The 57,671-nt window shown below is 43.7% G+C and carries 57 protein-coding genes, 1 tRNA gene, 1 other RNA gene and 2 pseudogenes (2 of these 61 cut by a window edge); 32 read left to right on the top strand and 29 right to left on the bottom strand.

Translation table 11 applies throughout. The features are described from left to right. A protein-coding gene (locus H6G17_RS17070) for a class I SAM-dependent methyltransferase (protein WP_192159141.1) crosses the window boundary here: on the bottom strand, positions 1-797 show its 5' portion. It extends 385 nt beyond the left edge of the window; 797 of the gene's 1,182 nt are visible here — the first part of the coding sequence; the start codon lies at positions 795-797; its stop codon lies beyond the left edge, outside the window. 125 nt (positions 798-922) lie between these two features. Between H6G17_RS17070 and H6G17_RS17065 the strand changes: the two genes are divergently transcribed. From H6G17_RS17065 to H6G17_RS17015, 10 genes and pseudogenes are all read left to right on the top strand, one after another. Then, positions 923-1,159, top strand: coding sequence for a ribbon-helix-helix protein, CopG family (locus H6G17_RS17065; protein WP_192159139.1), 237 nt, complete (start codon positions 923-925; stop codon positions 1,157-1,159). Continuing rightward, complete coding sequence (locus H6G17_RS17060; RefSeq protein WP_347276438.1) at positions 1,159-1,497, top strand: type II toxin-antitoxin system PemK/MazF family toxin; 339 nt, start codon at positions 1,159-1,161, stop codon at positions 1,495-1,497. Before H6G17_RS17065 ends, H6G17_RS17060 begins: the two co-directional genes overlap by 1 nt. Positions 1,498-1,499: 2 nt before the next feature. Then, on the top strand, positions 1,500-1,688 hold the full coding sequence (locus H6G17_RS17055) for a type II toxin-antitoxin system HicB family antitoxin (protein WP_192159134.1): 189 nt from the start codon (positions 1,500-1,502) through the stop codon (positions 1,686-1,688). 227 nt (positions 1,689-1,915) lie between these two features. Then, on the top strand, positions 1,916-2,665 hold the full coding sequence (locus H6G17_RS17050; RefSeq protein WP_206757163.1) for a hypothetical protein: 750 nt from the start codon (positions 1,916-1,918) through the stop codon (positions 2,663-2,665). A gap of 508 nt (positions 2,666-3,173) precedes the next feature. Further along, positions 3,174-3,401 (top strand): annotated as a pseudogene (locus H6G17_RS32645) (hypothetical protein); the annotation flags it as partial. Between the two features lie 324 nt (positions 3,402-3,725). Next, entirely contained in the window at positions 3,726-7,133 is a 3,408-nt protein-coding gene (locus tag H6G17_RS17035) for a phycobilisome rod-core linker polypeptide (protein WP_192159130.1), read from the top strand. 409 nt (positions 7,134-7,542) lie between these two features. Further along, a complete protein-coding gene (gene apcA / locus H6G17_RS17030) occupies positions 7,543-8,028 on the top strand; it encodes an allophycocyanin subunit alpha (protein ID WP_015156256.1) in 486 nt (161 codons plus the stop codon). Between the two features lie 52 nt (positions 8,029-8,080). Beyond that, complete coding sequence (apcB, locus tag H6G17_RS17025; RefSeq protein WP_015156257.1) at positions 8,081-8,566, top strand: allophycocyanin subunit beta; 486 nt, start codon at positions 8,081-8,083, stop codon at positions 8,564-8,566. Positions 8,567-9,007: 441 nt separating this feature from the next. After that, complete coding sequence (locus tag H6G17_RS17020; RefSeq protein WP_015156258.1) at positions 9,008-9,211, top strand: phycobilisome linker polypeptide; 204 nt, start codon at positions 9,008-9,010, stop codon at positions 9,209-9,211. A 151-nt stretch (positions 9,212-9,362) separates the two neighbouring features. Continuing rightward, positions 9,363-10,535 (top strand): FtsW/RodA/SpoVE family cell cycle protein, encoded by a 1,173-nt coding sequence (locus H6G17_RS17015; RefSeq protein WP_192159128.1) that lies wholly within the window; start codon positions 9,363-9,365, stop codon positions 10,533-10,535. Positions 10,536-10,540: 5 nt separating this feature from the next. Here H6G17_RS17015 and H6G17_RS17010 read toward each other — a convergent pair whose 3' ends face one another. Beyond that, a complete protein-coding gene (locus tag H6G17_RS17010) occupies positions 10,541-10,855 on the bottom strand; it encodes an SMR family transporter (protein WP_192159126.1) in 315 nt (104 codons plus the stop codon). 471 nt (positions 10,856-11,326) lie between these two features. Between H6G17_RS17010 and H6G17_RS17005 the strand changes: the two genes are divergently transcribed. Together H6G17_RS17005 and H6G17_RS17000 are read left to right on the top strand one after the other, a co-directional pair. After that, positions 11,327-12,061 carry a cytochrome c biogenesis protein CcdA gene (locus H6G17_RS17005; RefSeq protein ID WP_192159124.1) on the top strand — a complete coding sequence of 245 codons (735 nt, stop codon included), beginning with the start codon at positions 11,327-11,329 and terminating at the stop codon, positions 12,059-12,061. Between the two features lie 65 nt (positions 12,062-12,126). Next, entirely contained in the window at positions 12,127-13,500 is a 1,374-nt protein-coding gene (locus H6G17_RS17000; protein ID WP_192159122.1) for a cytochrome c biogenesis protein, read from the top strand. A gap of 30 nt (positions 13,501-13,530) precedes the next feature. On the opposite strand, the gene H6G17_RS16995 is transcribed toward H6G17_RS17000, so the two are convergent. The 6 genes from H6G17_RS16995 to H6G17_RS16970 form a co-directional block, all read right to left on the bottom strand. After that, positions 13,531-14,028 carry a pentapeptide repeat-containing protein gene (locus tag H6G17_RS16995; protein ID WP_192159120.1) on the bottom strand — a complete coding sequence of 166 codons (498 nt, stop codon included), beginning with the start codon at positions 14,026-14,028 and terminating at the stop codon, positions 13,531-13,533. 156 nt (positions 14,029-14,184) lie between these two features. After that, on the bottom strand, positions 14,185-14,571 hold the full coding sequence (queF, locus tag H6G17_RS16990) for a preQ(1) synthase (protein WP_192159118.1): 387 nt from the start codon (positions 14,569-14,571) through the stop codon (positions 14,185-14,187). Between the two features lie 84 nt (positions 14,572-14,655). Continuing rightward, the gene (locus H6G17_RS16985; RefSeq protein WP_192159116.1) at positions 14,656-15,066 is read right to left on the bottom strand and encodes a hypothetical protein; all 411 of its coding nucleotides are present in this window, start codon (positions 15,064-15,066) and stop codon (positions 14,656-14,658) included. Positions 15,067-15,281: 215 nt separating this feature from the next. After that, positions 15,282-15,668, bottom strand: coding sequence for a phasin family protein (locus H6G17_RS16980; RefSeq protein WP_192159169.1), 387 nt, complete (start codon positions 15,666-15,668; stop codon positions 15,282-15,284). 24 nt (positions 15,669-15,692) lie between these two features. Further along, positions 15,693-15,789: signal recognition particle sRNA small type (gene ffs / locus H6G17_RS16975), an RNA gene on the bottom strand. Between the two features lie 147 nt (positions 15,790-15,936). Further along, positions 15,937-16,203: a YciI family protein gene (locus tag H6G17_RS16970; RefSeq protein WP_192159114.1), complete on the bottom strand. Its 267-nt coding sequence runs from the start codon at positions 16,201-16,203 to the stop codon at positions 15,937-15,939. A gap of 117 nt (positions 16,204-16,320) precedes the next feature. On the opposite strand from H6G17_RS16970, the gene H6G17_RS16965 reads away from it, so the two are divergent. The 3 genes from H6G17_RS16965 to H6G17_RS16955 all read left to right on the top strand — a co-directional run bounded on the left by H6G17_RS16965 (position 16,321) and on the right by H6G17_RS16955 (position 18,779). Beyond that, positions 16,321-16,875 (top strand): 2'-5' RNA ligase family protein, encoded by a 555-nt coding sequence (locus H6G17_RS16965; protein WP_192159112.1) that lies wholly within the window; start codon positions 16,321-16,323, stop codon positions 16,873-16,875. Positions 16,876-16,939: 64 nt separating this feature from the next. After that, a complete protein-coding gene (locus H6G17_RS16960) occupies positions 16,940-18,289 on the top strand; it encodes a four-carbon acid sugar kinase family protein (protein ID WP_192159168.1) in 1,350 nt (449 codons plus the stop codon). Positions 18,290-18,329: 40 nt separating this feature from the next. Further along, entirely contained in the window at positions 18,330-18,779 is a 450-nt protein-coding gene (locus H6G17_RS16955) for a hypothetical protein (protein WP_192159110.1), read from the top strand. Between the two features lie 125 nt (positions 18,780-18,904). Here H6G17_RS16955 and psbA read toward each other — a convergent pair whose 3' ends face one another. Then, complete coding sequence (gene psbA, locus H6G17_RS16950; protein ID WP_192159108.1) at positions 18,905-19,987, bottom strand: photosystem II q(b) protein; 1,083 nt, start codon at positions 19,985-19,987, stop codon at positions 18,905-18,907. A gap of 368 nt (positions 19,988-20,355) precedes the next feature. Here psbA and cofG point away from each other — a divergent pair, with 368 nt between their 5' ends. Next, entirely contained in the window at positions 20,356-21,324 is a 969-nt protein-coding gene (gene cofG / locus H6G17_RS16945; RefSeq protein ID WP_192159106.1) for a 7,8-didemethyl-8-hydroxy-5-deazariboflavin synthase subunit CofG, read from the top strand. A 30-nt stretch (positions 21,325-21,354) separates the two neighbouring features. Beyond that, positions 21,355-23,112 (top strand): GTPase HflX, encoded by a 1,758-nt coding sequence (gene hflX, locus H6G17_RS16940; protein WP_192159166.1) that lies wholly within the window; start codon positions 21,355-21,357, stop codon positions 23,110-23,112. 45 nt (positions 23,113-23,157) lie between these two features. Here the strand turns inward: hflX and H6G17_RS16935 are convergent, their stop codons facing one another. Both H6G17_RS16935 and H6G17_RS16930 read right to left on the bottom strand, forming a co-directional pair. Further along, entirely contained in the window at positions 23,158-23,874 is a 717-nt protein-coding gene (locus H6G17_RS16935; RefSeq protein WP_192159104.1) for a TIGR04283 family arsenosugar biosynthesis glycosyltransferase, read from the bottom strand. Continuing rightward, on the bottom strand, positions 23,871-24,500 hold the full coding sequence (locus H6G17_RS16930) for a TIGR04282 family arsenosugar biosynthesis glycosyltransferase (RefSeq protein ID WP_192159102.1): 630 nt from the start codon (positions 24,498-24,500) through the stop codon (positions 23,871-23,873). Before H6G17_RS16930 ends, H6G17_RS16935 begins: the two co-directional genes overlap by 4 nt. A 273-nt stretch (positions 24,501-24,773) precedes the next feature. On the opposite strand from H6G17_RS16930, the gene pgl reads away from it, so the two are divergent. From pgl to H6G17_RS16900, 6 genes are all read left to right on the top strand, one after another. Further along, positions 24,774-25,505, top strand: coding sequence for a 6-phosphogluconolactonase (pgl, locus tag H6G17_RS16925; RefSeq protein ID WP_192159099.1), 732 nt, complete (start codon positions 24,774-24,776; stop codon positions 25,503-25,505). Between the two features lie 37 nt (positions 25,506-25,542). Further along, positions 25,543-26,457 (top strand): FHA domain-containing protein, encoded by a 915-nt coding sequence (locus H6G17_RS16920; protein WP_192159097.1) that lies wholly within the window; start codon positions 25,543-25,545, stop codon positions 26,455-26,457. A 31-nt stretch (positions 26,458-26,488) separates the two neighbouring features. Then, positions 26,489-26,794, top strand: a complete 306-nt coding sequence (locus H6G17_RS16915; protein ID WP_192159095.1) for an FHA domain-containing protein — start codon at positions 26,489-26,491, stop codon at positions 26,792-26,794. Between the two features lie 121 nt (positions 26,795-26,915). Further along, the gene (locus H6G17_RS16910) at positions 26,916-27,149 is read left to right on the top strand and encodes a DNA-directed RNA polymerase subunit omega (protein ID WP_015156280.1); all 234 of its coding nucleotides are present in this window, start codon (positions 26,916-26,918) and stop codon (positions 27,147-27,149) included. Positions 27,150-27,588: 439 nt separating this feature from the next. After that, positions 27,589-28,464, top strand: coding sequence for an SDR family oxidoreductase (locus H6G17_RS16905; protein WP_192159093.1), 876 nt, complete (start codon positions 27,589-27,591; stop codon positions 28,462-28,464). 118 nt (positions 28,465-28,582) lie between these two features. Then, entirely contained in the window at positions 28,583-29,233 is a 651-nt protein-coding gene (locus tag H6G17_RS16900; protein WP_242038438.1) for an NTP transferase domain-containing protein, read from the top strand. Here the strand turns inward: H6G17_RS16900 and H6G17_RS16895 are convergent. From H6G17_RS16895 to H6G17_RS16875, 5 genes are all read right to left on the bottom strand, one after another. Then, positions 29,184-32,468: an EAL domain-containing protein gene (locus H6G17_RS16895; RefSeq protein ID WP_192159089.1), complete on the bottom strand. Its 3,285-nt coding sequence runs from the start codon at positions 32,466-32,468 to the stop codon at positions 29,184-29,186. The genes H6G17_RS16900 and H6G17_RS16895 overlap by 50 nt on opposite strands. After that, positions 32,455-32,643 (bottom strand): hypothetical protein, encoded by a 189-nt coding sequence (locus H6G17_RS16890; RefSeq protein WP_192159087.1) that lies wholly within the window; start codon positions 32,641-32,643, stop codon positions 32,455-32,457. The genes H6G17_RS16895 and H6G17_RS16890 overlap by 14 nt, the downstream gene beginning before the upstream one ends. A 620-nt stretch (positions 32,644-33,263) precedes the next feature. Continuing rightward, positions 33,264-34,187, bottom strand: coding sequence for a fused MFS/spermidine synthase (locus H6G17_RS16885; RefSeq protein ID WP_192159085.1), 924 nt, complete (start codon positions 34,185-34,187; stop codon positions 33,264-33,266). Between the two features lie 66 nt (positions 34,188-34,253). Then, entirely contained in the window at positions 34,254-34,649 is a 396-nt protein-coding gene (gene speD, locus H6G17_RS16880) for an adenosylmethionine decarboxylase (RefSeq protein WP_192159083.1), read from the bottom strand. 119 nt (positions 34,650-34,768) lie between these two features. After that, complete coding sequence (locus H6G17_RS16875; protein WP_192159081.1) at positions 34,769-36,415, bottom strand: NAD(P)/FAD-dependent oxidoreductase; 1,647 nt, start codon at positions 36,413-36,415, stop codon at positions 34,769-34,771. A gap of 21 nt (positions 36,416-36,436) precedes the next feature. Between H6G17_RS16875 and H6G17_RS16870 the strand changes: the two genes are divergently transcribed. Further along, on the top strand, positions 36,437-36,574 hold the full coding sequence (locus H6G17_RS16870) for a hypothetical protein (protein ID WP_192159080.1): 138 nt from the start codon (positions 36,437-36,439) through the stop codon (positions 36,572-36,574). Here the strand turns inward: H6G17_RS16870 and H6G17_RS16865 are convergent. Beyond that, complete coding sequence (locus tag H6G17_RS16865) at positions 36,571-36,888, bottom strand: SMR family transporter (protein WP_015156288.1); 318 nt, start codon at positions 36,886-36,888, stop codon at positions 36,571-36,573. The two genes, H6G17_RS16870 and H6G17_RS16865, sit on opposite strands and share 4 nt — an antisense overlap. A 992-nt stretch (positions 36,889-37,880) precedes the next feature. On the opposite strand from H6G17_RS16865, the gene H6G17_RS16860 reads away from it, so the two are divergent. After that, the gene (locus tag H6G17_RS16860; protein ID WP_015156289.1) at positions 37,881-38,072 is read left to right on the top strand and encodes a hypothetical protein; all 192 of its coding nucleotides are present in this window, start codon (positions 37,881-37,883) and stop codon (positions 38,070-38,072) included. Positions 38,073-38,276: 204 nt separating this feature from the next. On the opposite strand, the gene dusB is transcribed toward H6G17_RS16860, so the two are convergent. Then, positions 38,277-39,305, bottom strand: a complete 1,029-nt coding sequence (dusB, locus tag H6G17_RS16855; RefSeq protein WP_039713960.1) for a tRNA dihydrouridine synthase DusB — start codon at positions 39,303-39,305, stop codon at positions 38,277-38,279. A gap of 462 nt (positions 39,306-39,767) precedes the next feature. Between dusB and H6G17_RS16850 the strand changes: the two genes are divergently transcribed. Continuing rightward, positions 39,768-41,159 (top strand): chlorophyll a/b binding light-harvesting protein, encoded by a 1,392-nt coding sequence (locus tag H6G17_RS16850; RefSeq protein WP_192159078.1) that lies wholly within the window; start codon positions 39,768-39,770, stop codon positions 41,157-41,159. 221 nt (positions 41,160-41,380) lie between these two features. Here H6G17_RS16850 and H6G17_RS16845 read toward each other — a convergent pair whose 3' ends face one another. Further along, positions 41,381-41,869: an allophycocyanin subunit beta gene (locus tag H6G17_RS16845; RefSeq protein ID WP_192159076.1), complete on the bottom strand. Its 489-nt coding sequence runs from the start codon at positions 41,867-41,869 to the stop codon at positions 41,381-41,383. A gap of 116 nt (positions 41,870-41,985) precedes the next feature. Beyond that, positions 41,986-42,462 carry an allophycocyanin subunit alpha-B gene (gene apcD / locus H6G17_RS16840; protein WP_192159074.1) on the bottom strand — a complete coding sequence of 159 codons (477 nt, stop codon included), beginning with the start codon at positions 42,460-42,462 and terminating at the stop codon, positions 41,986-41,988. A gap of 593 nt (positions 42,463-43,055) precedes the next feature. Here apcD and H6G17_RS34685 point away from each other — a divergent pair. From H6G17_RS34685 to H6G17_RS16820, 4 genes and pseudogenes are all read left to right on the top strand, one after another. After that, positions 43,056-46,072, top strand: a pseudogene (locus tag H6G17_RS34685) (type ISP restriction/modification enzyme). A 281-nt stretch (positions 46,073-46,353) separates the two neighbouring features. Next, a tRNA-Asp gene (locus H6G17_RS16830) sits at positions 46,354-46,427 on the top strand. Between the two features lie 70 nt (positions 46,428-46,497). Continuing rightward, a complete protein-coding gene (gltX, locus tag H6G17_RS16825) occupies positions 46,498-47,937 on the top strand; it encodes a glutamate--tRNA ligase (RefSeq protein ID WP_192159073.1) in 1,440 nt (479 codons plus the stop codon). A 170-nt stretch (positions 47,938-48,107) separates the two neighbouring features. Continuing rightward, on the top strand, positions 48,108-49,082 hold the full coding sequence (locus tag H6G17_RS16820; RefSeq protein WP_192159070.1) for an aldo/keto reductase: 975 nt from the start codon (positions 48,108-48,110) through the stop codon (positions 49,080-49,082). A gap of 199 nt (positions 49,083-49,281) precedes the next feature. On the opposite strand, the gene H6G17_RS16815 is transcribed toward H6G17_RS16820, so the two are convergent. From H6G17_RS16815 to H6G17_RS32630, 3 genes are all read right to left on the bottom strand, one after another. Further along, positions 49,282-49,776 (bottom strand): hypothetical protein, encoded by a 495-nt coding sequence (locus tag H6G17_RS16815; protein WP_015156299.1) that lies wholly within the window; start codon positions 49,774-49,776, stop codon positions 49,282-49,284. A 107-nt stretch (positions 49,777-49,883) separates the two neighbouring features. Beyond that, entirely contained in the window at positions 49,884-51,188 is a 1,305-nt protein-coding gene (locus tag H6G17_RS16810; protein WP_192159164.1) for a 50S ribosome-binding GTPase, read from the bottom strand. Positions 51,189-51,978: 790 nt separating this feature from the next. After that, positions 51,979-52,644, bottom strand: a complete 666-nt coding sequence (locus H6G17_RS32630; protein ID WP_199316772.1) for a hypothetical protein — start codon at positions 52,642-52,644, stop codon at positions 51,979-51,981. 301 nt (positions 52,645-52,945) lie between these two features. Here H6G17_RS32630 and H6G17_RS34680 point away from each other — a divergent pair, with 301 nt between their 5' ends. Further along, on the top strand, positions 52,946-53,056 hold the full coding sequence (locus H6G17_RS34680) for a phage integrase N-terminal SAM-like domain-containing protein (protein WP_347276437.1): 111 nt from the start codon (positions 52,946-52,948) through the stop codon (positions 53,054-53,056). 111 nt (positions 53,057-53,167) lie between these two features. Here the strand turns inward: H6G17_RS34680 and H6G17_RS16795 are convergent, their stop codons facing one another. The 4 genes from H6G17_RS16795 to pheA form a co-directional block, all read right to left on the bottom strand. Beyond that, on the bottom strand, positions 53,168-53,491 hold the full coding sequence (locus H6G17_RS16795) for a DUF5615 family PIN-like protein (protein WP_192159159.1): 324 nt from the start codon (positions 53,489-53,491) through the stop codon (positions 53,168-53,170). Then, on the bottom strand, positions 53,475-53,699 hold the full coding sequence (locus H6G17_RS16790; protein ID WP_192159068.1) for a DUF433 domain-containing protein: 225 nt from the start codon (positions 53,697-53,699) through the stop codon (positions 53,475-53,477). The genes H6G17_RS16795 and H6G17_RS16790 overlap by 17 nt, the downstream gene beginning before the upstream one ends. Positions 53,700-53,856: 157 nt before the next feature. Continuing rightward, positions 53,857-54,825 carry a protochlorophyllide reductase gene (locus H6G17_RS16785; protein ID WP_192159066.1) on the bottom strand — a complete coding sequence of 323 codons (969 nt, stop codon included), beginning with the start codon at positions 54,823-54,825 and terminating at the stop codon, positions 53,857-53,859. 155 nt (positions 54,826-54,980) lie between these two features. Continuing rightward, positions 54,981-55,829: a prephenate dehydratase gene (pheA, locus tag H6G17_RS16780; protein ID WP_192159064.1), complete on the bottom strand. Its 849-nt coding sequence runs from the start codon at positions 55,827-55,829 to the stop codon at positions 54,981-54,983. Between the two features lie 263 nt (positions 55,830-56,092). On the opposite strand from pheA, the gene H6G17_RS16775 reads away from it, so the two are divergent. Further along, the gene (locus H6G17_RS16775; RefSeq protein WP_192159062.1) at positions 56,093-56,671 is read left to right on the top strand and encodes a DUF1997 domain-containing protein; all 579 of its coding nucleotides are present in this window, start codon (positions 56,093-56,095) and stop codon (positions 56,669-56,671) included. 36 nt (positions 56,672-56,707) lie between these two features. On the opposite strand, the gene H6G17_RS16770 is transcribed toward H6G17_RS16775, so the two are convergent. After that, entirely contained in the window at positions 56,708-57,439 is a 732-nt protein-coding gene (locus tag H6G17_RS16770) for a ribonuclease HII (RefSeq protein WP_192159060.1), read from the bottom strand. 95 nt (positions 57,440-57,534) lie between these two features. Continuing rightward, a protein-coding gene (locus tag H6G17_RS16765; protein WP_192159058.1) for an Rne/Rng family ribonuclease crosses the window boundary here: on the bottom strand, positions 57,535-57,671 show its final stretch. 1,963 nt of this gene lie beyond the right edge of the window; 137 of the gene's 2,100 nt are visible here — the last part of the coding sequence; its start codon lies off the right edge, out of view; its stop codon occupies positions 57,535-57,537.

Here is a 57,671-nt window from a genome sequence, read left to right as displayed (position 1 = left end):
AGCCGCTCTATTTGCCAAAAATTCGGGTTAGAAAAGCCTAAGAAAGTTAACCCAGAAGCATCAATTAAATCAAATAAAGTATCAATATTGTAGTCAATCTCTTGGGGATGAACGTACATGTCTGCAAAACATTCATCTCGATGATTTTCCATTGCCCAGCGTGATTTTTCGCGTTTGACAATCCGATTGTTTTCTGGTAAAGAAGCAAAGAGTTTTCTCCCAATTTGTACGCCATCGCGATAATCGCCCTGTTTGTCATTTTGCAGCAGTGCGATCGCCTGTTGCATTAATTTGATTTCCCAGCGCCCCAATTCTCCATACACGAAGATGTGCATAATTCCGCCTGGGGCTAGTTTAGATGCAATGGCTTGAATCCCGCGTATCGGGTCGGGTAAGTGGTGCAGTACGCCGACACAGTTAATTAAATCGAATTCTCCTGGTAACTGTTCCGCGTCGTACAAACTCAGGTGTTGAAATTCAACGCGATTTGCACCCGAACGCTGACAGCGTTCCCGCGCCACAGCCAAAGCACCCGCACTCAAATCGATTCCTACAACTTGGGCTTCAGGGTTGAGGTGAACCAAGTATTCAGTTCCTACCCCCGTACCGCAGCCAGCATCGAGAATGCGGATATTTTGTTTTTGCGGTTTTTGTCCGGTACAGAAGCTATAGGCGGCTAGCCAATTCCAGCGCCAGTTATAGCCAGGAGGCGGTTCGTCAAGTAGCGGATCGGGGGGAAAGGGGTACGTATCGTAGAGTTTAGCGACAGCAGCACTAATGCTTTGGGAGTCTGACATGGATGGGCTATGAGGGCAGCATCAATGTAGTGTAGCGGAAGACGGGTTACAGGTGCTATTGTCCTGCCAGTTCAGAGTATAAAACTGGTATAACTGAGATAAATCGACTACTTGAGGAGCTAGTTGTGAAAACCGCTATTTCTCTTCCAGATGAAATTTTTGAACAAGCTGAAGCACTGGCTCAACAATTAGGAATGTCTCGGAGCGAACTTTATATTGAAGCATTAAAAGCATATTTGCGACGACATAACCGAGAACAAACTTTGGCGAAACTGAACGAAGTTTATTCTCAAGAGTCTTCAGAGTTAGATCCAGTGATGGAAAAAATGCAATATATGTCTCTACCGCGTGAGGATTGGTAGTGTATCGTGGAGAGATTTGGTGGGCAGATTTACCGAACCCAGTTGGTTCGGAACCAGGCTATCGCAGACCTGTCCTAATTATTCAAGATGATACTTTTACGCAAAGTCTTATTAGGACAGTTATTGTTGTTATTATCACTTCCAATATTGAACTTGCAAATGCACCAGGTAATGTTTTATTACCGCGTGATGCCACTGGTTTATCGAGAGATTCAGTTGCTAACGTGTCTCACATTTTCACTGTAGATAAAGCCTTTTTAACTGAGCGTATTGGTTCGTTACCCGTGAGTTTACAAGAAGAAGTGGATGAAGGTTTAAGGACAGTTTTGTACCTCTAAAGATGAGAATTTATGAGTATCGCATTGTTATGCCTTGCACTCATGGTAAAACTCGCGAGGAAGTAATTTGTAATGGTGAGAAAGCAATTGAAATGTATTTGGAAGCTTGGCAAGCAGAAGGTGAATCGATTCCTGAACTCAACACGCTTCAAACTGCCATGATTCCTCTTGCAGCTTTCAGCACTACATAGTGTAGCGGATGTTAGAGGTTTTATTGGGCGATCGCTTAACAAAAATTGTTTAAAGCTTTGGTATCGGGCGATTGTACTATAGTAATAGTAAGTCGTTAATATTGTATGTGGTACTTGACTGTAACAACTATTCAATAACAAGTTTAATGGCAGAATCTACAAATAATTTGTATTCATTTGCCATCTAGAAAGTGTAGTTTTAGCGATAGCAAATAAGAATTATGTGTTTGTTTCAAAATCCTCGTATTTCACCACATAGGAAGACGTTCCAACTAATTCGTGAGTGTGTACATGAAACAAACTATTTAGGCAAAGAAAGATTCGCAAATACACTTAAACAGCAAGAGGGGAAAATACCAAAAATTAGACACTTCCTATTTCTTCATCCCACTAGTATTTTACTTATTGTTTTTCTTATAACTACTATAGTATTTTTAGGTAGTAGTCTAATTGTTCGGAATTTTGTAAATATTCTTTGGATTCGTTTACTCTTTATTTTATCATTTAGTTTTATTTATATAACAATACCAGTATTTGTTCAAATTATAACTCCTAAGTTTGATATGAAATGGGAAGAGAGATGGGGACAGGTTTTCAATAGTTACTTGCATAAAATCGAGCTGACTTCAGCACAAGCAGAGCTAAGTCTTTCAGAACAACAAAAGCTTCGTTTTAAAAAAGCAGAGCTTAGTCTTAAGAAAGCAATTTTGTATTATAGTCGCACAGGTAAACCCATTAGTCTTTTCATAAAACTTCTGTTTGGCGGTATTTTTATAGGTTGTCTTCCCGATCCGGAGTTTCAGAAAGCTCTTATAAGTATGTCGCTATCAGTAATATGGGATACGAATTTATTTGGAGCAATATCTATACTTATTTTGCCCTGTGTATACATACCATACTTTGCTATATATGACGTACCTATTACTTTGATGGAGCAGATAGTAACTCAAATTGAGCTTGTAGGAGTAGACTTCTAAATTAGTAAAATTGTTAACTTTTTTGTCGTATTTAATAAGACTTAAAGCATTTTTGAGTTCATTACTTTGATTATCAATTGCCATATAATGTATAAATGCAAAATTTTGTGCTTATACCATTTAGGTTAATTTCTAGAAATAGATTTAGCTTATGTAGTTCTGTAGGCTTTCACCTGATGGCTAGTTTCGCTATATGTCAAAAATGCGAAGCGCGAAGCGATCATCGTAGTTATTGCGCTCTCAGGCGTTCGGCTATTCTTAAAGTAGAAAGTAGTATAGTAACTGGGGGGATAGATCGTGTCTAGCGTTGAATTTCAAGCCAAAGTTGAAAATGGTAGTATTATCATTTCTGAAGAGTATCAGCAAGAATTATTAGAAGTTGATACTGTAAAGATTACGATATAAAATCAACTGCAAAGAAATACTGCTGAAGCTTGGAAAAAATGGTTTGAGTCCGTTGAGCGATTGGAAACAACCTCAAATGAACCAGCTAGGGAATATTAGCAACGCTGAGAAAACAGGATACAGACAAATTCTTACTATTGATTCTGATTTTCTCTTTTACCGCATTTGCGATCGCGATACCTTCGATCCTGACGAGCGATCGCTTTTAGTTTACCCGCTAGGACAGCAACCGCAATTATTGCAAGAACTAACTCAAGTGCTACCCGTTCCTGACCTAGTTGCTAATTTGCAACTCACACTAGACGAACTATTCGGATGGCTAAAACTGTAAGCTAAGGCGATCGCCTCTCACGTAAATTCAGTATTTGTTACAAAACTTATAATTTTTCTCAGTACTTATGTTGTAAGCAAGACTACATTCAACGGCATTGAGATTGAGAAAACTACACACTTCTTAATATAGCGGTGTAAAGAACCCAAAACGTTCTAATCTAAAAGCTGACCAGGTTGATTTCAGGCGATCGTCACCTCATATAAGTGAAGAAAAATTCCCTTTCTGGGGAGGGAAAAACCTAAAATAAACAAACGTGAATTCATTCACACCCTGGTCAGACTTAACACAGTAACGATTATTGATGGGAGCTTAAGAAATCTAATGAGTGTTAAGGCAAGTGGTGGAAGCTCAGTTGCACGTCCGCAACTATATCAAACGCTAGCAGTCGCAACCATTTCCCAAGCCGAACAGCAAGACCGCTTTTTAGGGCGGGGCGAACTGGACGAGTTAGCCAACTATTTCGCCTCTGGCAATAAGCGGCTAGAAATTGCTGAAACTTTAACAAAAAATTCTGAGATTATTGTATCCCGTGCCGCCAACCGCATCTTTGTTGGTGGTTCGCCAATGGCTTATCTGGAAAAACCCAGAGAAACAGAAATGGCGATGGCGGCTGCTGTGCCTGATGTCAAACAAGGGATGCAGTTAGGAACTATCACCTACGTTGAGAGTCGGGGCGGCGGTTTCTTAGAGGGATTGCGATCGCTTTTTAGTGCTAGTCCTGGTGGTGGTGGCGGTGGTCCTACACCTCCTGGTTTTCGCCCCATCAACGTCGCCCGCTACGGTCCTGGGAACATGCAAAAATCCCTGCGGGACTTGTCGTGGTTTTTACGTTATGCAACGTATGCGATCGTAGCTGGCGATCCAAATATTATCTCTGTTAACGTGCGGGGTCTGCGGGAGATCATTGAAAACGCCTGTTCTGGCGAAGCAACCATTGTCGCATTGCAGGAAATGCGGGCATCGGCGCTGTCTTATTTCCGCCAGAATCCTGAAGCAGCAAATATTGTTGCTCAGTACATGGACGTATTGATTACAGAATTTAAAGCCCCTACACCTTCTAATAAACTGCGTCAGCGTCCTTCGTCCGACCAGCAAGGGTTACAACTGCCACAAATCTACTTTAATGCGGCAGAAAGACGACCCAAGTATGCAATGAAGCCAGGGCTATCGGCGGCAGAAAAGAACGATATTGTCAAGGCGGCTTATCGTCAAGTCTTCGAGCGCGATATTACCCGCGCTTACAGCCAGTCGATTTCTTACTTGGAGTCTCAAGTTAAGAACGGCGATATCTCGATGAAAGAGTTTATCCGCCGCTTAGCAAAATCGCCCCTGTATCGCAAACAATTTTACGAGCCATTCATCAACAGCCGCGCCCTAGAATTAGCTTTTCGTCACATTTTGGGTCGGGGACCGAGTTCCCGCGAAGAAGTCCAGAAATACTTCTCGACTGTTTCTAACGGTGGCTTATCAGCACTGATAGACGCGCTGGTAGATTCCCAGGAATACTCCGACTACTTCGGGGAAGAAACCGTACCTTATATTCGCGGTCTGGGTCAAGAAGCGCAAGAGTGCCGTAACTGGGGTCCACAACAAGACCTGCTCAATTACAGCGCCCCCTTCCGCAAAATACCGCAATTCATTACGACATTTGCGGCGTACAATAGACCGCTACCCGACCAACATCCGTATGGTTCCGGTAACGATCCGCTGGAAATTCAATTTGGGGCAATCTTCCCGAAAGAAACTCGCAACCCTAGCAGCAGCCCTGCACCTTTTGGTAAGGATACTAAGCGGATCTTGATCCACCAAGGACCAGGTATCAATAACCAAAACAGCAATCCGAGAGCGCGGGGTGAATTCCCTGGCAGTTTGGGCGCGAAAGTTTTCCGATTGGATCAAATTCCAGCCACAGGAGGCAGAAAATCTCCTACAACTTCTAGCGTGAGATTCTCGGAAAGTTCGACTCAAGCCGTGATCCGCGCCGCTTACCTACAAGTATTCGGACGGGATGTCTATGAAGGACAGCGGCTGAAGGTAGCTGAAATTAAACTGGAAAACGGTGAAATTTCGCTACGGGAATTTATCCGTGCCTTAGCTAAATCGGATCTATTCCGCAAGCTGTATTGGACACCGTTCTATGTCTGTAAGGCGATCGAATACATTCACCGCCGCCTGTTGGGTCGTCCAACTTATGGCAGACAAGAAAACAATAAATACTTCGATATTTGTGCCAAGAAGGGCTTCTACGCTTTGGTAGACGCAATTCTTGACAGCCCGGAATACGGCGAAGCTTTTGGGGAAGATACCGTACCATACGAGCGCTATCTGACACCTCAAGGTCAAGCACTGCGATCGCTGCGTACTGGTAGCATTCGCGAAGATGTTGGCGCAAGAGTCGATAAAGAAGAAACTCCCCGCTTTGTCGAACTGGGTGCTGTTACCGAAATGCGGACGCAGCCAGACATTCAGACTCGCGTGGCTCAAGGTGTCAGCAAGCAGCGGGAGCAAACGAAGATCTTCAAGCTAGAAGAAAGCAGCGACAAAGTAGCCGTACAAACGATTATCCGTGCTGCTTACCGTCAAATCTTCGAGCGCGACATCGAACCCTACATCGCCCAAAACGAATTCACCGTCCTAGAAAGCAAACTAGGCAATGGTGAAATTACTGTTAAGGAATTTATCGAAGGGTTAGGAAACTCAAACTTATATCTCAAAGAGTTTTACGCTCCTTATCCCAACACCAAGGTGATCGAGCAGGGAACCAAGCATTTCTTGGGACGCGCCCCCATCGACCAAGCTGAAATCCGCAAGTACAACCAAATCCTCGCAACTCAAGGTTTACGTGCCTTTGTTGGAGCAATGGTTAATAGTGCGGAATACGCTCAGACCTTTGGCGAATACTACGTGCCTTACCGTCGCTTCCCCACCTTGCCAGCAGCTAACTTCCCGAATACCGAGAAGCTATACAACCAGCTGACGAAGCAGAACGATGATATCGTCGTTCCCAGCTTCGAGCCAGTACAACCGCGCATGGCAACGGAAAATATGCCATTAATGGCAAAAGCGATCGCGGATATAGCAGCCAAAGCACGGCAAGTCGATAAGAGCAAGCCGCTATTTATCGAACTCGGTCGCTCCTATAACGACGGACGCGGACAATCTGTAGAAGTTGGTGTGGGTACGACTCGCCGCAAACCAGCGCGGATCTACCGCATGACACAGGGAGCCAACCAAGGGGAAATCGCCCAAGTTATCAACGCGATTTACTGTCAAGTGATGGATGTATTTAGCGGTCAAGTACCCGTTTACTTCCGCCGTTCTGACTTGGAGAGCAAACTGCGTAACGGTGAAATCTCAGTGCGCGAATTTATCCGTACCTTGGCTAGCTCCGAAATTTACTGTCGTCGCTTCTACACCCCCTATCCCAACACAAAGGTAATTGAATTCCTGTTCAGACACCTGTTGGGACGCGCACCTGCAACTCAAGGCGAAATTAGACAGTACAACAAGTTATTGTCTGAGGGCGGCTTAAGAGCGGCTGTAGACGCGATGGTGGAGAGTCCAGAGTATGCCCAGTACTTCGGCGAAGACGTAGTGCCATACCGTCGCTATCCGTCTCTCCCTGCTGGTAACTATCTGGGTAGCGTTAAGGCTGCGGCTGACTTAGTGAAGCAGTCTTGGTCTGACCTATCTCCTTCGTTGTTAGGGCAGTCCTTCGGGCAGCGGTAATTGACACGGGAAAATCCCCCCTATCCCCCTTAACAAGGGGGAATAAAGATCCACAAGTCCCCCTTGTTAAGGGGGATTTAGGGGGATTTAATTTTGCTTGCGAAGAATTGCATAGTTTAATTGCAATTCCGACTCCCGACTCCCGACTCCCCAATTCTGAAAGAGAATGTTACAAACTGTTAAGAACTGAATCAGAAGATGAACGCAATGCCGCAAAATATTTGCGGTAGGTCACTGAGATTAACAACTTGTGTAGATGCGATCGCGCAAGTCTTCTGCGAAGCGAAATAACTCTGATAGCCTACAAGCTGTTGGGTTACGGTAAAATCCAGAAGTGGCACTCAGTCACCCCCACGATTACACCAGTTATATATAAACCTGGTTTCATTTTTTTGGAGGAATCAGTTAAATGAGTATCGTCACGAAGTCCATCGTGAATGCCGACGCAGAAGCTCGCTACCTCAGCCCTGGCGAACTCGATCGGATCAAGAGCTTTGTTACCAGCGGCGAACGCCGTCTGCGCATTGCTCAAGCATTGACCGACAATCGCGAGCGGATCGTGAAGCAAGCTGGCGACCAATTGTTCCAGAAGCGCCCTGACGTTGTTTCTCCTGGTGGAAATGCTTACGGTCAAGAAATGACCGCTACCTGCTTGCGCGACCTAGACTACTACCTCCGCCTGATCACCTACGGAGTTGTAGCTGGCGATGTTACCCCAATTGAAGAAATCGGGATTGTTGGCGTGCGCGAAATGTACAAGTCTCTCGGCACACCCATCGAAGCAGTAGCAGAAGGCGTTCGCGCTATGAAGAACGTAGCTACCTCGATGATGTCTGGTGAAGACGCTGGCGAAGCTGGTTCTTACTTCGATTACCTCGTCGGAGCTATGCAGTAGAGCATTTGTCTACTTGTCGATCTTTTTACGTGTGACATAAGGAAGCAAAGAAATGCAAGACGCAATTACCTCTGTAATCAACACTTCAGACGTTCAAGGTAAGTACTTGGACACTGCTGCTATGGAAAAGCTAAAAGGCTACTTCCAAAGTGGCGAACTGCGAGTTCGTGCTGCTACCACCATCGCTGCTAACGCTGCTGCGATCGTTAAGGAAGCTGTAGCTAAGTCCCTGCTGTATTCTGATATCACCCGCCCAGGTGGTAACATGTACACCACTCGCCGCTATGCTGCTTGCATTCGCGACCTCGACTACTACCTCCGCTATTCCACCTACGCAATGTTGGCTGGCGATCCTTCTATCCTCGACGAGCGCGTTCTCAACGGTTTGAAAGAAACCTACAACTCCCTCGGCGTACCCGTAGGCGCTACTGTACAAGCTATCCAAGCGATGAAAGAAGTCACCGCTAGCTTGACTGGTCCCGACGCTGGTAAGGAAATGGGCGTATACTTCGACTACATCTGCTCTGGCTTGAGCTAAGAGTTGGATCTTTAAAGTAGTAGCTGCGATCGCAGTCTACTAAGGCAATCGTCTAAATCAAGTCTGGGAGTCGGTCGTGAGTGCTAGAACGTTCTATCGCCTGTCTGACTCAGTGGTGAGAGTATAAGCGATCGCGCTTTAGTATTGACGATTTACTCCCAGCCTTCGATTAATTCAGTTAACAGTGTAGAGACGTTATATGTAACCTCTGTACAGAGTTGTCAGAAATTGCTGTTAACTGGGGAAAATTACACGTCTAGTCATTAATAAAGTTTTTGAGAAAATCTACCTGGCGCTCTCAAATAGCAGTGAAACTTATGGGAGAATTAAGGGTAGTAAATAAATAGAGTGCTAATTCGGTAAGAACGTTGCAGCACTGACAAGCACTCGAATAAGTTGACATCAAAAATTTTCTACATTCTTTACAGGAGATTTTGAACGATGCGGATGTTTAAGGTAACAGCTTGCGTCCCCAGCCAAACTCGGATTCGGACGCAGCGCGAACTACAAAATACCTATTTCACCAAACTGGTTCCTTACGACAACTGGTTTCGCGAGCAGCAACGGATCATGAAAATGGGTGGCAAAATTGTGAAGGTACAATTAGCTACTGGAAAGCCTGGAATGAACACTGGTTTGCTGTAATTGCAGCTTTCTTCATAGGTTTCAATTAGTAGGGGCGCACTGTTGTGCGCCCCTACTAGTTTTATACATATGTATCGGATCGAAAGCGCGATCGCCCCTTTTGCAAAAACATCCGCTATACTCCTACTGTCCTCACACAACTATAGCTGCCGTGAAGCTGCTACGCCGGATCGTCACTTTTTTCTTCCCTTCCGTCTCCCAATGGGCAATCCTGCCACGATTACTGCATTGGATGACCTTTCTCTGGTTATTCATCGGATTAGCGGTTCTCTTTTCTGCTTCCTATGTCGAAGGCGAAACTATGGGAGATGGTTTTTACTATGTCAAGCGTCAACTGGCATGGATATTTATTGGATTATTAGGATTTAACTACGTCATCCATTCCCCACTTAAAAGAATCTTAAATGTCTCCCATTGGTTCTTTCTGATTTTACTCGGATTACTATTTTTGATTTTTGTTCCTGGAATGGGGATAAAAGTGAATGGTGCTATGCGCTGGCTGAATCTGAGAATTATAGCAATTCAACCATCGGAATTGATCAAGCCATTTTTAGTCCTCCAAAGTGCGAAGATTTTTGGTAGATGGCATCAAATTAGCCCAGGAAATCGTATTCTCTGGGTATTAATTTTTATTTTGATGCTAGGGGGGATTTTACTACAGCCAAATCTGAGTATGACAGCTCTGTGTGGTATGAGTATATGGTTAGTAGCGCTAGCAGCAGCCGTACCCTATCTTTACTTAGTACCTGCGGCATTATTAGGAGTTGGCACTGCGGCGATGAGTGCAATGCTGCGACCATACCAAATGAAGCGATTGATGTTGTACCGTAATCCTTGGCAAGATGCATCAGGACATGGATATCAATTAGTACAAAGTTTAATTGCTATTGGTTCTGGTGGAATTTGGGGTAAGGGATTTGGCTTATCACAACAAAAGTTATTTTATTTGCCAATTCAATACACCGATTTCATTTTTGCTATTTTTGCTGAAGAGTTCGGCTTTGTTGGTTGCCTTTTACTATTATTAATGTTGATGGTTTATGCAACTCTAGCTTTACTTGTAGCGTTTAATGCCCGCAATCCAGTTTTTAGATTAGTTGCGATCGGGGCAATGATATTGATGGTAGGGCAATCTTTACTTAATATTGGTGTAGCGACAGGAGCGCTACCAACTACAGGTCTACCCTTTCCACTCATGAGTTATGGTGGAAATTCAATGATGACAAGTTTAGTTATTGCTGGATTGCTAATTCGTGTTGCTCGAGAAAGTAGCGAAGCAGAAATTGTACCTTTTCAAGAGCGAAAACAAGAGCGGTTTGTTTAAAATCTCTATTCTTTACCTTGTAAAAAACCCATGCCAGCAACAATAAAACTGACACCAATGACATTGATGTAAGACAAACTTTCTTGAAATAAAACAACACCAAATAAAACTGCTAGGATTGATTCTAATCCTAGTACGACAATATATGTTACTCCTAACGTAGCCTTACGCATGGCAACAGTCTGAATACTAGCTCCAGCGATAAAGAAGATGTATACCAATAAGGTAGGAATAGGCTGAGTTAACCCTTCAGATAGCTTCATGAATACACCGCCAATGGTGAAGAGAATTGCTGAAATCAGAACCATTAATAAATACATATCTAGCTCGTATTTGAAATTGTAATTGAGTTTTTATTGACTCATAACGTTGCTTGACTAAATTATTTTTAGTTGGTCAATATCAATTGTATTAAACAATCTAAAGTCATAATTCATAAATTTTTTATTAAGCAACTGTGTATCGTAAAGGCTAACCAATAGATTATTCCTCCGTACATCTGCTGGACATCCGCAACTTTACGGAATATTCACTAGGGAAGTATTTAGATTTAATTAAAATTTGTAAAATAAAATAAGTCAGACTCAATTATTCAGCAAAACAGCAAGAGATTCTGACTGTTGTAACTAGATACATCAAAACTGCAAAAACAATCTAACGTAATCTAAAATAATTGCAAAATTGTAGTATGATGGCGTTTTTTCCAGTCGGGCGATCGCCTCTAGCGCCAGGAAAACGCATGAATTAAGCTAAAATGCAAGCATAGTCAGCATTCCATCACGTAGCTGTCCATGCTGGAAACCATTCAAACTCAGCTCTACAAACTCGAACAATTTGCCGATCTCTTAGTTGCCGAGCAGTTATCTCATTTGGGCTGGGTCAGCATAGGTATTATCTTTACCGCAGGGTTACTGACTAGTCTCACACCCTGTATGCTTTCCATGCTGCCCATCACTATCGGTTACATTGGTGGTTATGAAACTAAAAGTCGCTGGCAAGCCGCAGCTCAATCAACATGGTTTGCGTTGGGATTAGCCACAACTTTAGCAGCCTTGGGAATAGTTGCGGCACTCGTAGGCAAAGTTTACGGTCAAGTTGGGATTGGTCTGCCAATTATTGTTAGCATCATCGCAATTTTGATGGGGCTGAATTTATTAGAAGCCTTACCCCTACAACTACCATCGTTTGGGGGAATGGATTGGATTTCTAAAGATTTTCCCCCAGCTGTACGCTCCTATTTCATCGGTCTGACCTTTGGTTTAGTCGCCTCTCCCTGTAGCACCCCAGTGCTAGCAACGCTCCTTGCCTGGGTCACAACTACACAAAATACCATTCTGGGAGGAGCGTTGTTACTGGCATACACCGCAGGCTACGTAACACCGCTGATCTTAGCTGGTACGTTCACCGCTAGCATTAAGAAGTTGTTAGAGTTGCGGCAGTGGTCGGGGTGGATTACCCCTGTGAGTGGGGCGTTACTGATAGGATTTGGAGTGTTTTCGCTCTTATCTCGAATTCCACTGAGTTAATAGTTGTTTGTTAATTGTGACAAATGACAAATGACAAATGACAAATCACAAATGACAAATCACAAATGACTTTAGATAATTCTGCGACTAATTCAACACCGCGATCGCATTTAGGTAAATTTCTGCGTGCAGAACTCTTACCCATCCTCACAGATTTACGGTTGGCGATCGTCTTATTATTAGCGATCGCCTTCTTTAGCGCTAGCGGTACGGTAATAGAACAAGGACAATCAATCGAGTTTTACAAAGCTAACTATCCTACCGACCCAGCTTTATTCGGTTTCCTGAGTTGGAAAGTCATCTTAACTATAGGCTTAGACCACGTATATCGTACGTGGTGGTTTTTATCGTTACTAATTCTATTTGCTACTAGTCTCACAGCCTGTAGCTTTACACGCCAGTTACCCGCTCTTAAAGCTGCTCGTAATTGGAAATTATACGACCAACCCCGCCAGTTTCAGAAATTGGCTTTGAGTGCAGAACTCGACAACGCTTCTCTTTCCTCTCTGACGCAACTGTTGCAACAAAAGCGCTACCGTGTCTTTCAGGGCGAACAAGATAACTTATATGCCCGTAAAGGTATTGCCGGACGAATCGGTCCAATTATCGTTCACATTGGTATTGTCATCATTTTAGCTGGGGCAATTTGGGGAGCCATGACGGGTTTTGTCGCTCAAGAAATGGTTCCTAGTGGTGAAAGCTTTCAAATACGTAACATCATTGATGCTGGTCCACTAGCAGCACCTCAAATTCCCAAAGATTTAGCTTTAAAAGTCAACCGCTTTTGGATCGATTACACCCCTACTGGTAGTATCAACCAATTTTATTCCGATATATCTGCACTCGATCGCCAGGGGCAAGAAGTCAAACGCAAGACTATATTTGTCAACCAACCTTTTCGCTACCGAGGCGTAACTTTTTATCAAACCGATTGGGGGATTGCGGCAATTCGGATTCGGTTTAATCATAGCCCAACCTTGCAGTTACCAATGGCAGCTTTAAATACCAATGGTAACGGTCGTTTGTGGGGAACATGGATTCCCACGAAAACAGATTTGAGTGAGGGCGTTTCTCTGCTAGCAAAAGATTTACAGGGAACGCTATTGATTTATGATGCCAAAGGTCAGTTAGTTAATACTCTGCGGGCGGGAATGGCTACCACTGTCAACGGTGTGACGCTGAGAATTGTCGAGGTGGTTGGCAGTACGGGCTTGCAAATTAAAGCTGACCCTGGAATCCCCATTGTCTATGCAGGTTTTGGCTTGCTGATGCTGGGAGTTGTGATGAGTTACGTTTCCCACTCGCAAATCTGGGCTTTAGAAAAAGACGGTCATTTTTACGTCGGTGGTAGAACCAATCGGGCGCAGGTGGCTTTTGAGCGAGAAATGCTAGAAATTCTAGACCAACTCCACACTCAAAAACAGGAAATTAAATTGTAGAGACGTTTCATGAACCGTCTCTACATCCTGTTACGAACATCCTAGAGATTCACGGGTATCAACTCCGGTGACGGGATTAACCCCACTAGCGGACTCGCACAACTGCACCACTTGTTCGCGATCTAGTACGGCTTCGCTGAAATCTGCACCATTCACTTTTGCTCCCTTAAAATTCGATCGCAACATCATGGCTGATGTCAAAATTGCATCGCTCAGGTCTGCTGCTGATAAATCGCTGAGATAGGCAATACCATAGCTGAAGTCAACGCCGTGCAAGTTAGCTTTGCGCAAAACCGCACTATTAAAAACCGCCCCTCGCAAATCAGCGCTACTAAAGTTAGCCTCTGCAAGCTTAGTATTATTAAACTCTGCTCTGACTAAATTTTGACCGGAATAATCTTTAGTCTGAACTTGCACGTCATCGTAGGCTCGGATGGCTGCGGAACTAGCAGCACGAGCAGGTAAAGGCAAGGTGACAAAGACAAGGAAGGCGATCGCTATTCCCAGAAGATACCGAAATCCACGCATGGCAAGCTAAATGAGTCAGTTACAGAACTGCATCAAAAGTAACATTATTTAACTTTATTTTCTCGATTCTGCGGAAAGATTTTTCTTGCAGGAGCCAGGAGTCAGGAGCCAGAAGTCAGAATGCGGATTAGATCTACTCCAGGCTCTATCTGGTAATTAAGCAGACTTTTGGTGGTGTACCTCAATAACTGTGTGTACGTTACCACGGGGAGCAAAATCACCTTTAATATGCGCTTCTAAAGGATCGCAAGCTGCCACAAAGTCATCGAGAATCTGATTGACGCTCTCTTCGTGAGAAATGTAGCGATCGCGATAGCTATTAATATAAAGTTTAATGGCTTTCAGCTCCACTACCCGTTCGTCAGGGACGTATGTAATGTTAATTGTGGCAAAATCAGGATAGCCAGAAAAAGGACACTTACAAGTAAATTCCGGCAGAGTAATGTGAATTTCGTATCGTCGTCCAATCCGGGGGTTGGGAAATGTAATTAGCTTTCCTTCGACAATCTGGCGTTCGCCGTACTTGATTTCCTCTACTGACATTTCTTCTGCTGAGTGTGATGTGAGATCGGGGGAAGGGTTCAAGATTGACTCAAATTTTGGGTTCTTTGTAATACAATATTATACTTAAAACTCAAACTCTTCTGCTTCCCAATCCGGGCAATTGCTATCGTCCCAACCGTAGGGATGCATGGCACAGACCATGAGATTGCCACCATAAACTTGTCCGTGGTAATGCTGGCAACCCATACAAGCAGGATGTTGTTGAGGAGTAGGTTCGACTGAATAAGGAAAAGAGATTTCCGAATCGTCCATCAAGTCATCCAGATGCCAATATGAATCGAGATCCACATCGTCATTTAAATCGGCTAGATATTGCTCGACCTCGGTAACGATCGTATTGTGTAGATGCTCGGAAAATTCTCCAGATAGCTCAAACAGATTTTCCACAGTTGTCGTCACTTCCAGAAACAACCGTTCTACTTCGTCTACTGCCGTTTCGATTAATTCCAAGAAATCTTTTTGCCACTTTTCCATAGTCTTATGGGGGCGATCCGCTCTAGTTGCAGTCTCAATCTTGATGTTTGAATAAAGTTGGATAGCACTTACTGTCCAATCTATTTCGCAATCTATTTACTTATAGATCTAAAAATTCTATTTTGAACGGTTATTCAAGGCGATCGCAGTCGAATCGAAACAAATATTAATCAATCAATGACTGACAAACTCACGGGTAATATATGCCAATTTGACTACTCCCGTTGCAGCCGCCTGAGTTCGTCTTGCAGTTTTTGTACTTGCTCCCGTAACTGGTCTACATTACCTTCGCTAGTAGTTTGAGTCGTTGAGGTTGTGGGTTTTTCTTCATCATCGGACAGGATTTCAATCCGACGCGGTTCGCTAGAAGCTTTACTACCATCTACTTCAGTTGGTGGCTGTTGAGCTTGCCTCATCAAGTCATCCACATACCGCTTTGCTTCATCAGCGGTCATCTCACCCTTCGCTACTAGCTCATCTGCCAGTTTTTGAGCTTGCGATCGCAGTTCTGCTAGCTTACCTGTCGCCCTCTCGCTGGCATAAGAAGCTAATCCAACGCCGAGATAAAACGCTTTTTGCACGATATCCCCTAAACCAGGCATGGCTGCAATTGCTCCCATAAACTAGGCGACTCGGAGACCACGCCTATCACAAGCATCCCGTATTGCTGCTACCTTCCGGTTCTGACAAGGTTTGGGCGTTGAGATCGCGTAGATCCGAGTCTTTTTCATCATAGCAGTTTTTAGTGCGTGGTGAGTGGTAAGTGGTGAAATGGGCGGGAGCGTCCGGTTCCTCCGCAATTAAGCCGCGTCGTGGTGCGTGAAAATACCTCTTGCCAATTACCCATTACCAACTACCAACTACCGAATATCATTCAACGACAATCCGCCATTCGTATAGTTCGTATTTGACGCAACTAGATTTTACGAGTGGGTCTTGTGCCACAATTGCTTCAGCCTCAGTCATGGACTTTGCCTGAAACAGCATCATTCCGCCACCCAAACACCCCCAATAACCAGTTTTGGCTTGGTGTCCTCGATCGATTAAATCGCGAACGTAAGCTTTATGGGCGGGTACGTGTTGGTCAAAAATAGTTTTGTCAACTATGCCTTTTTCAATCTTGACAAACCAAGGCATTCACGCTCATCCTCTAAACTTCTAGACTTAAATATGAATATGTAACATTTAGTATTTTCAACTGCGATCGCCAAAATTTTTTACTTTACATAACTTTAAAGTACATTTCAAACAACCTTGAATACCGAAACCAGTTTATTCTTTGTTGCTTTACTACCTCCACTAGATATTCAAGACTATGCCACCCAGATTAAACAATATTTTGCCACCCAGTATCACAGCCGCGCCGCGCTAAAATCTCCTCCCCACATAACTTTGCAACCTCCGTTTAGGTGGTTAAATGCCAATACAACCGCTTTAGAAGAGTGCTTGCAAGAGTTTGCTCGCGATCGCGCCTCAATTCCAATTACGCTCAATGGTTTTGCAGCGTTCCCTCCGCGCGTAATCTATATAGACGTGGTGCGATCGGCTGAATTACTGGCTTTACAAGCCGATTTGATGGCACAATTAGCAGCAAAATTAGGAATTGTCGATCGCGTATCCAAAGCTCGTCCCTTTGCACCCCACATGACGGTGGGGTTTAAAGACTTAACCAGACAAAACTTTCGCTTAGCATGGCAAGAATTTCAGCCGCGACAACTCTACTTTGAGTTTACGGCTAGCTATTTAACGCTACTGCGACACGACGGCAAAAAGTGGCAGATTCAAGCGGAATTCGGTTTTGGTGGTTGACGGATAACGGATAACTGATAACTGAAAAATGAGACAATAACAAGGACAGCGCTCAATGTCAAACATGGCAACCAAACCGAAAATTATTGTCCTTGATGACGATCCTACAGGCTCTCAAACCGTCCACAGTTGCTTGTTGCTAACGCGGTGGGATGTCGATACTTTGCGGCTGGGGTTGCAAGATGACGCACCAATTTTCTTCGTGCTGACAAATACGCGATCGCTACCTCCTGATAAAGCTGCAACTGTGACTAAGGAAGTCTGCCATAATTTAAAACTAGCTTTGGCAGCGGAGGAAATTGCAGATTTCCTCATCGTCAGTCGTTCTGATTCTACATTACGGGGACATTACCCGATTGAAACTGACGCGATCGCTGAAGAACTGGGACCTTTTGACGCGCATTTTCTAGTTCCAGCTTTTTTTGAAGGCGGACGAGTCACCCGCGATAGCGTGCATTACTTAATTGTGGATGGCGTTCCCACTCCAGTTCATGAAACCGAATTTGCTCGCGATTCTGTCTTTGGTTATACATACAGTTATTTACCCGACTATGTGGAAGAGAAAACCAAGGGACGCATTCCCGCACTTTCAGTAGAAAGGTTTTTACTCTCAGAGATTCGTAGTGGTACAGATATTACAAATAATTTCTCCACTTTAGAAAGGTTAATGCAGCTCCAGGGAAATCGATGCGTTGTCGTTGATGCAGAGACGCAAGACGATCTCAATCGCTTTGCTACCAACGTCCTCAACGCCGCTAACCAGGGAAAGCGCTTTTTGTTTCGCAGTGCAGCTAGCTTATTGACGGCTTTAGCAGCTCTACCAACTCAACCGGTTCCTGCTGAAGCGATGTCTCGATATGTACGGGGTGGAAAGCCAGGTGCAGTCATCGTTGGCTCTCATGTCAAGAAGACAACTCAACAGTTAGAAAGGTTGCTGCAAGAACCGGATATTGTCGGGATTGAAGTCGATGTAGCTCATTTGTTAGAAGATTCAACAACCCAAAAACACCAATTACGCGATCGCACTTTAGAAAAGATTAATTCTGTTCACAACTCTGGAAAAACTCCAGTTGTTTATACCAGCCGTCAAGAATTAGTCTTTCCAGACATGCAAACTCGCTTGCAATTTGGTGCAGATGTTTCAGCTCTGTTGATGGATATAGTCAAGGGTTTACCATCAGACATTGGGTTTTTAATTAGCAAGGGTGGAATCACTTCCAACGATGTTTTAAGTGACGGACTCGCCCTGACTTCTGCCCGATTATTGGGGCAAATTTTAGCTGGTTGCTCAATGGTACGCACACCAGTCGATCATCCACAATTTCCTAATCTACCTGTAGTTTTATTTCCTGGGAATGTTGGCAATACCGATGCGTTAGCCACAATTTATCGCCGGCTGGTAACGGTAACTTAAAAGAACGAGGCATTACATCTCAGCGCCAGATTTAGCGACAGTGAAGCGAATTATTCTTTCTCTAGCAGCATTAACTTTTATCGCAGCTGCAATAGCCCTATTGAACGGCTCGATTTTACCAAGAAAGCCTGACGAGGTATCGCGATGTCCGCGCGAAGCCTTGACGAGATCTGATACCAAGAGCGATCGCATACATCCCGAAAAAGTCGTCGTCAGACCCTGGAAAGGTCGGCATCAAGTCTATGCTATTTTTGTACTCCCTGATGACTATGAGATAGACAATGCTGTTGTCGTCAGCATTGAGGGAGAGATGACTTACTGTGCTAGTAAACCCGCCAGAGTTAAAGTAGATGAATTTCAAGGAGTCTATGCCAAACCTGGAGAAGATATATTTGTCGCACGCTTCAGAACTCGAACCGCTAGCTGGCTGATTGCCCAAGGTAAAGTAAAACCACTAAAACAACCGCATAACTGGAGTTTGAGGAAATAAAAATCGTCTGTTCCCTGCTCCCTACTCCCTGCTATACAAATAAAAAGCACCCCTCAACTCTGAAAGGCGCTCTTTACATTTATGGAGAGACACGAGCGATCGCATCTCGGCTATTAGCGATTGAATTAACCGTTGATAACAGGAGCGGTTAAAGCAACAGGAGTAGCTTCACCACTAGCCAAGTCGAGTGGGAAGTTGTGAGCGTTACGCTCGTGCATCACTTCCATACCCAGGTTAGCGCGGTTGAGTACGTCAGCCCAGGTGTTAACTACCCGACCTTGGGAATCAAGAACAGATTGGTTGAAGTTGAAGCCGTTGAGGTTAAATGCCATGGTGCTGATTCCTAATGCGGTGAACCAGATACCAACGACGGGCCAAGCACCCAAGAAGAAGTGCAAGGAACGGCTGTTATTGAAGGAAGCGTATTGGAAGATCAGACGACCGAAGTAGCCGTGAGCTGCAACGATGTTGTAGGTTTCTTCTTCTTGACCGAATTTGTAGCCGTAGTTCTGAGACTCGTTTTCGGTGGTTTCTCGTACCAAAGAGGAGGTCACGAGAGAACCGTGCATAGCAGAGAACAGAGAGCCGCCAAATACAGCCGCTACACCCAATTGATGGAAAGGATGCATCAGGATGTTATGTTCGGCTTGGAACACAAACATAAAGTTAAATGTTCCAGAGATACCCAGAGGCATACCATCAGAGAAGGAGCCTTGTCCAATTGGGTAAATCAAGAATACAGAAGTAGCAGCAGCCAAAGGAGCGCTGTAAGCTACGCAGATCCAAGGACGCATACCCAAGCGATAGGACAATTCCCACTGACGACCCATGTAGGCAAAAATGCCGATGAGGAAGTGGAAGACTACCAACTGGTAGGGACCGCCATTGTAGAGCCACTCATCTAAAGAAGCAGCTTCCCAGATCGGATAGAAGTGTAAACCGATCGCGTTGGAAGAAGGTACGACCGCACCAGAAATGATGTTGTTGCCGTAGATTAAGGAACCTGCGACGGGTTCGCGGATGCCATCGATGTCTACTGGAGGAGCAGCAACAAAGCCAATGATGAAACAGATGGTAGCGGATAGCAACGTAGGAATCATCAATACACCGAACCAACCGACATAAAGGCGGTTTTCAGTGCTAGTGACCCAGTTGCAGAACCGATCCCACAGGCTGGAGCCGCGCTCGCGCTGTAATGTGGTTGTCATAGTTCTATAATTGCTGGTTTGAACTGTTAATGAACTGAATAATTAAATTCTAGGCAGTATGTTTACCACCTGTATTGAAGATTAACGTTAGGAATTGATTTTTGTAAAGGGTTCTTTAGTTTAATTTTTGTTTTTCGCTAACAGCAAAGTGAAAACAGCAAATTACAGTAACAACTTCAATCTTTGTAAAGTTTTATTTACTCATTCGGAGAAATTAAAACTCTTCTTTACATCGCATCTTCCCGAACTAATTATATCTAAATGTAAAAATATATATAGATAATTTAATGAAGAAATATTGCTTGATAATTGGTAGTTAGTTGTTAGTTATTAGCTAACTGCTCCCTGCTCGTCCCTGCTCCCTAATTATGACTGATATTGTCACTTATAGCCCTGCTTATACCTTAGTTCCAACATACGAATGCTTTAATCGCTGTAGTTACTGCAACTTTCGTACCGCTCCCGGTCAAAGTCCTTGGATGACATTAGAAACAGCAGCAAAGATTCTGAGGGGACTGCAAAAGCAAGGCGTATGTGAGATCTTGATTTTAAGCGGTGAAGTACATCCGCGATCGCCCCGTCGAAATGCTTGGTTTGACAGGATTTATCAGTTGTGCCAACTTGCTTTAGAACTGGGTTTTTTACCACACACCAATGCTGGACCTCTCAGTTTTACGGAAATGAAACGCCTGAAAACAGTGAATGTTTCGATGGGGTTAATGTTGGAACAATTGACACCAGAATTATTAAAAACAGTACATCGCCATGCACCTAGTAAAATTCCTCAATTGAGAATGCAACAATTAGAATGGGCGGGAAAGTTACAGATCCCATTTACAACTGGGTTATTACTGGGAATTGGCGAAACCGAAACGGATTGGTGGGATACATTAGAGGCGATCGCATTATTACACCAACGCTGGGGACATATACAAGAAGTTATATTGCAACCTCATAGTCCTGGGAGTCAGCAAAGCTTCGACGCACCAGCTTTTAACCCGCATCAACTACCAGAAGTTATTACTCAAGCCAGAGAAATTTTACCCTCAGAGATTACAATTCAAATCCCACCTAATTTAGTGCTAGATCCACAATGGTTATTAGCTTGTATAGAAGCAGGAGCAAGAGATTTAGGCGGAATAAGCCCTAAAGATGAAGTCAACCCCGACTATCCTCATCTTTCTGCACCAAAATTAATCAAAATTCTAGAACCCGCAGGATGGCAGCTCGTGCCGCGACTACCTGTATATTCTCAATATGACAACTGGCTGACACCGCAGTTGCAAACATCTGTGAAACAATGGCGAACGACCTCACCACAGCTTTTTGTAGAATAGAGATGAAGCACTCAGAGGATAAAAAAGCCTATCGAGACTATCTACGGCAACTTACAGGGTCTAAAGTCTAGCCAGTTGAAACAACTCGCTAAACTGTACCATCAACGCTTACCAGGCGATCGCCTCACTACGCCTGAATTTGCCCAAAGGCTAGCGGCAATTAGTAGCGATATTAACCAGCCAGTCTGCGTTTATATTAACCGTCGCGGACAAGCGATCAGAGTCGGAGTAGGGACACCCAGACAAACTCAAATTCCGCCTTTAGAATTGCCCCGATATGGTGCAGAACGACTCAGTGGTATTCGCTGCATTGCTACACAACTTAAACTAGAGCCGCCAAATGAAGCTGCACTGACATCAATGGCGCTGCAAAGGCTAGATGCACTCGTAACGCTCAATATTACCAGTGCTGGTTTTGAAAAGCGGGGTGGTGGAGTTACGGGATACGTGAAAGAAGCTTTTTTGTCACATTTAGTACCCAGCACCAACCCAGAGCCTTCAATCTCGACTCCCGACCCCGTACGGGCGCACAGCGGTGCGCCCCTACCGACTCTCCAAACAGCTTGGAGTGTATCCCCACCTCTCAGCCTAGACAGCCTCACCAAACAAGATTTTCTCGACTTGGTAGAAGGATTAGAAGCGGAGTTCGGACGAGAATTTGTCGGTCAGCAAGTCGATACAGACCGCGATCGCGTGTTATTAGTTGGAGTAGTAACGGATAATGCAGCAGCGCGAGAGTTTCAAGACCGTTTGGCGGAATTGGGACGCTTAGTAGAAACGGCTGGCGGTGAAGTGTTGCAGGTAGTACAACAAAAACGCCCTCACATTCATCCTCAAACAGTGGTGGGTGCGGGAAAAGTGCAAGAAATTGCGCTCACAGCCCAAACCTTGGGAGCCAACTTGATTGTCTTCGATCGCGATCTTTCTCCCGCCCAAGTGCGTAACCTAGAAATCCAAATTGGGATTAGAGTCGTCGATCGCACCGAAGTAATTCTAGATATCTTTGCCCAACGCGCCCAGTCACGAGCGGGTAAATTACAAGTTGAGCTAGCCCAATTAGAATACATGCTGCCCCGTCTGACGGGTAGAGGTCAAGCCATGTCTCGATTGGGTGGTGGAATTGGAACTCGCGGTCCTGGGGAAACAAAATTAGAAACTGAACGACGGGCAATTAGTCGTCGCTTATCACGACTACAACAAGAAGTCAACCAGCTCCAAGCTCATCGATCGCGACTGCGTCAACAGCGCCAACACCAAGAAGTCCCCTCAATCGCCTTAGTTGGTTATACCAATGCTGGTAAATCGACACTGTTAAATGCTTTAACAAATGCTGAAGTCTATACTGCCGACCAGCTATTTGCTACCCTCGACCCGACGACACGCCGTCTAGTCATTACGGATGCGGATACAGGCACACCGCAAGAAATTGTCTTGACAGATACAGTAGGATTCATTCACGAACTCCCCGCATCGCTAATGGATGCTTTTCGGGCAACATTAGAAGAAGTGACGGAAGCCGATGCTTTACTGCATGTGGTGGATTTATCCCATCCAGCTTGGCAAAGTCAAATTCGTGCCGTTATGGGTATTTTGTCAGAAATGCCCGTTACCCCGGGTCCAATTCTGTTGGCAATCAACAAAATCGATCGAGCTGATAGCGACACTCTCGCACTGGCGCAATCTGAATTTCCCCAAGCAGTATTTATTTCAGCCGAGAACCGTTTGGGATTGGAAACCCTGCGACAACGGTTGCTTCAGTTAGCTAAATACGCAGACGCGACAGTGTAAACTATCTACTGTAGAGACGTTCCGTGGAACGTCTCTACAAATCTGTCATCCTTGATACCAAGCGGCAATTTTTTTAGGTGAAACGCCTAACAAATAAGAAATAACTGCGATCTGGTTTTTGAGTGTAGTTTGGCAAACACCTTGTTTGAGCCAGCGACGGGGAGAGGTGAGGACGGGTGCAGGCAGAATAACGATGCGTCCATCGCGTTTTAAGCGTCGCACCAGTTCAAAATCTTCCATCATGGGTAAATCGGGAAAGTTGCCCAACTGATGAAATACAGACGATCTTAAAAAAATAGCTTGATCGCCGTAAGGCATTTGCAGAAGTCGCGATCGCGCCTTTACCCCCCATTCAATTAACCGCAAGCTACTTAAAGGTGAATCAATTTGCAAACAAAAAGCCCCTGCGATCGCGTGAGGTTTAACCAGTGCAGCCCGTGCCATCGCATCAAACCCAAGCGGTAGACGAGTATCGGCATGGAGAAAAAGTAAAATTTCCCCCGTTGCTACGGCTGCACCCAGATTCATTTGCTTGGCGCGTCCTTTTGGAACAGACAACACTTTTGCTCCCCAAGCAGACGAGATCGCCACAGTATCATCCTGGCTGCCACCATCCGCGACAATAACTTCTACATTTGTCCCTGTTTGCGTGCTAGCTAAAGTTTTCTCAATTGTGCGTGCTTCATTCACCGCTGGAATAATAATTGAAATTCTTTCTTCCTTGTCTCCCTTGTCTCCCCCCTCTCCCTTGTCTCCCCTCACGATCTCTGCTCCCAAATATACAGATCTTCAGGGCGATCGACATCTGGTAGTTGGGGTAAGTAAGCAACAGATAAATTTAACCGTTTGGCGATCGCAACTGTTTGGGATAAGACTTCAGGCGATCCCCAATTAATCCTGACAAATAACTCTGGAATAAAACGACGCAGACCGAGTAAATAGTAACCGCCATCGACAGCCGGACCAAGAACGAGATCGTTAGCCCACTGTAACTGGTTAAAAGCTTCTGCTAGTATCTCTACATTTAACCCAGGACAATCAGTGCCGATAATTACAGCACAGTCAGCACCATCATGAAATGTAGTGGCAAGCGATCGCGCCATGCGAGTCCCGAGATCTCCCTCTCCTTGGACTGTATAAATTAAGTCATTTCCCAACCACCGCATCATCAAATTTGAGTTTCCACCAGCAAAACAAACTTCTACCCTGACAGAACGTTGTGCTTGCAGTCGCTTCACCTGCGTCAGGGTATGCTCGGTCATCTGGCGATGCAATAAAGCTGCTTTTTCCGCACCTAAAGCGGGGATCAGTCTTGTTTTTGTCTTCCCTGGTTCAGGGTAGCGGGTGAAAATAATTAAACTTTCTCGGATAATTCTAGTAGCGTTCACAAAACAAAACTTTACAGTTATCAGTTATCAGTTGTCAGCGAACAGGGTATGGGGAGTTGGTAGTTGGTAGTTGATTGTTTTTCTCCCTCAGCTTCCTTGTCCCCCTTGTCCCCCTTGTCCCCCTCCCTGCTCCCTACTCGTGCGCTCCCTGCTCTCCCTCAGCTCTCTTCCTCCAGCCCCTAGCCCCTAGCCCCTAGCCCCTTGTAAAATGTAACAGCTTCGGTACATTTTAACTGAGAGTATAAATTGCACTGCTATAACACTGCTATAACAATGCACAAAAAAGTTGAAGTCCTACCAGATCTAGCGGCGCTAGTCCAGCGATCGCTCGAACTCACCCTCGCCCAAATGCACAACGCCATTCAAGCACGGGGACTGTGTACCATCGCCTTATCGGGTGGTAGCACACCTAAACCTCTCTATGAAGCGATCGCTGCCCAAGCATTACCTTGGGAGAAAGTTCACGTTTTTTGGGGTGACGAACGATACGTTCTTCCCGATAGCCCAGATAGCAATCAGCGGATGGCACGACAAGCTTGGTTAGATAAAGTCGAGATTCCTGCCGAGAATATCCACCCCATACCCACCAGTGCAGCCGATCCTGCTGACGCTGCCCTTCAATACGAAACCCATCTTAAAGAGTTTTTTCAACTAAAATCGGGTGAATTTCCCGCTTTGGATGTAAATTTATTGGGGATGGGAGATGACGGACATACAGCGTCCTTGTTTCCTCATACTGCGGCTTTACAAGTATGCGATCGCATAGTTACAGTTGGGAACAAAGATGGACAGCCTCGGATCACATTTACTATCCCTACTATCAACCAAGCTCGTTGCACCATATTTTTAGTCTCTGGTGCGAACAAGCAAGCGGCGTTAGCACAGGTATTTGCATCCGTAGCGGACGATTATACCTATCCTGCACGGTTCGTTCAACCCCAAGGAGAACTTTGGTGGTTGTTGGATCGAGCAGCCGGACAAGGCTTGCAATTACCCGAAGAGTAGCGCTTAAAATCAAAAACTGTTCACAGGGATTGACTTCATGATCGTTTGCCCTAATTGCAATCACCTCAACCCAGAAGGGGCGCAAGCCTGCGAAGCCTGCTACACGCCTCTACCAGCTACTACTAGTTGTCCTAACTGTGGCGCACCCGTACAAACTGATGCAAGGTTCTGCGGACAATGTGGCTACGATCTCAGTGCTGACTTAGCAACTGTCGCCGAAGGAACGCCGCTAGATCTTGGTGACTTACCACCGACTCAACCAAGCTTGGCTGTTCCAGAACCCAGAGTCGAGGAACCCAGAGTCGAGGAACCCAGAGTCGAGGAACCCAGAGTCGAGGAACCCAGAGTCGAGCCAGCTATAGAGCTAGAAACACCTGCACCTGTAGTGGAAATCATTCATCGCGACCTATCACCGACTCCAGAGCCAGAACCGATAATAGCACCAGCGCCGACTCCAGAGCCAGAACCAATCGCAGAATCTCGTAAGAGTAGCAGTATTAACCCTCCTCCCCCGCCAGCACCATTCACACCGCCAACACCACCACCACCACCGCCAGCAGTATCCCAACCCACTCCCATGCCAGCAATGCCCGTGGTTTCGAGTTCCAAAACCCAATTGCAGCAGCAGATTGCCAAGCTCTTTCACGTCCAGACCAATACTCTCATCGAGCTACCACCAACTCTTTCTGTGGTGCATATTGGTAAGCCCAACGATCGCATTCCTCCAGATGTTGACGTGGCTGGGTTTCCTAATTCCGAAATCGTCTCGCGGATTCATGCCGACATTCGCATTGAAGGAGATGCTTACTACATAGAAGATGTGGGCAGTTCCAACGGAACTTACATCAACAATATGCCCCTTTTACCAGGAAATCGTCACCGTTTGCGGATGGGCGATCGCATTGCTTTAGGTAAGGGAGACTTAGTAACTTTTCTGTTTCAACTTTCATAGCTACTTGTAGCTTATTCTCGACCTGGCTAAAGTGATTACAATTACTCTGCTGCATCCTCAAAATGCTACTCCCGTCCAAAATTGGACGTTTGAAACTGAATCTGTTGTCCGCGTCGGACGGGCAACAGACAATCAGGTAGTTCTATACAGTGCTGTTGTTTCTCGCTACCATGCCGAATTACATGCGGCAAGGGGACAATGGCAGTTAGTGAATTTAGGTGCAAACGGCACTTATATAGACGGGCAACCAATTACAGAATCAATTTCAGTCGTAAATGGCACGGTGATTCGCTTGGCTAAATCCGGTCCCCAACTCCAGATTAAGTTATTGCCATAGCAATTATGATGCCACAGAAGATATTTTCAACAGCCTCAAGCAAGACCTTACCAAAGAATGTGTGAGCGGTTGCTTTCGTGAAGTGACTTACAATGGGAGTTATCTTCAACGACCAATTGCCATGCTGAAGCGTTCTAAGTTCGAGACAACCCAATCTCAAATTATGCACCGTGCGGAGGAGCTGATCGACGCAGCATCGAACCGCTATCGAATTACCGTCCAAGTCGCCAACCGTGCTAAACGTCGCCGTTATGAAGATTTTGATAATGTAGACGATCCGATGATGAAACCAGTCATCCGCGCCATCATTGAGATGTCTGACGAGTTGACTCAACCAGAAATTATCGGTGAATAGCCAATAGAGTAAGTCATGAGTGGTTAGTGGCTGGTGACTGGTGGAACCAGATTCTTAGGTTTTGGTCTAGTCACCAGTCACTCTTCACTGATAACTGATAACGGGTGAGTTGCGATCGCCCGTTTTTTGCTATTTATTGCGGTCGCTGAGTAAAATGCTTGAGTTAATCTAATTAAACTCATTAGCTCTGCGATCGCACATTTAAACAATAAATCTCACCTGAGTTATGCGCTCTTTAAAAATAAACCCACCCATACGAAACTTTTGACTTGCTGACATCAGCTATAAAATAAATTGGTTAAATTGCTCAAACGGAAAACTTTTACCCGAAAGAATAAATTTCCCCCTAATTCCTGTTGTAGTGATTAACATGAATGAGGTACTAGAGAATTTGTGACTTGCCTCAAGCGTACATTTTATCCTCTAGGGAGTTAGCAACATGTTTTTGGTTACGGGAGCAACAGGAGGAATTGGTAGGAGGGTGGTGCGATCGCTCCGAGAACGGGGAATGCCCGTGCGTGCTTTTGTGCGTCTGCTGTCTCGCTATAGTGAGTTAGAACATCGAGGCACAGAAATCTTTATCGGCGATCTGCAAGTCGATCGAGATATTCAAAAAGCTTGTCAGGGAGTACAGTACATTGTTAGCGCTCACGGTTCCGATGGCAATGCCTTCGCCCTAGACTACCATGCCAATATTGAGTTGATCGACCGAGCCAAAGAACAGAAAGTACAGCACTTTGTTTTTATCTCTGTCTTAGGAGCAGATCGCGGTTATGAAGATGCACCAGTATTCAAAGCAAAGCGTGCTGTAGAAAAGTATTTGCAAGCAAGCGGAATTAATCATACAATTTTGCGTCCAGCCGGACTTGCTTCTAACCTCCTACCATTGGCAGAAAGATTTCGGCAAACAGGAACTTATTTACTAGTTGGTGATGGCAAAAACCGCACTTCTATTGTTAGTACTGACGATTTAGCACAAATAATTGTTAACTCATTCATGCTTCCAGAGGCGCGTAATCGAACTTTCTCCGTTGGAGGAGCGGAAATATTACAACGGCAAGATGTACCGCACATTCTCGGTAAGATTTTCAATATTGAGCCAATTATTATTAATCCTCCCTTACTTGCGGTAGACGGATTTAGAACTGTAACGGGTTTGTTTAATCCTTCCTTACAAAAAGCTTTAGGCACTTTCCGCACTTTACTAGACAACGAATTTTTCTGCACTCGCGAAGAAATTGCTCAGTTAGAGGAAATCTATCATCTAAAAATGGAAAACCTAGAGAGTTTTTTACGGCGCTATTTGGCAATATGAGTGAAAGTCAAAAGTTAAAAGTCAAAAGTCAAAAGGTAAATTGCCGACTCCCAATCTCCCACTCCCGCTCCCAACTTCCCTTTCTAGCATCGTTCTAGCGGGGGGTAAAAGTTCGCGGATGGGACGGGATAAAGCTCTACTTTCAGTTGATGGCGTACCGTTGTTGCAAAAAGTGTGTGAAGTAGCAATTGGATTATGCGATCGCGTTTACGTCGTAACTCCTTGGCAAGAGCGCTATGAGCATTTACTTCCTGTTGGGTGTGAGTTTATTCGGGAGCAGGGAGCGGGGAGCAGGGAGCAGAGGGACAGGGGGACGAGGGGACAAGGGGGACAAGGGGGACAAGGGGGACAAGGAAGCAATTCTATTCACCAGTCACTAGCCGCCAGCAACTCACCAATTACCAATAGCCCTCTAACAGGCTTTGCTCAGGGATTAATTCATGTAGAAACAGAGTGGGTGCTTTTGCTGGCGTGCGATCTGCCTTGCTTGCGGTTGGAAGTGTTGCAAGATTGGGTAAGTGAATTAGCAGAGATCCCAAAGGACACGATCGCTCTGCTTCCGCGCCATCCTAAAGGCTGGGAGCCTTTGTGCGGTTTCTATCGTCGCAGTTGTTTGAGCGTCCTTGAATTATATATCGAGCAAGGTGGGCGCTCTTTTCAGCGGTGGTTGGCGCAACATCCGGTTCAACCCCTATCCCATTTCGAGCCTTCGATATTATTTAACTGCAATACCCCAACTGACTATGCAGCCGTGTCACAGGGCGATTGAGCGTAAGCGCTTTCGGTTGAGAAATGCCATAACCTTGAGCGTAATCAACTCCTAATTGGCGCAGCTTGTCTAAAATAAACTCATCTTCAACAAATTCAGCGATGGTCTGAATACCCATAACACTAGCAATTTTAGCGATCGCTGCTACCATTTCAGCAGCGATCGGGTCAGAAACAATTTCCCGTACAAATACTCCATCGATTTTTAAATAATCTACAGGTAAATTTTTCAGATAGGCAAAGCTAGACATACCGCTACCAAAGTCGTCTAGGGCAAAACTACAGCCTAGCGCTTTGAGTTGGCGCATTACGGCTGCGGCTTTCGCTAAATTCGTAATGGCTACAGTTTCCGTAACTTCAAAACAAATTAACTGGGGACAAATCTCCGTGAGAGCAAATTGCTCTTGAACGAAAGAAATAAACTGTTCGTCATTTAGCGTTGCGCCAGATAGATTGACTGCGTAAACGTTGGGTAAGCGAGCAGTTGAGGACAGCATTAAATGACGAAACAAAGTTTGAATCACCCAGCGATCGATCCGGTGCATCAAATGATAGCGTTCGGCAGCTGGAATAAATGCCATCGGCGAGACTAATTTTCCTGTCTCATCTTCTAGCCGCAGCAAAACTTCGCAGTGATGCGGCGATCCAAGGCTGGTCGGAGCGATCGCGGCGATGGGTTGATAGAATAGCCGAAAGCGGTTGTCTTCCAATGCTTGAGGTAGGCGCGTCACCCACTGCATTTCTCCTTGTTGAATGGCAAGTTCGGTGTCGTCAAGTTGGTAGATGTGGACGCGGTTACGCCCTTTGTTTTTGGCAACGTAGCAAGCAGCATCAGCAGCACTTAAGACGCTAGCAACACTAGGAGTGGTAATATTAATTTCTACCAGACCAATGCTGACACCAACAGTAAAGGTTTTTTCTTGCCAAACGAAGCGATAGTCGTTGATTTGCTGCCGCAGTACGCTAGCAATTTGAGTCGCTTGTTCTAAAGGACACGAGTAGAGCAGGATGCCAAATTCATCTCCGCCTAAGCGGGCTAGAGTATCGGTTTTCCGTAATTGAGTCGGTAGCAAACTGCTAATATGACGCAGCAGCATATCTCCAGCTGTATGTCCGCAAGTATCGTTGATAATTTTGAATTGATCGAGATCGAGGTAACAGAGGACGTGCTGAATGCTGCCATTTTGGGCGCTATGGACGGCGGTAGCCAAGCGTTTCTCAAATTCTCGTCGGTTGTAGAGTTCGGTTAAGGGGTCGTGGCTGGCTTGCCATGCCAGTTGTCTTGCCATCGTATTCGCTTGAGTAATGTCGCGAAACACCAAGATGCTACCGATCAGTTGGCGATCGCTAGCATAAATCGGTGCAGCTGAGTGATCGATCGCAAATTCCGTTCCATCCCGTCCGATTAACAAGGTGTTGTATGAGGATTTGACAATCCGACTTTCATCTAAAACTTGCTCTACGGGATTGTCTAATGTCTCCCGCGTAATTTCATTGACGATCTTGAAGACACAATCGAGGGGTAGTCCTCTAGCTTGTTCGCCATCCCAACGGGTGAGTTTTTCTGCTACGGGATTGAGCGATTGAACGTAACCCTCTGCATCTGTGGTAATGACGGCATCGCCAATTGAGTGTAGCGTCACTTGTGCGAGTTCTTTTTCACGCGAGAGAGCGAGTTCGATCCGCTTGCGCTCGTTAATTTCTCGCGTCAGTTCTAAGTTGGCAGCTTCAGCGATTTTTGCCCTGACGAGGGCTTCTTCTGCCTGTTTGCGAGCGGTGATGTCGTGTTGCACGCCCCAAACTCGCACTAGAAAACCATTTTCGACAATACCGATGAGATTGTTGAGAAAGTAGTGGAGATTACCGTGGCGATCGAATTCGCACAATTCAGCATCTACCAAACGATAGCCAGAACTGATGAAGGCGCGAAAAAACTCTATATTAGCGGGAATGGACTTGGGTAAAAATTCACCGATCCTCGCTCCTAGCATCTCACCTACACTGGCGTAACCGAACATACGTGCCAAGACTTCGTTGCATTCTGCGAGATAGCCGTGCTGGTAAAAGTCATTGACTTGGATCTCTAGAGCAGCTTGAATTGCTACTGGTCGCTCTAATTCACAACGCCAAATACCTTCGGAGCTTTGGGCGAGAAATACGCGATAGCGTTCTTCACTTTTCAGTAGTGCCGCTTGAGATTGGTTCAGCTGAGTTAGCATCCAATTAATCGTACTGGCTAGACAGGCTAATTCGTCGTTACCAGGTATTTCAACGCGGGAACGCAGGTCGCTACTAGCACCGATTCGGCTGACATCGCTGCTTAAACGCGCTATGCGCGACAGAACTAATTTTTCTAATAGTAGTAAAGTCGTGACGCTAAAGACCAAACCAACCAACAACAACAACCACACGAGATAACGAACGCTGAGTTGTCCGCGTTGGTAGATCTGCCTTGGTAAATTTACGCGCAAGATTGCGGCTGGATTCCCTTCCATATTTCGCAGCATCGCGTAGCCAGCAATCGTACTTTCATTTAGCGATCGCACGAAGACTTGCTCGTTTTTAATTAAAGTTTGCTCTGCTCTTTGAAAGTCTAAGGGTATGGGCGGATGGTCTAATCGCTCTAAGGCAATATCGAAGTGAGTTTTTGCTGCTAGCTGCTTGACATCCAGATAGCGTCCCATGACGAGAATGCCGCGATTGGGACCTTTGCCTTCACTGGTTAAAATTTGCCGCACGGCAATCAACATCAGTCCTTCAGGTAGCTGCAACAGCCCCATTTGCTGTCGCTCTTCATTATCTGGCTGTAGTAGAAATTCTGGTTGTTGGAAGTATTTTTGTAGGCTTTTCGGTACTGGTAAAGCCTGTTTTGTATAAGGCGTGATGAAGCCATTATAAACTATGCGTCGATCGCGGCGACGGATATACATAATTAGATCGAGATTCGATCTTACGAGCGAAGCATAGTTAAATGCGTTTTGAAAATATTTAAGATTGCCAGTTTCAATATCAGTATAAGTGCCGTCCCACTCTGCCTCGTCGCCATTCATGATGTTTAATTTTTTCAGCTCATCATTGTATGCTTGCACGATGCGGCGGACATTTCGATCGGCATCTTGTTCTTCCACTTGGATAAACCCATCCAATAAAATTGTTTTGGAAGTGCTATACAGCGCTACAAATAGACTGAATAGCGTCATGCCAGTAATGATTAATGTCTTTTTACGCAGCGTCATAAGATGGCATAAGCAGCAATGGTTGACTGGACTTGGCAAGCAATTTAACAATCTCACCTCGTTTCTGCACGACTTGCGAGCAGTGAGGTTGAGTTTGCTGCTGACGAGATGAGCGAGACTGTACAGCTAAAATGGTTGCTACTGACTGCAAGAGCGATATTTTTCTAGTACTCATTTTCTCTTCCCAGTAAGTTGCAACATAACCCTAGCTTCTAGCATCAACTGAAAAAAGTAATAAAAAAGTACATAGTTTTTAATTTTTGCTGTTGACTTGGAAATTTTAACTTCAATAGCTACCTGATGCCTCTTCATTAAATTCGATTAAAAACATGTCGTCAAGCTCGATTCAACTAATGCTATTTCATCTAAAGCCGAGCGCCCTAATAATTGCAATTTGTAAAGAAAATGTTTGACTATGCAGTCAAACTTGAGATTTTTTAAAATGAATCCTCGTTTGAATCGAAAATCAAAAAACCTGAAGCAAAAAACAGTCGAGAATTAGTACTGCGTAGTTGCTGTTGGAGGTTTAAGTAGTTATTATGCATCAGCGATCGCGCTAAGTGCCATATAGAAAAGCTTAATTTTACCCTTCTTTGCACAAACAATTGCTTAAATTTTAGTTAGAAAAAATAACTACTGCAAATCTCTGCACAGATTGCCAATCGAGTATAAAAAATATCTCAGTTAGTCCTGAGAAAATGGAGTAGCGCTCGTTACAAGTACTCCTGCATTTATGCATATTGTCATCTACGGTGATGATGAAATTCTTACTAACATAAAGTGTTAGCTAACGATTTATTTCTCCTCAAAAGCTAGAGGTTTACCATCCTCAAGAATATTTCCTGGCTGTACTAATTTAAGCCGTAAATCTTTTGGTAAGCCAAACATACCTGTATGACTCACAGCATCGTATGCTTTCAGTTTATCTGCTAAATTGCGATCGCCTATTCTCCGATCGATTGCACTTCCACTCAAATTAGCAGGGTCAATATTATTAGTTGCAATAATAAATCCCCACGTACAAGCAAAAGAAGGAATAAATATAGAATAGCTGCGGACAACAGGAAAGACACTATGAATAGTCCGCCGAATTGTAGCGTGTTCCGTCCACTTCAAAGGCGACAGAGAAAACCCTTGGACTACCATTACCCCCGATTGAGTGAGTCGCTGCTGACAAAGGGAATAAAACTGTTTGGTATAAAGCGCGATCGCGGGTCCCTCTTCCAATGCATCGGTAATATCGAGGATAATGACATCAAACTGAGCTTCTAGCTGCGCCAAATATGCGCGACCATCAGTATGTAACAATTCCAATCGCGAATCGCTAAAAGCACCTTGATGCCAAGAAGGAAGTTTTTGCTGGCAGAATTCCACCAATTCTCGATCTAAATCCACCATCACCAAAGATTTGACATTGGGATGCTTCAAAACTTCTCGCGGTGTTGCACCTTCCCCACCACCAATAATTAACACCCGTTGCGGATCGGGATGAGTCATCATTGCTGGCTGTACCAACGCCTCATGATACAGATACTCATCGACCTCAGCCGATTGAATCGTATCATCCAACACCAGCACGTCACCGTAAGCTGCTGTTTTGGCAAATTCCATCGCTTGAAACTGAGTCGATTTAGCCTCCATACCTCCGACTCGCCGCAACAGGCGAATTTCATCTGAGGTTGTCTGGTCGCTCAGCCAGCTACTAAATTCTAAGCTCATGTTTGATGGACTCCTGATGTATATTTTGGTGGTAGCGCACGGCTGTGCGCTACTACTATTTCCACCTCACTTTCTCAGCATTAATGGCAACTGCGAGGCTTGAACGATCGCCGGATCGAATCTTTCGTGCAATTGCTTGGAAACCCATTTCGGTCGCCAGAGTGTTTCTAATACTTCACCAAAGGGTACGACATCTAAATCGCCACAGGTAAATATGTCTAAGAAACAAGCTTGGTATTCTGGATATGTATGAATGCTGGCGTGAGACTCGGAAAGCATCAAGATCACCGAAACGCCGCAAGGTTCAAATTTGTGCTTGAGATGCGCCACAATGGTAGCTCCTACTGCACTAACTGCTCTGACCATATCGCGTTCGATCTGTTCTAGATCGTCCATGTCAGCTTCACAACCAGAAAAATTCAGCAGCAAATGCCGACCGTAAAAATCGAATCGCTTTTCCATAGGGCTAATCTCTTTCTTTACAAAAAATTGTTTTTCCCGAAAACGGTAGTATCACCGCCTGTTAGAGTGTTTGTTGGTTTATGCAAAATTTAGCTAGCAAACATTAGCTATGTAGATTTTCAGCATCGCAAGATGGTCAGCTTGAGATGTTGCAAAATGTCGCTAGCGGCTTTAATCCCAGATAGAGCTGCTCCTTCCATGTAGCCTTGCCATTCATAGAAAGAATTTGTGTGTTCCCCTGCAAAAAACAGGTTGTCAACTGGCTTGCCTTCGTTACCGCAAATCGTGGTAAATTGCCCTGGCTTGTAACAGGAGTAGCTACCTTGGGCGAGGGGGTTAGCAGTCCAGTTTTCTAGGTGTACGAGTAAATCGCCAGCGCGATCGCGTGTTGCTTGGGCGATCGCCCCAGGATAAACTTTTTCCAAATCTTTCAAAAATAGGTGCGCTTCTGTTTGCACGCGATTGGAGTTAAGCGTCGCTCCCCTTCTACCACTAGAAAAGTCTACTAATATGGCGCGATCGCCACTTGCCCCAGTCGGGTTTGTTTCCCAAGTGGTTTGATGGTGGGATAAATTAGAGTACGATGCACCACTAATGCCACGATCTGCCCAAGGACGACCATTAAAACCCAGCATCATTTTGGCGTGAGTGGCTTGATCGAGTTTATTAATTGCTTCCTGCTTCCAATCTGGTAGTTCTAAAGTTGCGTCTAGTTCGACTTGGCGCAGTAGTGCAAAAGGAATTGCTAACACTACGGCATCGTATGCGACATCAATCGTGCGATCGCCGTTGTCGAAAGTGACCTCTATGCGGTTTGTTGAATTCTTGCGTACCCTCACCAGTCTCATCCCCAACTCAATCTGTCCTTGGAGTTCTTGGCTTAATCCTCGGACTATTTGCTCGTTACCCTCAACGATGTGATAACGTTCGTCACTAAAAATTTGAAAGGGAGAAGCTTGTGATGTTTCAATGTCTCGTACCACCAACAAAAAATTCAGACAGCTTTGTTCTTCCAACTCCAGCCCATATTCTGCCATATAGGCTGCATTCATCGCAGCCTTAATTGTATCTCCTACTTGGCGTTTTTCTAAATATTCCAATAAATTGATTTTGTCAAACCGTGCATCCGCCGACGTAAAGCAATCTACAGTTGGTGTGGCAGAGATTTTCTGTAAGTCTTGTGTTATTTCAGCTAGAAACTCTTGATATTGTTCTAAAATCGCCGATTCAGTGTAGTGCTGTCCGTTGAAATAGCAAGCGAATTCTCCTGGCTGCTGAGACACGTCTTCCAGCGTGAGTTGAAATTGTCGCGCCCAGCGCAGGATAGTTTTGTTTTGGCTGTCGATCAGTTCTCCACCCCGTTCGATGACTTGATGCGGGAATTTCGCGGCTCCAGGGAATGTTTTACCGAGTGAATAGCAACGTCCGCCGACGCGATCGCTCGCTTCGTAAATTGTGGCAGAGATGCCTTGCTGCTTTAGTTCGTAGCCACAAGCTAAACCTGCTAATCCCGCGCCTACAATCCCAATTTTGACATCTCGCTCCCCCTGAGGCGAAATGTAAGAGCGCTCTAGCTGCATCGCTACGTTCCCCAAAGCCGTTCCCATTAGTTGGGTTTCTCTTTCCCGTACCGTGGATTGAGCAGCGCTGGCTTGCATCTGAGCTATCTGTTCGATACCCTGACTGATTGAGAGATGATTTTTTTTGGCGTAAATTCCGATTTTTATAGCACGTTTAAGGTCTTGAAACAACAATGAACGACCCATAGATCTCTTTTAAAAGTTTGATTGAAGTTGTTTAGGTGCGATCGCGCTTTGACTAGTGGCTGTAATGGCGATCGGGAAAACACGTTTAATTTTACTGCCCTGTCAAAATTTTTTATGGTACTTAATTTAGATGAAGCGATCGCTGAAGCATCTGCTTAGCATTCTCCTGCACTCAAAAGAATAATTCCGGCAACAATCAAAGATACACCAAATAGGTTGCCATGAGAATAGCTTTCGCGAAAAAGCAAAGCTCCAACTAAAAATGCCAAGATAAATTCTAGCCCAACCACGAAAAGATAGGTGACTCCTAAACTAGAATCGTTCATGGCTATGGCTTCAATACTAGCCCCGGCAATTAAAAAGAAATAAACTAGCAAACTAGGTACGAGTTCAGATAGTCCCTTGGAAAGTTTCATATACATGCCACCCAAGGTATAAGCAAATGCGGCAACTAACACCATCATTAAATACATAAACTCGATCCTTTAAACTTGAAATTTTACAACCGGACTTTTTTTGTTGTTTTATAGCCTAGTGAATTTAGCTACACTTGTTATTTCTACTATCAAATAAATGAACTTATTTACATAAAACCTTCGCACTCTTATCTCGCGTCAATACTCAACAACTATCAAAAATCCTTCAAGATTTTTTTAAGTTTTTCAAAATCCTTAAAAAATATATATTAGATTCATTATTGGAACCACAGTATTTTTACGGGCAATAGTTAAAAACAAGCTGAACTTTAAGAAAAATTTGCGAGTCGATTCAGTGAAAATGCCGATTTAACGAAATACGGAACTTCCACGGACTGCAAAAACGATTGTTCGACTAGAAATCAGCTACTAATTACGGAAAAGTCAGATGCTAAATCCGATCATCTTCATAGAGATTTAATCCTGAACCCCTTTAGTAGCAGTAGCTTCAGCAGAAAGGTTTTTGAGATTCTTTTACAAGAAGAGAGTTATCTATTCCTAGTTGCTGACAGTCATAAATTTATAATTTCTTTATGTTTGGGAGGGTTGAAATCGAGTAATCATTAACTTCGATCGGCAAGTTATTAGTTGTTCTTATTAGAGTTAAAAAATAATTTTATCGATTAGTACAGTTAATTACCTAAAATGTGCTGTACGACTTATAACCAGAGTTAATATTGTTGCTGTCTCTAGCTATACATTTAGCATCGATTAACGATGCTGGTACAGCCTGGTAATAGTAATTACATAGTTGAAAAAGGCGATTTTAAAGCTGCAAGTCTTCAGTGTTCTGCTTTTTGTTTTCTTGCACTGACACTCAAATCTTTCTAAAGACTCACAGATATCGGTCTTAAGATAGGCGATCGCCACCTCGAAAATCTGACTGACGAACGATGTTAGATCTCTCGTTCATCCTACAAGCTATACGTATAAATACTTTACATCCTGCTTGCAGCAGAAATTACCAGTAGTTTTAGTAGGAGATTAATATGAGCATCGAAAAAAGAGTTGAAGCAGTTGCTAAGAACGTTGAAGGCAAAGTTCAAGAAGCGATGAGCGAGCTGACAGGCGATCCCAAAGATAAGTTGGAAGGACAAGCAAAACAAGAGGATGCAGCCACAATGCACGCTCAAGAAGATGTTAAAGATAAAGCTAAAGATTTCATCGACAAAACTTTTTAAGCGTCAAACTGTCAACAGTTAGGCGCGATCTCAAGAGGCAAGGGGTCAAGCTGCCTCTTGCCTTTATTTATTAGGAGTCGGTAGGGGCGGGTTTCTAAACCTGCCCGTACAGGAGTCGCCCAACTGAAGGAGAAAGAAATTTACAATCTCCATACCCTACACCCCACACCCCACTTACCACTAGCCACCAGTCACTAGTCACTGTTAACTGACGACTGATAACTGACGGTCGAGTTGTTCGATCGCGCGATCGAGTAGTTCTAACCCCTCAGTCACAGACTCGATAACGCTGAGTTGACCGCGTAATTCAGCTGCACCGTTAAAACCTTTAGCGTACCATGTCATATGTTTGCGGGCTTGACGCACACCGCGATCGCCCTTGTATTCCCACAGCGCTTGAAGATGTTCTCTAGCACATTGCAAGAGTTCGACTGGTGTAGGAGACGGTAATTCTCGTCCTGTCTTGAGAAAGTAATCTACTTCTCCAACTAAAAACGGATAGCCTAGCGTCCCTCGCGAACACATCACCCCATCTGCACCTGTCTGTTCCAAACACTTCACTGCTGCTGCTACAGAAAAAATATCACCATTGCCAATTACAGGAATCGACAGCACTTCCTTTACCCGTGCAATCCATTCCCACTTTGCCGCACCGTTGTAGCCTTGGGCGCGGGTACGCCCGTGAACGGTAATCATTTGCGCCCCCGCATCTTCCATCCGCTTGGCAAAGTCTAGGATGGTTATTTCTTTATCCGTCCAACCAATGCGAGTTTTTACCGTCACTGGTACATCGACGGCTTGCACTACAGAACGGACGATCGCTTCCGCAACTTCTGGTTGTCGCAACAGCGAAGAACCACCACCATTTTTGGTAATTTTATTGACCGGACAACCCATATTAATATCGACTGTATCTGCCCCCTCTTCAACAGCTTTGATGGCGGCTTCTGCCAAAAAGTCAGGGCGACAGTCAAATAGTTGAATGCTAATCGGTTTTTCTTGCGGTTCTACCTCCATAATTTTAGGCAGCTCTTTGACATAGTGCAGCCCGGTAGCATTCACCATTTCGGTGTACATCATTGACTCTGGAGCATAGCGGCGCACTAAACGGCGAAACACTAAGTCAGTTACACCCGATAGCGGTGATTGTAAGACTCGACTATTAACTTCAAACGAGCCGATTTTAAGAGGTGTTGAGAGTCTAGCTTGCAAGCTAGGAGATAGGGCAACCATAGGAACGAAAGGAGTTAGAGTTTCTACTTTAACGATAAAGAGCGTTCGTTTCGCGCGATCTAGTCTTCATTTTGCGCGATCGCTAATAAATTTTAGCAAAAGCAAATTAAAGGATATATACAAATATTACGAAATAATTCTGGTGATTGCGAATAGTTTGCAAGTTCCGAAATAATGAAAGATGAAAATAATTAAAATTTCCATTCGTCGCGATCGCATCTGCTTGAAACTGTTGGTGCATGACTTGGCAGGCTCATCGTAACAGTTTTCTCAGTGGAAGCGATCGAAATTGGTAAAGAGGGAATCCCCATCTTTGCAGCGCTGTTTCATGTCCGAATTTGGCTTGGAAGTCAAGATCGTTCTTTCATTTTTGAGCGCTTAATTTGAAGTTTTGTAACAGAAGCTTTTCCACAAGCTATCTCGACTTTCAGTAGACCGATTTGAAAGTGAGGACAATAAATAATGATCGAAACTGCAAGCGATCGCAAAGCCCAACATCCTTGGTGGGCTGGTAATGCGCGCCTAACTAATTTATCAGGCACATTTTTAACTGCTCATATTGCCCATGCTGCGATCGTAGCCTTTAGCATTGGTGCGCTGATACTGTTAGAAATTAATCGATATTCTCCCGACCGTCTGATGTCAGAACAAGGGTTATTTCTCTTACCTCGACTGGCTACACAAGGGTGGAGTCAGGTTTCTGACGGTCAAGTGATTGACACTTATCCCTTTTTTGCTTTTGGAGTTGTACTGCTTGTTTCCGCCGCAGTTTTTACAGCAGGCACTTTATTTCACCGCTGGCAAGCTCCGGCAAGCTTAGAAGAGTCCAAAAATCCTCTAGCGCGGCAATATCATTTTAGTTGGGACGACCCCAAAAAACTGAGTTTTATTTTAGGAAATCACTTGATTTTCTTAGGAATAGGGGCTTTATTGTTAGTAGCAAAAGCCATGTTTTTTGGCGGACTTTACGATGCTAATATCGGACAAGTGCGCGTCGTTACCGATCCCATTTTAAATCCTGGAATAATTGTAGACCGCATCGGTCATCTATTTGATGTCAACAATCTTGAAGATGTTGTTGGCGGTCACATTTATGTTGGTGCGCTGTTAATTGTGGCAGGAATATGGCACATCATTACAGAACCGTGGGATTGGGTCAAACAACGTTTTCTCTTCTCTGGTAACGCCATTCTTTCTTACTCTCTATTTAGTCTTGCTTTGACAGGATTTGCTGGCTCTTACTTTTGCGGATTTAATACCCTCGCCTACCCAGTTGAGTTTTATGGTGCGCCCTTAAGCCTCAAATCGTCCTTATTACCGCACTACTTCGACCCAAACCAATTAGAACCTACAACTCGCGTTTGGTTGGCAAATACCTACTTTTACCTATCGTTCTTCACTCTCCAGGGTTCTCTCTGGCATTTTGGACTGGCATCTGGCTACTTTGAACCCGTTCTACAATCTTGGAAAGCAGCTTTCTCGGAAATTAGAACTGCAAATTTAGCATATCAGCGAGCTTTCAACCACCAGCCTCAACCCAATTGGAATACATTCTATGAATCTCCTCAAGTTGAGCTTCAGCCAGCTTTTGCTTACCAAGAATCTGCCCAAAAATCTTTGAACTATCTTTACGAACCCTCCTCAAATTTAGTTGCATCCACAAGGACAAAATTACAGCCCAATCATCGACAAGTGCTTTACCAATTCAACTATCCCAACGACGAAGAAAAGACTTTTTACGAAAGCTCTAGTCGTGAGAGAAAATCGAAGTTAGAATACCCCTCCCCCATGCCTCAGAATCTTTACGAGACTACTTACCAAAAACAAAAATCTAGCAAGTTGTATGGGGGTTAATAGTTATCAGTGTAGAGACGTTACATGTAACGTCTCTACAAAGTTATCAGTTATCGATGGCTAGTGACTGGTGGCAAATACAGGATCTAAAAGCCCCCCTTGTTAAGGGGGGTTGGGGGTAACTAAAAGCCCCCCTTGTTAAGGGGGGTTGGGGGGATCTAAAAGCTCCCCTTTTTAAGGGGGGTTGGGGGGATCTAAACGACCTAGTAACTAGCTACCAGTCACTGACTTAAACCACTACAAATGTGGTCTAAATGCGTCCCAACTTCTTGCCCAGCTTCCGCGCCAACTAAACGAGTCGTGACTTCCTTTAATGCTTGAATTGCTTGCACGGTGGGCTGAATCGGAACACCTAGAGTACTGAAAGTTTCCTTCAACCCAAAAAGAACCCGCTCTTCAATAATGGAAGGATCGTCAGCTAACATAGCGTAGGTAGCATAACGCAAGAATAGGGTTAAATCGCGAATGCAGGCTGCATAGCGACGAGTGGGATACATATTACCCCCAGGACAGGTGATATCTCCATATAGGAGCGAATTTGCTACTGCTTGACTGACAATACCAGAGGCATTTTCACTGATAGTAGCAGCTGCTTTTACGCGCAACTCTCCTGTTTGGAAATATTTTCTCAACTTTTCCAACTCAGGTGTATCGAGATATTTACCTTGTCGATCCGCAGGATTGATAACAGAAGTAATCGTGTCTTGCATAATTTTTTCTCCAACTGATTGCTTCGTTTTTAATTGCAGAATTTATGTGCTGAAAGTTTGATGTTTTGAGTTGTCTAACCCTTAACAAAGGCAAACTCCAATTACCTCACCAAAACTTAATACATGGCTCGGATTAAATAATCGAAATAAGGTTTGACAAGATCGGCTTCTTCGCGACTCATTAAACCTGTAGCAACCTCTTTTAAAGAGCGCATACAACTACCAATGTTACTAACAGGAACACCTAGGGATACATACATTTCGCGCATTCCATTTATGCCGATATCATCTAAGGGTTTCATGTTTCCAGCTAATACGGCATATGTAATAAGTCGGAGATACCAGGCTTGATCTCTTTGACATAAGGCAGTTTTTTTCGGATCGCCGCTGTTGCTGGGAGTATTTGGTATCACCTTCCAAAATCTTTGGCTACCCTCTTGGACAATTTTTTGTTCGTTTTGCGATAGGATTTGCGCTACTTTAAGTCGCGTCTCTCCAGTTTTAAAAAAATCTTGTAGTTTATCTAATTCCGTGCGGCTAAGAAAGCGATCTGCTTCATCAGACTGAGCTATAACTTGGGCAACAAGGCTCATTATTTTATCCTCCGGTAAGATAGGAAAAAACCAGTTTCCTCTAAAACAATTGTTGACTTTATTGTTGCAAAAGTCATTAGCATTTTTCACAACTTAATAAACAATTTTATAACTTAACAAATAGGATTTTTCTTGCTTGAATATAGATTAATTTCTATAGTAAAAATTCTAGGCTTGAGTTTCAATATTGATTGACTTAACTCTCATATAACAATAGAGTTTGGGTTATGAAACCCTGACAAGTTCTATTGCTAAGTCATTAGTAAAAATGAGCGATCGCAATCATACGATATGATATCGATACAATACGGTTTGTAGATAGCGATCGCTCGAATATTACAGCAACATAGTGCATCAACGTATAGGGTATATAGCCATGCATCCTGAATTTTTGCGTAGTTAAAATTACTGAGTTGATTTCAATTCAAACTTTTGTCTAATGCCATCAAATTTTCAAGCGCATTATTACTGAGATATTGAACAATCACATCAATATTTATTGTCCACCTCCATAACAAAAATCGGCAAACCTTCTGAAGCTTACCTCATCTTCATCAGGCTAGCTTGGACATGAAAAATTCATAAATTGAATTATGTCTAGGCTATTAATTAGTCAATATCATGCTGAAGTAGATAAAGTTATTCAATACGGTGGTTCGCGCAAAGAAACTTCTATTCGGGTGGCTTTTCAAAACTTACTGAACGAATATTGCAAACCGAGAGAATTTTACCTAATTCCCGAATTAGACTACAAAACTAGAAATGGCAAACTTGTCTATCCTGACGGTACAGTAAAAGACGCTTTGCGTTTAGACTGGGGTTATTGGGAAAGTAAAGATCAATTTGATAATCTAGACGAAGAAATCGATAAAAAGCTGAAGAAAGGCTATCCTGACAGCAACATTCTATTTGAAGATTCCCAGACAGCAGTTTTAATTCAGAGTAGCAATGAAATTTTGCGCGTTCCTATGCGCGATGGGGATGCGTTAGATAAAGTTATTTCTACCTTTATTAATTACGTTCGTCCTGAAGTCAAAGATTTTCGGACTGCAATTGGAGCTTTTAAGCAAGATTTACCAAAGATTCTAGATACACTACGCGATACAATTGAGCGGCAAAATGAAAGTAATACAGCATTTAGAGAGTGTAGAAACAACTTTTGGGAGATTTGCAAAAAATCAATCAATTCTGAAGTCACGTTGTTAGATGTGCGGGAAATGATGATTCAGCATATTTTGACCGAAGATATTTTTATTAATATATTTAATGAATCGCAGTTTCACAGAGAAAATAATATTGCACGGGAATTACAGAGAGTTATCGATACCTTCTTTACAGGTGGTACGAAGAAAAACTTGCTCGATACAATTGAGCGTTATTATGGAGTGATTAGAAGAACTGCGGCAAATATTTACAACCATCATGAGAAGCAGAAGTTTTTAAAAGCTGTTTACGAGAATTTTTACAAAGCATATAATCCTAAAGCTGCTGACAGATTGGGAACTGTCTACACGCCGAATGAAATCGTTCGGTTCATGATTGAGAGTGTAGATTATTTAACTCATAAACACTTTGGTAAGATTTTAGCCGATAAGGATGTAGAAATTCTCGATCCGGCTACAGGTACGGGAACTTTTATTACTGAGTTAATTGAGTATTTACCTAAAAATAAGCTTGAGTATAAATATAAGAATGAGATTCACTGTAATGAATTAGCAATTTTGCCGTATTACATTGCAAATTTGAATATTGAGTTTACCTATAAACAAAAAATGGGTGAATATCAAGAGTTCGATAATATCTGTTTTGTCGATACGCTTGAGCATACCAGTTTTCATGAGAAGCAACTAGATATGTTTGCACTATCTGTGGAAAATACTGCGAGGATTAAGCGCCAGAATGACAAAACTATTTCTGTAATTATTGGTAATCCTCCATATAATGCTAAACAAGGGAATTTTAATGAGAATAATGCTAATCGCACATATACGGCGATAGACAAAAGAATTAAAGATACATATATTAGAGAAAGCAAAGCTCAAAATAGAATTGTTGTATATGATATGTATACTCGGTTCTTGCGTTGGGCAACAGATAGAATTAAAGATGGAATTATATGCCTTATTACGAATTCTTCATTTTTAGATGCTCGCGCCTTCGATGGTTTGAGAAAGTGTATTCAAAATGAGTTTTCTTTTGCTTATTTTATTGACTTGGGAGGTAATGTTAGAGCAATTTCAGGAAAAAATGGAATATTTATTTCTGAAAAACACACTATTTTCGGTACAAGTGCTATGACAGGTATCACTATAGGTTTTCTTGTCAAAGATGCCAAAGCAAAAGGATGTAAGATATTTTACTCTAATCCCTTTCATGAACATGAAATAAGAGAAAAAAAATAAATTATCTTACTGTTAATAAATTTCATAATTTTGATTTTGAGCATATTATACCAGACAAAAAACATAACTGGATTAACCAGGTTGATAATGATTTTGATAATTTAGTACCTTTAATTGATAAAGATGTAAAAGCTGGAAAAGCACAGCAAGCAGTGTTTCAAGTCTTTTCAAGAGGAATTGCAACTCAGCGTGATGAATGGATATATGATTTATCAAAAAAAAGCTTAGTTGCAAAAATGAATTTCTTTACAGAAATTTATCAAAATGAATTTAACAATCACAATCAAAGTAATTTTTCGCAAGAAATAAAATGGGATGAGGATTTAAGAGCCTACTTTAAAAGAAGAATTCAAAAAAAGTTTGAGGAAGATAAGATTGAATTAAGTCTTTATAGACCTTTTTATAAGCAATATTTTTACTTTGATAAACATTTTAATGGAAGAACGTATCAGTGGTTTGATATTTTCACTAATCAAGATCTTGTCAATAAATATATAGCTTTTTCAGCAATCGGAAATACCAAATCATTTCACTGCTTAGCTAGCAATACAATAATTGATTTACATCTAACAGGTGATTCTCAATGTCTTCCTCTCTACCGCTACGACAAAGAAGGAAACTGCATCGACAACATTACCGATTGGGGATTAGAACAATTTCAAATCCATTACAACGACTCTACAATCACCAAACTCGATATCTTTTACTATACCTACGCCATCTTACACAATCCCGAATATCGAAAAAAATACGAACTCAACCTAAAACGAGAATTTCCGCGCTTACCTTTCTACGAAGACTTTCATCAATGGGTAAACTGGGGTAAACATCTGATGGATTTACATATCAATTATGAAACCGTCGAACTTTATCCTCTAAAACAAATCGATATCCCCTGCGGAGATAACACACGTACACCCAAATCAAAATTAAAAGTAGATAAAATCAAAGGAAGTCTCATTCTAGATGAAAATACTACCCTAGAAGGCGTACCAAAAATTGCTTGGGAATATCTTTTAGGCAACCGTTCCGCCCTAGAATGGATTTTGAATCAATACAAAGAAAAGAAACCTAAAGATCCAACTATTGCTGAAAAATTCAATACCTATCGCTTTGCAGATTATAAAGCCCAAGTCATCGATTTACTATCAAGAGTCTGTACGGTAAGCGTAGAGACAATGAAGATTGTTCAGCAGATGAATGGTTAATGCAGCTCTTGTAGCATTATCAATTGGTATCCAGACTCACCTTGAACTTAAGTTCAAGGCTAATAGCAAAAGTCTACTTCAGTAGACTAAAAACGATCGATCTTGCAGCCGGATTTATCCGACTTAGGTTATGAGACTGTGAATTGGTTCACAGGCGGACGTTGCAATCAGTGCAAGATCTTCAGTTAAGTTACCGCAAGCGATCGCCCCCTCAAAAAAAATTCACTACAGTGCTTGACAAGCTAGAATAGACATGGCATGATGATAAATCGTCCGACTAAGGGACTGTAGTTCAATTGGTTAGAGCACCGCCCTGTCACGGCGGAAGTTGCGGGTTCGAGCCCCGTCAGTCCCGTTAAAATGTATTGATGTAGAGACGTTCTATGGAACGTCTTTATATTTGTTTAACCTAAATACCTGGATCTATGATTCGCGTTCGCATTGCTCCCAGTCCCACTGGTAACTTACATATCGGTACAGCAAGAACCGCAGTATTTAACTGGCTGTTTGCCCGCCATCACGGGGGACAGTTTATTTTACGGGTTGAGGACACGGATACGGAGCGATCGCGCCCTGAATATACTCAAAATATTCTCGACGGTTTAAACTGGCTCGGTATGCACTGGGATGAAGGTCCCATATTTCAGTCAGATCGTCTAGATATCTACAAGCAACGAGTACAAGACTTACTCGATAAAGGTTTGGCATATCGCTGTTATACCACCGAGGCAGAATTGGAAGAAATGCGGGCAGCGCAAAAAGCCAGAAACGAAGCACCCCGCTACGATAACCGCCATCGAAATTTAACCCCAGAACAAGAAGCAGCTTTTACGGCTGAAGGTCGTCATCCTGTGATTCGGTTTAAGATTGACGACGATCGCGAAATTGTCTGGAACGATTTGGTGCGAGGAGAAATGCGCTGGCGCGGTAGTGACTTGGGCGGCGATATGGTAATTGCCCGTCGCGCTGAAGATGGTAGCATCGGTCAGCCCTTGTATAATTTTGCTGTTGTCGTGGATGACATGGATATGAACATTACCCATGTAATTCGCGGTGAAGATCACATCGCCAATACAGCCAAGCAAATTCTACTTTACGAAGCTTTTAACGCAAGCGTACCAGAATTTGCCCATACGCCCTTAATTTTGAATATGACAGGGCAGAAACTTTCTAAGCGAGATGGGGTGACATCCATTTCTGACTTTAAGAAAATGGGTTTTGTCGCAGAGGCGATCGTCAATTACATGACATTATTAGGCTGGTCGCCACCTGATTCTACCCAAGAAATCTTTACCCTAGAGGAAGCGGCAAAGCTATTTAGTTTCGATCGCGTGAATAAAGCTGGGGCAAAATTTGATTGGGCAAAACTAGATTGGATTAACAGTCAGTACCTGCATCATATGCCCGTAGATAAGTTAACCGATCTGCTGATACCCTATTGGCAAGAGGTAGGATACGAGTTCGATCCGGTAAGCGATCGCGCTTGGTTGGAAAAAATTACAGCCTTAGTTGGTGCGAGTTTGGCGCGGCTACCGGATGCTGTGGATATGTGTCGGTTATTCTTTGTCAAATCTGTGGAATTCAGCGCCGAAGCAACCGAACAACTCAAGCAAGCAGGGGCTGATAATGTGGTTCAAGGAATAATCACTGCTCTGGATGGCAGGGCTGAATTAAGCGCAGACAGTACCCAGGAGATTATTAAACAGGTGATGAAGGAGCAAAACGTCAAAAAAGGATTGGTGATGCGATCGCTCCGTGCTGCTCTCACTGGCGACTTACACGGTCCCGATCTCGTTGAATCGTGGCTGATTTTGCATCAGAAAGATTTGGATAAACAACGATTGCAAGAAGCGATCGCGAAGTAAGAAGATCCCCCCTAGCCCCCCTTTTTAAGGGGGGAACAAACATTTCAAAGCCTCCCTTAAAAAGGAAGAACAAGCATTTCAAAGTCCTCCTTTTTATAAATAGAATCAGCATTTCAAAGTCCCCCTTTTTAAGGGGGATTTAGGGGGATCTAAAACGAGGGTAGAAAAGTATGCAAACTCATCAACTTTACCTTCCAGAAATGGGCTGCGGTACGTGGGCATGGGGTAATCGCTTGCTCTGGGGCTACGATGAAAGCATGGACGACCAGTTACAAGCAGTATTCGATCTCTGTGTCAGCAATGGCGTGACTTTATTCGATACAGGTGATTCTTATGGTACTGGGCGCTTAAACGGACGCAGCGAAATGCTGTTGGGGCAATTTGCTAGAGAATATCAGGGGCTTGAGAAAGAAAATATTTGTATTGCCACTAAACTAGCTGCTTATCCCTGGAGATTGACCCGTCAATCGATGGTTAAGGCTGGTAAAGCTTCTGCTGAACGTTTGGGTAGGAATGTCGATTTGGTGCAAATGCATTGGTCTACAGCTAATTATGCCCCTTGGCAAGAGTGGGTATTATTGGATGGTCTTGCCGATTTGTACGAACAAGGTTTAGTCAAGGGAGTTGGTTTATCAAATTATGGTTCCCAACGGCTGAAACAAGTCTATAAAAAGTTGCGCGATCGCGGCGTTGCGATCTCTACGCTACAAGTTCAGTATTCGTTGCTATCTACCTATCCCGTTACCGAATTAGGTATTAAAGATGTATGCGATGAATTGGGAATCAAATTAATTGCCTATAGTCCTTTAGCGTTGGGAATCTTGACCGGAAAATATGCTCAAGGTGCTTTACCCAAAGGAATTCGCGGTTTATTATTTCGGCAGCTATTACCAGGAGTGCGTCCGTTGTTAGGATGCTTGCAAGAGATCGCAAGTTCGAGAAATAAAACTATGTCTCAAGTGGCAATTAATTGGTGTATATGTAAAGGAACTATTCCCATTCCTGGAGCGAAATCCGTAGCACAAGCAAAAGAGAATTTGGGTGCTTTGGGTTGGCGATTGGATGCTAGTGAAGTTGACGCACTCGATCGCGCTGCGGCAAGTACGGATAAGAAAATGGTACAAAACATTTTTCAAACTAAGTGAAGATACAGTTTTATGTCACGCAAAGACGCAAAGACGCAAAGAAGATCGCTAAGTGGAGATTTTCGTAAAAACCTATCTTTATCTGCGTTGCAATTCATATTACAGTAGATTTTTTAAGTTAAAAATAAAACTTAATAGGAGTTTTGCAACAATGTAAAACCTGCTCAAACTCCAATTGATAGAGAGTAAATTAGTCTGCTTATCTCCGACTCGTTTCCGATTGGATTCCTTCTACCAGCTTCACCATCATAGTCGTCAAGCTATCGTATTTCGGTTGCTCTGCAACTGAAGATTTATGGCGACAAAAGATCGGTGCAACTCTTTGCTTAACTTGAGAGCCAACGGTAAAACAAATATCTCCATCTTCGTATTCAAATAGAGGAAAAGCACCGTTACCCCACTCTTTCGCCAGAGATACAGCTCTCCCTAAAGAGATAAATTTGTCGATTTTAGCGTATTCGCTGCGATCGCTGCGATTTGGATATGGTAAGTTGCCTAAAAAGCCGCCATCACTCCATTGATATAATTCGTAAACTTCTGTGGGTAAGTCAAAGGGTAAATCTTTCAGCTTTTGCTTAATTTCTGCGTAACTCAGACCGTCTTCCAATATTGGATAAGCAACACGACCATCGGGAGATTTCGGTGGCACGTAATTTGCGATAAATTCTAGGGCTTCATTTAAAGTAGATACCATCCTCTTCTGCCTCAAAGACTACTGCATTGCATAATACTATCTATGCTGCACCGAACCGGTACATCAAACATCCGCTCTACTGAAGAATTAGCAATATTTTTGGTTTCTTAACGTTTAATTCCTTTAAATCGTTCTTGTGCTGATTGAAACGCCGATCGCATCACGGCTTGAATTTGCTGCGGATCGGGCTTTTTGCCTCCCATCAAGTCACCAAAGTAGACACAAGCCCCCTCTCCTAGCGCCCATGTATATGCAGCAGCCCAGGAAGCAGCGATGACGCTACCAAATCCAGGAATGAATTTAATCAATTCTCGCCCGATTGCCTGTGCCAAGAAACCCCCTGCGATCGCGCTGACTACGCCCCCTGCTTGCGACGGGGTTAATGTCTGTCCGTATAATTTCCCTAAGAGGCTGACCATCGATACCTGTACGGCTGTGAGGACGGGCATGGTAGCAAAGGGTAAAGGTACGGCTGCTAAAGTAGCGGCGGCGATCGCAAAGGCAAGCATGTAGCGCCGTCCTACGTCCCGATAGAGGTTGCCAATTTGCTGACCTGCTTTTTCATCCAATAACTGATAGATTGCCCTAGCTTCGGCTTCTGGGAGCAAATCGGCTAACGTATCTCTCAAGGCTTCTAAACCATAAAACACTGGGTTATAGTCATCTTCTTCTAAGGTAAAGTCGATAAGAACCGCGCGATCGTATAAGCCGCTAAAGTTCTCTTGAATGGCACTAAAGGCGCGAGTCACGACATCAAATTGAGGTGGATAGTCTGGGTGATCGGCTGTCCCTGTAGGATAAACCTCATGCAAGCAACTGACAGCTAGCAAGCAGGGAATATCTGGATATTTCTGGCGTAACGTTTGCGCAATTTGTTTTAAGCTATCGGTAGCAAAATCGTTAATTTTTACCGTGAGAATCAGAACTCTAGCGCAATGGCTAGCTTGTTGCAGATCGCCAATCAGTTCTTGGGCGATCGCCTGCGTCTCTCGATTCACATCTCCCAATCCCACTGTATCGGTAAAAATGAGTAGCGGCAGATCGTTAGTCGGATAGGCATATCGTTGGGTATGTTGCGTATGAGGGCGAAATCCTTGTCCGACGATTTCGGCTGAAACTCCGGTTAAGCCGCGCACGATCGAACTTTTTCCCGCCTGGGGTTTGCCAATGAGTAAAGCTTCTGTCGTTGGTAGTTCGGCGCGTACCGTCGCTAAAATGTCTGCTACTCGTTCATCGCTGACGCTGAACCAGTTGACTATCGTTTGTGCTGCTCGATCTACAGGCAGAAGTTGCATTATCTTTGCTGTCGTTTGGTTCCAGACAGCACCAATACCGTCACTCTGAGACTCTTTAACTGTCTCGTTTGTGACTCGATCTGACGAGGGCAATTCGCGATCGCGTTGTTCGGTCATTGACATCAAAACAGGCGATAGGTTCCAATAACATCCTATCGAGCTATGAGACGCGATCGCACTACCTAAATATTTATCTTCGATCGCTTGTTTTTGTGAGGAGAGGCGATCGCGCTATAGTACTGTTCTACTCAGCCTGTTTCAATTTCTCTATTAAAATAGCCGTGACTTCAGCTTCAGGATCGGACGGGTCAAAGGGATAAGGTTGAAGATTTGTAGGGTTACGACGGCTCATCAAAACTTCCAATGCAGCTCGAAAAGCTTCATCGTCATTGTACGGAGATATATTGTTTCAATTCAGCGTTTGTCATTTGGTGTAGGTCTGACATTATGGCACAAGTTTCCAATTTCCAGCCCCTTTTATTATCAGCGCAATTTCATCAGTCCTTCCAGCCTGGATCTAAAGCGTTTTTAACTTTTGGTCGTAACGAAAAACTTGAATTTGCTAGTAGAAATTAGAAAGCACCTGACAAAGGAATACTGTAGTTTCTAACTGTTTCTGCGTTGGCAAGTTACCACTCCTGAGGATACATCAAGTGTAGCGTATCAGAAGTTAGTGAAGTCGCTCAACTGTATTTTTCTTATTTATAGTAAGTGCAATCGCATTCTGCTTTAAAATTGGGAGCGCGATCGTATTTTATAGATAATCTTTCGTCATTTTCTCATCGATAATTCGGTAATTTAACGACCCGTTTCACCCGCCGCTAGTAACTTTTCGTTCTCAACTAACCAATTCGATACGGTCGGTGTGCAAGCGGATTGTTAGGCTATTGTCGCCTCACTAGTGAGTTTATCCGTTCGGTTGTAACCAACCTTTAATCACAGCTTTTCCGATTTTAAGATACTTATTTTCTAGAAAAAATTCATCAATTGTAGTATCTCCTCCTGCCTTCAAAGCAGCTATTGCCCTCTGCTTAAGATCTGGCTTTGCTGCAACATTGACATAGGTTATTTGTTCAGATTCAGTTGCAGTAGGGTTAGTCTCTTCAAGCTGCTTCAAAAGTCGTTGAATCTCGTCCGCAGCTTCAGCAAGAGTTTGTCCTTCTGGTGAAGCATAGTTATATTGCTTAGCCTGTTGACGAGCACTGTCCTGAACTTGGTTAGCAAAGTTAGCAATTTTAGCTTCTCGCAGGTCGTTACTAAATGCGTTTGAGTCAGATTGACTTGCTGCCACTGCTTTAGCCTCCACATGGATTGGTTTGGTTGCTTGCAACTTAACAATTTCTACTAAGTCAGCACTTTGCTTACGGTAAATTGTGATTTCAGTATCTTTTGCTTCTAGATCTTTACGATATTGACTCTCTAGAATTTTAATAGCTTTAGTATAAATTCTATTAAATTGCTCTTCAAGAATGGACTTGTTTATTTCGGGTGAAACTTCTAGTCGAATCACAAATGCTTCAATACTCTTTTTCTCAATTGCTTGGATAGATAAGTTATCTTCACCATATTTCAATTGTAATTTTTGAAAGGATTCAAAGAATGCTTTCCAGTCGATACCGTCTGTGAAAAACGGAAAGTTTCCATATAATCTTTTTCTAGATCGAGACAGATCGAGTATTACAGCTACTTTTTGTCTGAATATATGGACAATTTCTTTTTTACATCCCTATTCGAGGATTATACCGAATTCTTCCGTATAACTACCCTTCACGAGAGGATTATCTGGAATTTTTCCGTATATTCCTTGGTGTTACACAGAATTTTTCCGTATAACATCCTAATTAAGAAAACGGAATTTTTCTGTATAACATCCTATGGAACAGCGTCCGAAAAAGCTGCTCGAACAAGTACAAGACGCGATTCGTCTTAAGCACTATTCTTACCAAACAAAAAAAACTTATATTTACTGGATTAGACTGAATTGAAATATTGTGTAAAGCGATCGCATCTTTTAAATTTCTTTGATTTTAAGGAGAGGCGATTACAAAAACTATTATGCTACTCAGTCTATGTAAGCTTTTCCTTCTTTTTAATTATCAGACTGTTACCTCAACAACTTCTCCCACAGTAATTGTGTCTATTGCATGACGAACACTTGATACTAAAGGTACGAGATCGGGCAAGCGATTACTCGCAGCAACCATTACGACAATCGAAACTCTAGCTTGTTGCAAGTTTTGCTGATATCGTAAATTTCGATCCGTAGTCAGTAAAACAGTAAACCCTGTTTGATTCATGAGTTGGAGTAGTTCGCCATTTTTTTTACCTGCCCAACCCATCTCTACAACTGTAAAAATCTCATAATCGGTCAGTTCGCGTTTAAGAGGTTTCGGTACGCATTCATCAAGCAGGATTCGCATATGCAATCAGCATTTCCTTGGCTAATTCTAGAGTTGCGATCGCTTGTTCGCGACTCACGCTAGGAAAGTGATCGAGAAATTCATCCAACGAGTCACCTGCCTCAAGATAATCGAGTAAGGTTTTAACTGGTACGCGAGTACCGATAAATACAGGTGTTCCTCCTAATATGTCGGGATCGCTATGCACAACACGAAGTTTTGAAGACATAATTTTAAAATATTTAAATATAAGTTGTTCGTATTCCTTCGATTCTAGTCTAGAACCACTCGAAATCTGTCACGCTCTGTTGGCAGATGCGATCGCGCATCGTTAAAAAGACAGGCGATCGCATTTAAAATCTAATTCAGTTGTAGAAAGCTACATCCTACACAGGAACCCCAATTCCCACTAATTTCTCGCTTAAATCCCACATTTTCTGGGCTTTTTCATCGTCGCGGGCTTGAGGCGAAACTTTTTGCACGAAGGATTTACCGTCTTTCTTCTGACGATTTCCCCAACTCCAATAAGCACCAGATTGCTTGTATTCAGGATCGATAACTACAGCAGCTACCCGTTCGCCAGCCAACTCCTGAGATACATATCCTCCCGTGACATGTTTTTGAAACAATGGGAAGAGTTTTTGAAACAGCGGATAGTGGTTGCGGAACAGTGGTGTATCGGCAACGCAACCAGGATAAAGAGACGTAAAAGTAATTCCTGTGGAGTCATGATAGCGACGGTGTAGTTCTCGCATTGTCAATACGTTACACACTTTACTATCTTTGTAAGCTTTGACGGGTTCAAATTTCTTGCCGTCAATCATCGAAATTGGTGCTTTAAATCCAGCTGCAAAACCATCTAAATTCCCTAAATCTGGACGCGGTGGAATCTTCCCACCCAGTTCGTCTGGGTTATGCGTTACGGTTCCCAAAATGACGAGCCTTTTATCCGCAGCTGGCGAATTCTTCAAATCCTCTAACATGAGGTTACACAGGAGAAAATGACCGAGGTGATTGGTAGCAACGTTTAACTCATATCCTTCTGGGCTACGTAACGGCTCCTTGAGTAAGGGCATATAGATTGCTGCATTGCACACTAGAGCATCCAGGTGTTTGCCTGTTGCCCGAAAGTCCTTAACAAATTGCCGCACGCTCTCCAAGCTAGCTAAGTCCAGATGGATGACCGTGTAGCTATCTTCCGGTATGCTGACACTCTGAGCCGCAGCTTTTGTTTTGGGTATATCCCGACATCCCATAACGACATACCAACCTCGTTTAGCGAAGGCTTTTGCTGCATACAAACCAACACCCGAAGAAGTTCCTGTAATAACAACGGTCGATTGCTGTTGTGCCATTTTCTTAAATCATTATTAATCGCGTTTTCTATTTTTTAGGATCTCATATCAATGGATCGCTAGTGCTAATGTTTCTAAGTATTGCAATGCGATCGCCACAAATATGAGAGCGATCGCCCTACTTGTGAAAAATTGCTATTCTCTATTCATCCTGCCTAGTTGTTTTGGTTAAGCAGCACGACTGTGTAGCTGCCAAAATTCTTTAAGATTTCTGTATGTGCCGTTAATTCTGTTAAAGCTGACTTCACAGGACTGTTATGAGAGTCACCTTCCAAGTCAATAAAATAGAGATATTCTCCTAGCGATCGCTTAGTTGGACGAGACTCAATCCGGCTGAGATTGATATTTCTTTGGGCAAATACCTGAAGCGGTTTTACCAATGCACCAGGAACGTTGGCAGGTAAACTAAAAGCTAGAGACGTGTGACTGCCTATGGTCGAGGACTGACGACTGAGTACCCAAAACCGCGTGCAATTATCGGGATAGTCAGAGATACCACTAGCTAACACGGGTAAGTGATAAAGTTTTGCTGCCCGTAGAGAAGATATTGCCCCCGCAGTTTTCGCCCGTTCTAAGTGCTGTAATGCCTCAGTTGTAGAATTTGTCGGAATCAATTGGACACGTGGCAAAAATTGTGTGAACCACAACTGACACTGTGCCAGTGCTTGAGGATGAGAATAGACGACTTGCAGCGTATCCAGACTTTGAGCGTGGGAAAGCAACACATGGGCAATTGGCAAGACTAAAGCTAGTTGAATTTGTAGCGTATCCAACAGCCACATCATATCTAAAGTGACGGCAACACTGCCCTCAATCGAATTCTCGACTGGTACGACAGCAATCTGTGTTTCTCCTTGCGCCACAGCCTTGAGAGTTTGAGGAATGCTGGGATAGGGATGCAAGGCTGTCTCTTGTCCTTCCTGTTGCAATCGATCGCGATAGGCGATCGCAGCTTGTTCGGAATAAGTGCCACTGGGTCCCAAATGGGCAATCGATACGGTCATGTTCGCCTGCTAGCGCCGCTAAAAGTCATAACTCAATATAGCAGGGAGCGCACGAGCAGTTATCAGTGACCAGTGACCTGCGACCAGTGACCACGCACCACTGATAACTGAATTTGGGCAAAGAACTTCATAGTACTTTATAATCGTTAACAAGTGTAAAGATTACCTTCATGATTTATTCATCTTTTGGACTGAATTCCAGTAGGATGAACTCATGGGCTTAAAGAAACTATAAATTCTCTCTATAGGCAACATTGCAACCCATGTATACTCGGTTCACCGCCTCTCAGTCAGTGGAAATTGTTGTCCCAGAACAACCAATACCGATCCAGCACTATCTGCGTCAACCCCAACGCCTGGTAAAAGCTTTGGTAGACCCCAGCCGGATCGAGCAGTTAAACAATGAAAGCTTTCGGTTGAAGATCCGTCCGCTCTCATTTATGACCCTGAACATTCAACCAACCGCAGACTTGAAAGTGTGGACGGAACCGAACGGTACGGTGAATTTACGATCGGTTGCTTGTGAAATTTTAGGATTAGATTACATCAACCAACGGTTTGAGTTAAATCTGTGCGGTCATTTATCTCCTTATCAACACCAGAATATTACTCTACTTAAAGGTAAAGCCGATCTAGAGGTAAAGGTTGAACTGCCTTTTCCTTTGAATATGACACCCCAACCAATTGTTGAGACTACTGGCAACGGCTTACTCAAAAGCGTGTTGGTGACGATTAAGCAACGCTTGCTACATCAACTTTTGACCGACTATCGCAGTTGGGTGAATGACAATCAGAATCAGTTACCAGTTACCAGTTACCAGCTACCAGTAAGCGAGGCTTAAAGCGAGTGGTGCGTGGGGAGAATTCGGAATTCGGAATTAATGCGTGAATTGCTCCTCTGCTCCTCTGCTCCCCTGCTCCCGACTCCCGACTCCCTTCAATTGGCAAGGACGAAAAGACAGCCGATGCAAGCGACAGGGACCGTGTTGTTGCAATCCCTGGATGTGTCGCTGAGTTCCATATCCTTTATTTGTGACTAAATCGTACTGGGGATATTTGACTGCAAGGCGAGTAATTAGGGCATCGCGCCACACTTTAGCGACGATACTAGCAGAAGCGATCGCCAAAGATTGCTCGTCTCCTTTCACGATCGCCTGTTGCGGGATCAATAAATCTTTAATGGGTTGTCTGCCATCGACTAAGCATAGTTCGGGCTGAATTTTTAGTTTCAGGACTGCCCGTTTCATGGCTAGTAACGATGCTTGCAAGATATTAATGCGATCGATTTCAGCAGAGGTCGCAAAACCAATCTGCCAATCAAGTGCTACCTGACAAATATGGGCTGCTAATTTCAAACGGCGATCGCGCGATAGTTTTTTGCTATCTCTAATCTGGGCTGCTACTAATTCCTTCAAGACTGATGGAGGTAAAACTACTGCCGCTGCTACCACCGGACCAAATAAAGCACCTCTGCCTACTTCATCCACTCCAGCGATGAGGATAGAGTATCGATCGCTTAAACCTGAGTCAAAGTCCTGGGTAATGCCATTGTGAATTTTAGATTTTTGAACTTTAGATTTCAGTTTTTGAATGGACGATGACTTAGGCATAATAGTCAATCAAAAAAAGTAGGTGGGCATCGCCCACCCTACACTATACACAAGCCCCCTTTTTCAGAGGGGTTGGAGAGATCTTTACACAGAATTTACTCGTCACCATCTGCCGAAGAACGACGGCGACGGCGACGGACTGGAGTTTTGCGATCGGTTTCGCTGTCTTCTATCGCTGGTAGTTCCGATTCAGTGTTTTCAGGAATTGCAGCTATAACCGGAGTATCGGCAG

Origin of the sequence: Chroococcidiopsis sp. [FACHB-1243], from assembly GCF_014696895.1 — a bacterium.
Taxonomy (GTDB): Bacteria; Cyanobacteriota; Cyanobacteriia; order Cyanobacteriales; family Chroococcidiopsidaceae; genus Chroococcidiopsis.
Note: the sequence above shows the minus strand (reverse complement) of the source record. Positions and strands in the feature narration are given on the sequence as shown.

Excerpts from the sequence above, each read along its gene's own strand:
- psbA (WP_192159108.1), bottom strand. The coding sequence starts at position 19,987 with ATGACAACCACATTACAGCGCGAGCGCGGCTCCAGCCTGTGGGATCGG.
- H6G17_RS34680 (WP_347276437.1), top strand. The coding sequence starts at position 52,946 with ATGGAACAGCGTCCGAAAAAGCTGCTCGAACAAGTACAAGACGCGATT.
- H6G17_RS16920 (WP_192159097.1), top strand. The coding sequence starts at position 25,543 with ATGATCGTTTGCCCTAATTGCAATCACCTCAACCCAGAAGGGGCGCAA.
- H6G17_RS17005 (WP_192159124.1), top strand. The coding sequence starts at position 11,327 with ATGCTGGAAACCATTCAAACTCAGCTCTACAAACTCGAACAATTTGCC.
- pgl (WP_192159099.1), top strand. The coding sequence starts at position 24,774 with ATGCACAAAAAAGTTGAAGTCCTACCAGATCTAGCGGCGCTAGTCCAG.
- H6G17_RS17035 (WP_192159130.1), top strand. The coding sequence starts at position 3,726 with ATGAGTGTTAAGGCAAGTGGTGGAAGCTCAGTTGCACGTCCGCAACTA.
- H6G17_RS16905 (WP_192159093.1), top strand. The coding sequence starts at position 27,589 with ATGTTTTTGGTTACGGGAGCAACAGGAGGAATTGGTAGGAGGGTGGTG.
- H6G17_RS16860 (WP_015156289.1), top strand. The coding sequence starts at position 37,881 with ATGAGCATCGAAAAAAGAGTTGAAGCAGTTGCTAAGAACGTTGAAGGC.
- H6G17_RS16895 (WP_192159089.1), bottom strand. The coding sequence starts at position 32,468 with ATGACGCTGCGTAAAAAGACATTAATCATTACTGGCATGACGCTATTC.
- H6G17_RS16820 (WP_192159070.1), top strand. The coding sequence starts at position 48,108 with ATGCAAACTCATCAACTTTACCTTCCAGAAATGGGCTGCGGTACGTGG.
- H6G17_RS16865 (WP_015156288.1), bottom strand. The coding sequence starts at position 36,888 with ATGTATTTAATGATGGTGTTAGTTGCCGCATTTGCTTATACCTTGGGT.
- H6G17_RS16875 (WP_192159081.1), bottom strand. The coding sequence starts at position 36,415 with ATGGGTCGTTCATTGTTGTTTCAAGACCTTAAACGTGCTATAAAAATC.
- H6G17_RS16790 (WP_192159068.1), bottom strand. The coding sequence starts at position 53,699 with ATGTCTTCAAAACTTCGTGTTGTGCATAGCGATCCCGACATATTAGGA.
- gltX (WP_192159073.1), top strand. The coding sequence starts at position 46,498 with ATGATTCGCGTTCGCATTGCTCCCAGTCCCACTGGTAACTTACATATC.
- H6G17_RS16775 (WP_192159062.1), top strand. The coding sequence starts at position 56,093 with ATGTATACTCGGTTCACCGCCTCTCAGTCAGTGGAAATTGTTGTCCCA.
- H6G17_RS17020 (WP_015156258.1), top strand. The coding sequence starts at position 9,008 with ATGCGGATGTTTAAGGTAACAGCTTGCGTCCCCAGCCAAACTCGGATT.
- H6G17_RS16985 (WP_192159116.1), bottom strand. The coding sequence starts at position 15,066 with ATGGAAAAGTGGCAAAAAGATTTCTTGGAATTAATCGAAACGGCAGTA.
- H6G17_RS16785 (WP_192159066.1), bottom strand. The coding sequence starts at position 54,825 with ATGGCACAACAGCAATCGACCGTTGTTATTACAGGAACTTCTTCGGGT.
- H6G17_RS16995 (WP_192159120.1), bottom strand. The coding sequence starts at position 14,028 with ATGCGTGGATTTCGGTATCTTCTGGGAATAGCGATCGCCTTCCTTGTC.
- speD (WP_192159083.1), bottom strand. The coding sequence starts at position 34,649 with ATGGAAAAGCGATTCGATTTTTACGGTCGGCATTTGCTGCTGAATTTT.
- apcD (WP_192159074.1), bottom strand. The coding sequence starts at position 42,462 with ATGAGCCTTGTTGCCCAAGTTATAGCTCAGTCTGATGAAGCAGATCGC.
- H6G17_RS16980 (WP_192159169.1), bottom strand. The coding sequence starts at position 15,668 with ATGCCTGGTTTAGGGGATATCGTGCAAAAAGCGTTTTATCTCGGCGTT.
- H6G17_RS16910 (WP_015156280.1), top strand. The coding sequence starts at position 26,916 with ATGCTGAAGCGTTCTAAGTTCGAGACAACCCAATCTCAAATTATGCAC.
- cofG (WP_192159106.1), top strand. The coding sequence starts at position 20,356 with ATGACTGATATTGTCACTTATAGCCCTGCTTATACCTTAGTTCCAACA.
- H6G17_RS16810 (WP_192159164.1), bottom strand. The coding sequence starts at position 51,188 with ATGACCGAACAACGCGATCGCGAATTGCCCTCGTCAGATCGAGTCACA.
- H6G17_RS16885 (WP_192159085.1), bottom strand. The coding sequence starts at position 34,187 with ATGAGCTTAGAATTTAGTAGCTGGCTGAGCGACCAGACAACCTCAGAT.
- queF (WP_192159118.1), bottom strand. The coding sequence starts at position 14,571 with ATGTCAGTAGAGGAAATCAAGTACGGCGAACGCCAGATTGTCGAAGGA.
- H6G17_RS16900 (WP_242038438.1), top strand. The coding sequence starts at position 28,583 with ATGGGACGGGATAAAGCTCTACTTTCAGTTGATGGCGTACCGTTGTTG.
- apcA (WP_015156256.1), top strand. The coding sequence starts at position 7,543 with ATGAGTATCGTCACGAAGTCCATCGTGAATGCCGACGCAGAAGCTCGC.
- apcB (WP_015156257.1), top strand. The coding sequence starts at position 8,081 with ATGCAAGACGCAATTACCTCTGTAATCAACACTTCAGACGTTCAAGGT.
- dusB (WP_039713960.1), bottom strand. The coding sequence starts at position 39,305 with ATGGTTGCCCTATCTCCTAGCTTGCAAGCTAGACTCTCAACACCTCTT.
- H6G17_RS17010 (WP_192159126.1), bottom strand. The coding sequence starts at position 10,855 with ATGTATTTATTAATGGTTCTGATTTCAGCAATTCTCTTCACCATTGGC.
- H6G17_RS16970 (WP_192159114.1), bottom strand. The coding sequence starts at position 16,203 with ATGCCTTGGTTTGTCAAGATTGAAAAAGGCATAGTTGACAAAACTATT.
- H6G17_RS16890 (WP_192159087.1), bottom strand. The coding sequence starts at position 32,643 with ATGAGTACTAGAAAAATATCGCTCTTGCAGTCAGTAGCAACCATTTTA.
- H6G17_RS16850 (WP_192159078.1), top strand. The coding sequence starts at position 39,768 with ATGATCGAAACTGCAAGCGATCGCAAAGCCCAACATCCTTGGTGGGCT.
- H6G17_RS17055 (WP_192159134.1), top strand. The coding sequence starts at position 1,500 with ATGAGAATTTATGAGTATCGCATTGTTATGCCTTGCACTCATGGTAAA.
- H6G17_RS16795 (WP_192159159.1), bottom strand. The coding sequence starts at position 53,491 with ATGCGAATCCTGCTTGATGAATGCGTACCGAAACCTCTTAAACGCGAA.
- H6G17_RS16815 (WP_015156299.1), bottom strand. The coding sequence starts at position 49,776 with ATGGTATCTACTTTAAATGAAGCCCTAGAATTTATCGCAAATTACGTG.
- H6G17_RS16960 (WP_192159168.1), top strand. The coding sequence starts at position 16,940 with ATGGCAACCAAACCGAAAATTATTGTCCTTGATGACGATCCTACAGGC.
- H6G17_RS16845 (WP_192159076.1), bottom strand. The coding sequence starts at position 41,869 with ATGCAAGACACGATTACTTCTGTTATCAATCCTGCGGATCGACAAGGT.
- H6G17_RS16770 (WP_192159060.1), bottom strand. The coding sequence starts at position 57,439 with ATGCCTAAGTCATCGTCCATTCAAAAACTGAAATCTAAAGTTCAAAAA.
- pheA (WP_192159064.1), bottom strand. The coding sequence starts at position 55,829 with ATGACCGTATCGATTGCCCATTTGGGACCCAGTGGCACTTATTCCGAA.
- H6G17_RS17000 (WP_192159122.1), top strand. The coding sequence starts at position 12,127 with ATGACTTTAGATAATTCTGCGACTAATTCAACACCGCGATCGCATTTA.